Source organism: Nigerium sp., assembly GCF_039811905.1.
Lineage (GTDB): Bacteria > Actinomycetota > Actinomycetes > Propionibacteriales > Propionibacteriaceae > Propioniciclava.
In genome coordinates, this window is the sequence record NZ_JBDHZL010000017.1 from 1 (window position 1) to 42,808 (window position 42,808).

General features: G+C 71.9%; 41 protein-coding genes. 33 read left to right on the top strand and 8 right to left on the bottom strand.

Annotated elements, in window-relative coordinates:
- Window positions 1–1,186: AAA family ATPase (locus tag WMJ97_RS05255; protein ID WP_347347921.1), on the top strand; the 1,186-nt coding region annotated here is incomplete at its 5' end.
- Between the two features lie 58 nt (window positions 1,187–1,244).
- On the opposite strand, the gene WMJ97_RS05260 is transcribed toward WMJ97_RS05255, so the two are convergent.
- Window positions 1,245–2,243: a patatin-like phospholipase family protein gene (locus tag WMJ97_RS05260; protein ID WP_347347922.1), complete on the bottom strand. Its 999-nt coding sequence runs from the start codon at window positions 2,241–2,243 to the stop codon at window positions 1,245–1,247.
- A 115-nt stretch (window positions 2,244–2,358) separates the two neighbouring features.
- Here WMJ97_RS05260 and WMJ97_RS05265 point away from each other — a divergent pair, with 115 nt between their 5' ends.
- The 13 genes from WMJ97_RS05265 (at window position 2,359) to WMJ97_RS05325 (ending at window position 18,923) form a co-directional block, all read left to right on the top strand.
- Window positions 2,359–3,690, top strand: coding sequence for a hemolysin family protein (locus WMJ97_RS05265; protein WP_347347923.1), 1,332 nt, complete (start codon window positions 2,359–2,361; stop codon window positions 3,688–3,690).
- Window positions 3,691–3,795: 105 nt separating this feature from the next.
- Window positions 3,796–5,010 carry a phosphotransferase gene (locus WMJ97_RS05270; RefSeq protein WP_347347924.1) on the top strand — a complete coding sequence of 405 codons (1,215 nt, stop codon included), beginning with the start codon at window positions 3,796–3,798 and terminating at the stop codon, window positions 5,008–5,010.
- Window positions 5,011–5,161: 151 nt separating this feature from the next.
- Window positions 5,162–6,742, top strand: a complete 1,581-nt coding sequence (locus WMJ97_RS05275; protein WP_347347925.1) for a methylmalonyl-CoA mutase family protein — start codon at window positions 5,162–5,164, stop codon at window positions 6,740–6,742.
- Window positions 6,743–6,936: 194 nt separating this feature from the next.
- Window positions 6,937–8,019, top strand: a complete 1,083-nt coding sequence (locus WMJ97_RS05280; protein WP_347347926.1) for a BMP family ABC transporter substrate-binding protein — start codon at window positions 6,937–6,939, stop codon at window positions 8,017–8,019.
- A gap of 92 nt (window positions 8,020–8,111) precedes the next feature.
- A complete protein-coding gene (locus tag WMJ97_RS05285; protein ID WP_347347927.1) occupies window positions 8,112–9,716 on the top strand; it encodes an ABC transporter ATP-binding protein in 1,605 nt (534 codons plus the stop codon).
- Window positions 9,713–10,888: an ABC transporter permease gene (locus WMJ97_RS05290; RefSeq protein WP_347347928.1), complete on the top strand. Its 1,176-nt coding sequence runs from the start codon at window positions 9,713–9,715 to the stop codon at window positions 10,886–10,888. The genes WMJ97_RS05285 and WMJ97_RS05290 overlap by 4 nt, the downstream gene beginning before the upstream one ends.
- Entirely contained in the window at window positions 10,885–12,177 is a 1,293-nt protein-coding gene (locus WMJ97_RS05295) for an ABC transporter permease (RefSeq protein WP_347347929.1), read from the top strand. Before WMJ97_RS05290 ends, WMJ97_RS05295 begins: the two co-directional genes overlap by 4 nt.
- Window positions 12,178–12,210: 33 nt before the next feature.
- A complete protein-coding gene (locus tag WMJ97_RS05300; protein ID WP_347347930.1) occupies window positions 12,211–12,615 on the top strand; it encodes a cytidine deaminase in 405 nt (134 codons plus the stop codon).
- Window positions 12,612–13,685 carry an adenosine deaminase gene (locus tag WMJ97_RS05305; RefSeq protein ID WP_347347931.1) on the top strand — a complete coding sequence of 358 codons (1,074 nt, stop codon included), beginning with the start codon at window positions 12,612–12,614 and terminating at the stop codon, window positions 13,683–13,685. The genes WMJ97_RS05300 and WMJ97_RS05305 overlap by 4 nt, the downstream gene beginning before the upstream one ends.
- Window positions 13,686–13,724: 39 nt before the next feature.
- On the top strand, window positions 13,725–15,503 hold the full coding sequence (metG, locus tag WMJ97_RS05310; protein ID WP_347347932.1) for a methionine--tRNA ligase: 1,779 nt from the start codon (window positions 13,725–13,727) through the stop codon (window positions 15,501–15,503).
- A gap of 19 nt (window positions 15,504–15,522) precedes the next feature.
- Entirely contained in the window at window positions 15,523–16,302 is a 780-nt protein-coding gene (locus tag WMJ97_RS05315; RefSeq protein WP_347347933.1) for an IclR family transcriptional regulator, read from the top strand.
- 110 nt (window positions 16,303–16,412) lie between these two features.
- Entirely contained in the window at window positions 16,413–17,897 is a 1,485-nt protein-coding gene (locus WMJ97_RS05320; protein ID WP_347347934.1) for a mannitol dehydrogenase family protein, read from the top strand.
- Window positions 17,898–17,912: 15 nt separating this feature from the next.
- On the top strand, window positions 17,913–18,923 hold the full coding sequence (locus WMJ97_RS05325; RefSeq protein WP_347347935.1) for an L-idonate 5-dehydrogenase: 1,011 nt from the start codon (window positions 17,913–17,915) through the stop codon (window positions 18,921–18,923).
- Window positions 18,924–19,000: 77 nt separating this feature from the next.
- Here the strand turns inward: WMJ97_RS05325 and WMJ97_RS05330 are convergent, their stop codons facing one another.
- The gene (locus tag WMJ97_RS05330; protein WP_347347936.1) at window positions 19,001–19,975 is read right to left on the bottom strand and encodes a bile acid:sodium symporter family protein; all 975 of its coding nucleotides are present in this window, start codon (window positions 19,973–19,975) and stop codon (window positions 19,001–19,003) included.
- Between the two features lie 18 nt (window positions 19,976–19,993).
- Here WMJ97_RS05330 and WMJ97_RS05335 point away from each other — a divergent pair, with 18 nt between their 5' ends.
- Window positions 19,994–20,794, top strand: coding sequence for an RNA methyltransferase (locus tag WMJ97_RS05335; protein WP_347347937.1), 801 nt, complete (start codon window positions 19,994–19,996; stop codon window positions 20,792–20,794).
- 75 nt (window positions 20,795–20,869) lie between these two features.
- Here WMJ97_RS05335 and def read toward each other — a convergent pair whose 3' ends face one another.
- Window positions 20,870–21,460: a peptide deformylase gene (gene def / locus WMJ97_RS05340; protein ID WP_347347938.1), complete on the bottom strand. Its 591-nt coding sequence runs from the start codon at window positions 21,458–21,460 to the stop codon at window positions 20,870–20,872.
- A gap of 86 nt (window positions 21,461–21,546) precedes the next feature.
- Between def and WMJ97_RS05345 the strand changes: the two genes are divergently transcribed.
- Window positions 21,547–22,479: a tyrosine recombinase XerC gene (locus WMJ97_RS05345; protein ID WP_347347939.1), complete on the top strand. Its 933-nt coding sequence runs from the start codon at window positions 21,547–21,549 to the stop codon at window positions 22,477–22,479.
- An 8-nt stretch (window positions 22,480–22,487) separates the two neighbouring features.
- On the opposite strand, the gene WMJ97_RS05350 is transcribed toward WMJ97_RS05345, so the two are convergent.
- Window positions 22,488–23,471: a peptidoglycan DD-metalloendopeptidase family protein gene (locus WMJ97_RS05350; RefSeq protein WP_347347940.1), complete on the bottom strand. Its 984-nt coding sequence runs from the start codon at window positions 23,469–23,471 to the stop codon at window positions 22,488–22,490.
- A gap of 371 nt (window positions 23,472–23,842) precedes the next feature.
- On the opposite strand from WMJ97_RS05350, the gene rpsB reads away from it, so the two are divergent.
- From rpsB to WMJ97_RS05385, 7 genes are all read left to right on the top strand, one after another.
- Window positions 23,843–24,811 carry a 30S ribosomal protein S2 gene (gene rpsB, locus WMJ97_RS05355; protein ID WP_347347941.1) on the top strand — a complete coding sequence of 323 codons (969 nt, stop codon included), beginning with the start codon at window positions 23,843–23,845 and terminating at the stop codon, window positions 24,809–24,811.
- Between the two features lie 46 nt (window positions 24,812–24,857).
- A complete protein-coding gene (gene tsf, locus WMJ97_RS05360; RefSeq protein ID WP_347347942.1) occupies window positions 24,858–25,673 on the top strand; it encodes a translation elongation factor Ts in 816 nt (271 codons plus the stop codon).
- A gap of 85 nt (window positions 25,674–25,758) precedes the next feature.
- A complete protein-coding gene (gene pyrH, locus WMJ97_RS05365; RefSeq protein WP_347347943.1) occupies window positions 25,759–26,472 on the top strand; it encodes a UMP kinase in 714 nt (237 codons plus the stop codon).
- A 34-nt stretch (window positions 26,473–26,506) separates the two neighbouring features.
- Entirely contained in the window at window positions 26,507–27,061 is a 555-nt protein-coding gene (gene frr, locus WMJ97_RS05370) for a ribosome recycling factor (protein ID WP_347347960.1), read from the top strand.
- Window positions 27,062–27,973, top strand: a complete 912-nt coding sequence (locus WMJ97_RS05375; protein WP_347347944.1) for a phosphatidate cytidylyltransferase — start codon at window positions 27,062–27,064, stop codon at window positions 27,971–27,973.
- A 22-nt stretch (window positions 27,974–27,995) separates the two neighbouring features.
- Window positions 27,996–29,159 (top strand): 23S rRNA (adenine(2503)-C(2))-methyltransferase RlmN, encoded by a 1,164-nt coding sequence (gene rlmN / locus WMJ97_RS05380; protein ID WP_347347961.1) that lies wholly within the window; start codon window positions 27,996–27,998, stop codon window positions 29,157–29,159.
- Window positions 29,160–29,948: a TIGR02206 family membrane protein gene (locus WMJ97_RS05385; protein WP_347347945.1), complete on the top strand. Its 789-nt coding sequence runs from the start codon at window positions 29,160–29,162 to the stop codon at window positions 29,946–29,948.
- Here the strand turns inward: WMJ97_RS05385 and WMJ97_RS05390 are convergent.
- A complete protein-coding gene (locus tag WMJ97_RS05390) occupies window positions 29,887–30,963 on the bottom strand; it encodes an LOG family protein (protein ID WP_347347946.1) in 1,077 nt (358 codons plus the stop codon). The two genes, WMJ97_RS05385 and WMJ97_RS05390, sit on opposite strands and share 62 nt — an antisense overlap.
- 18 nt (window positions 30,964–30,981) lie before the next feature.
- On the opposite strand from WMJ97_RS05390, the gene dxr reads away from it, so the two are divergent.
- The 6 genes from dxr to WMJ97_RS05420 all read left to right on the top strand — a co-directional run bounded on the left by dxr (window position 30,982) and on the right by WMJ97_RS05420 (window position 38,090).
- A complete protein-coding gene (gene dxr / locus WMJ97_RS05395) occupies window positions 30,982–32,136 on the top strand; it encodes a 1-deoxy-D-xylulose-5-phosphate reductoisomerase (RefSeq protein WP_347347947.1) in 1,155 nt (384 codons plus the stop codon).
- Entirely contained in the window at window positions 32,133–33,416 is a 1,284-nt protein-coding gene (locus tag WMJ97_RS05400; protein ID WP_347347948.1) for a M50 family metallopeptidase, read from the top strand. The genes dxr and WMJ97_RS05400 overlap by 4 nt, the downstream gene beginning before the upstream one ends.
- Before the next feature lie 10 nt (window positions 33,417–33,426).
- Entirely contained in the window at window positions 33,427–34,569 is a 1,143-nt protein-coding gene (gene ispG / locus WMJ97_RS05405) for a flavodoxin-dependent (E)-4-hydroxy-3-methylbut-2-enyl-diphosphate synthase (protein WP_347347949.1), read from the top strand.
- A gap of 1 nt (window position 34,570) precedes the next feature.
- The gene (locus WMJ97_RS05410; protein WP_347347950.1) at window positions 34,571–35,398 is read left to right on the top strand and encodes a GNAT family N-acetyltransferase; all 828 of its coding nucleotides are present in this window, start codon (window positions 34,571–34,573) and stop codon (window positions 35,396–35,398) included.
- Between the two features lie 122 nt (window positions 35,399–35,520).
- Complete coding sequence (locus WMJ97_RS05415; protein WP_347347951.1) at window positions 35,521–37,290, top strand: proline--tRNA ligase; 1,770 nt, start codon at window positions 35,521–35,523, stop codon at window positions 37,288–37,290.
- Entirely contained in the window at window positions 37,290–38,090 is an 801-nt protein-coding gene (locus tag WMJ97_RS05420) for a TSUP family transporter (RefSeq protein WP_347347952.1), read from the top strand. Before WMJ97_RS05415 ends, WMJ97_RS05420 begins: the two co-directional genes overlap by 1 nt.
- A gap of 12 nt (window positions 38,091–38,102) precedes the next feature.
- Here WMJ97_RS05420 and WMJ97_RS05425 read toward each other — a convergent pair whose 3' ends face one another.
- Entirely contained in the window at window positions 38,103–39,053 is a 951-nt protein-coding gene (locus WMJ97_RS05425; protein ID WP_347347953.1) for a hypothetical protein, read from the bottom strand.
- A gap of 95 nt (window positions 39,054–39,148) precedes the next feature.
- On the opposite strand from WMJ97_RS05425, the gene rimP reads away from it, so the two are divergent.
- Window positions 39,149–39,643: a ribosome maturation factor RimP gene (gene rimP, locus WMJ97_RS05430; protein ID WP_347347954.1), complete on the top strand. Its 495-nt coding sequence runs from the start codon at window positions 39,149–39,151 to the stop codon at window positions 39,641–39,643.
- 1 nt (window position 39,644) lies between these two features.
- Window positions 39,645–40,616 (top strand): transcription termination factor NusA, encoded by a 972-nt coding sequence (nusA, locus tag WMJ97_RS05435; protein WP_347347955.1) that lies wholly within the window; start codon window positions 39,645–39,647, stop codon window positions 40,614–40,616.
- A gap of 12 nt (window positions 40,617–40,628) precedes the next feature.
- On the opposite strand, the gene WMJ97_RS05440 is transcribed toward nusA, so the two are convergent.
- Together WMJ97_RS05440 and WMJ97_RS05445 are read right to left on the bottom strand one after the other, a co-directional pair.
- Window positions 40,629–41,210, bottom strand: a complete 582-nt coding sequence (locus tag WMJ97_RS05440; protein WP_347347956.1) for a hypothetical protein — start codon at window positions 41,208–41,210, stop codon at window positions 40,629–40,631.
- Between the two features lie 177 nt (window positions 41,211–41,387).
- Window positions 41,388–41,978, bottom strand: coding sequence for a hypothetical protein (locus WMJ97_RS05445; RefSeq protein WP_347347957.1), 591 nt, complete (start codon window positions 41,976–41,978; stop codon window positions 41,388–41,390).
- 138 nt (window positions 41,979–42,116) lie between these two features.
- Between WMJ97_RS05445 and WMJ97_RS05450 the strand changes: the two genes are divergently transcribed.
- Both WMJ97_RS05450 and WMJ97_RS05455 read left to right on the top strand, forming a co-directional pair.
- On the top strand, window positions 42,117–42,395 hold the full coding sequence (locus tag WMJ97_RS05450) for a YlxR family protein (protein WP_347347958.1): 279 nt from the start codon (window positions 42,117–42,119) through the stop codon (window positions 42,393–42,395).
- A 143-nt stretch (window positions 42,396–42,538) separates the two neighbouring features.
- Window positions 42,539–42,808: translation initiation factor IF-2 N-terminal domain-containing protein (locus WMJ97_RS05455; RefSeq protein ID WP_347347959.1), on the top strand; the 270-nt coding region annotated here is incomplete at its 3' end.

A 42,808-nucleotide genomic window follows, 5' to 3' on the forward strand; every position in this document is an offset into this window, starting at 1 on the left:
GGACCCGGTGGCGAAGGGGACGGTGGCGGCGAAACTGTCAGCCGTCGCCGCTAGCGTGCCGGCCATGCTGAAGACGCTGGCGGTGCACGGGTACCGGTCTCTGCGCGACGTCGTGCTGCCCCTGGGCGAGCTGACCGTGGTGACGGGGGCGAACGGGGTGGGCAAGTCGAACCTGTATCGGGCGCTGGCGCTGCTGGGGGAGGCTGCGTCGGGACGGCTCATCGGGGCGCTGGCGAGGGCGGGCGGGCTCGCGTCGGTGTTGTGGGCGGGGCCCGAGACGATCAGCGGCGCGATGAAGCGCGGCGAGGTGCCGGTGGAGGGCACGGCGGGGCGGCGGCGTCCGGTGAGCCTGATGCTGGGGTTCGCGTCCGAGGGGTTCTCGTACCTGATCGACGTCGGGTTGCCCCCGCCGTCGCAGTCGCTGTTCGTCCACGACGCGCAGATCAAGCGCGAGGCGATCTGGGCGGGGCCGGTGCTGCGGCCGGCGGCCGTGCTCGCGTCGCGCGTGGGGGCCGGGCTGCCCGGGCACCTCAGCTTGCTGGCCGAGCTCGCCGACCCGCGGGGCAACCCCGAGGTGTCGGCCGTCCGGAGGGAGGTGATGGGGTGGCGGCTCTACGACGGGTTCCGCACGGACGCGGGCGCGCCGGCGCGGCGTCCGTGCCCGGGCACGAGAACGGACGCCCTCGCCGCCGACGGCGGCGACCTGGCGCCCGCGGTGCAGACGATCCTGGAGTCCGCGTGGGCCCGTCCGCTGGCGGACGCCGTGGCGGCGGCGTTCGACGGCGCGCGGCTCGAGGTGTCGGAGTCGCTCGGGCTGTTCGCCGTCTCGCTCCGGCAACGGGGGATGCTGCGTCCGCTGGAGGCGTCCGAGTGGTCGGACGGCACGCTCCGGTTCGTGTGCGTGGCGACCGCGCTGCTCTCCCCGGCGCCGCCGCCGCTGCTCGTGCTGAACGAGCCGGAGGCGTCCCTGCACCCGTCGCTGCTGGGGCCGTTGGCGGAGTTGGTGCGGCAGGCGTCCGGGCGGGGCCAGGTGCTCGTGGTGACGCACCACGAGGGGCTCGCGGAGGCGCTGGGGGGCGGCGGGGCCGTGTGCCACGAGCTGGTGAAGCCGCACGGGGAGACCGAGGTGGCCGGGCAGGGGCTGTTGACCCGGCCCACCTGGGAGTGGGGCTCGCGGCGGCGCTGAACCGTGTGACGTTCTCCACACCAGAGTGTGGAGAACGTCAGGTAGAAACGCACACGGGTTAGAGGCCTGCGGCGTCCAAGGCGTCGACGGCGGTGCTGCGTCCGAGGTCGATGAGTTCGGTCGCGCGGTGGAAGTCGAACACCCCGGCGGCCTCGATCGGGACGGTGAGCAGCACGTCGGGCGGGTTCGCCGCGATCCGGAACCGCCCGAGCATCGCCGCCGACACCCCGTACGACAGCGACAGCACGTCGGTCAGGCGCAGATCACGGGGGAGCTCCTGCAGCGTGAGATCGTCCACCGGCCCGCCGGACGCCTGCGCCGGCTGCGCCTCGCCCTCCTCGCGGCCACTCTCACCGTCGCCGTCCGCGCCCCGGTGTCGCCCGACCAGCGCCAGCAGCGACCGCACCGCCTCGCTGTCGAGCAGCCCGGCGGTGTTCCGCCGGAAGCGTTCGCGCCAGTCGGCGTCCTCTTCGTCGGACGACTCGCTCACCGGCTGATGCGTGCCCCCGTGACGCCCGCGCGCGGAGACGTCGACGGCGATCGTCAGGTCGGCGGGCGTCCCGAGCAGCGGCTCCATCGGCACCGGGTTGACGAGCCCGCCGTCCGCGAGGAGGCGTCCGTTGATCATCACCGGCGTGAACGCGGACGGAATCGCGATCGACGCCCGGATCGCCGTCGCCATCGGGCCGTGCTGGAACCACACCTCACGCTGGGTCGTCAGATCCGTTGCCACGGCGGTGAACGGGACGCGGCACTGCTCGATGCGCGCCCCATCGAGGATGTCCGCGACCCGGTCGATGACCCGCTGCCCCCGGATGATGCCCGGCGCGTTGAACGCCGGGTCGAGCAGCCGCAGCACGTCGCGCTGGCTCATGCCGGTGACCCACTCGGCGTACTCCTCCAGGCGTCCGGCCGCCTCCAGCCCACCGACCAGCGCGCCCATCGACGTGCCGGCGATCGCGACGACCGTGTGTCCGCGCGCCTTCAACTCGTCGATGATGCCGATGTGGGCGTACCCGCGCGCCCCTCCGGAGCCCAGTGACAGCGCGATCCGCATGGTTCGAAGCCTCCGATTCCCCTCGGTCGCAGCGGACGCCTGCGACCCCCGGACGCCTGTTTCGCGACGCCGGGTCGCCCACTGTAGCCGCGGAGCGAGGCGGTACATTGGCGCCGTGTCCGACACGATCACGAACATCCTCCTCATCGCCTTGTTCATCGTCATCGGGGGCGTGTTCGCGGCCGCGGAGATGGCTCTCGTCTCGCTGCGCGACTCGCAGGTGAAGCAACTGGCCACGCGGGGCACGCGCGGGCAGGCCGTCGCGTCGCTCGCGGGCGACCCCAACCTCTTCCTCAGCGCCGTCCAGATCGGCGTGACGCTCTCGGGCTTCCTGTCGGCCGCGTTCGGCGGCGCGACGCTGTCCGACGAGCTCGCCCCCGTCCTCGTCTCGTGGGGCCTGCCCGAGCCGGCCGCGCGACCCATCGCGCTGGTGCTGGTCACCATCGTCATCTCGTACTTCTCGATCGTGCTGGGCGAGCTGACGGCCAAGCGCCTCGCGATGCAGAGTTCCGAGTCGTTCTCGCTCGCACTGGCCCCGATGGTGCGCGTGATCGCGACCCTCGCCCGGCCGGTCATCTGGTTTCTCGGCGTCTCCACGAACGTGGCCGTGCGCGTTCTCGGCGGCGACCCGCGCGCGTCGCGCGAGGAGGTCACCGACGAAGAGCTCCGCGCCATGGTGAACAGCTCGGCCACGCTCGGCGAGCGCGAGCGGCAGATCGTGGACGAGGTGTTCGCGGCCGGCCAGGTGAGCCTGCGCGAGGCGATGATCCCGCGCACGGAGGTGGACTTCCTCGACGGCGACCTGCCCGCGTATCGCGCGCTCGGCGAGGTGGGGGAGGGCGCGCACTCGCGCTACCCGGTGGTGGGGCGTGACGTCGACGACGTGCTCGGGTTCCTGCACATCCGCGACCTCTTCGACCTCGATCCCAGCGAGCGCCAGACGCCGATCAGCCAGCTCGTCCGCCCGATCGACGCCCTGCCCGGCACGGTGAAGATCCTGCGGGCCCTGTCGTACATGCAGGCGAACAACCTGCACCTCATCATCGTCCGCGACGAGTACGGGGGCACCGCCGGCATCGTCACGATCGAGGACCTCGTCGAGGAGCTCATCGGCGACATCACCGACGAGTTCGACGAGCCCCTCGAGCCCGAGGCGACCACGTCCCCCGGCGAACTCGACGGGCTCACCACCCTGGAGGAGTTCGGCGAGCAGACAGGCTTCGCCATCCCCGAGGGCCCCTATGACACGGTCGCCGGGTTCGTCATGGCCCAGCTCGGACGCCTCCCCGCGGTCGGCGACGAGGTGGCGGCGGTGCTCAGCCCGGCCGAGATCGAGGGCGGGACGCCGGAGACCTTCGTTCTCCGGGTCACCGAGGTCGACGGACGCCGCGCCGCGCGCATCGCCGTCGAGAGACGCGGCCCGCTGCCCGAGGCGTCCGCCGAGTGAGGGGTGCGGGCCGGTGTGCGAGGGTCTCCGGACGCCGCTCGGCGCGCGGTCCGCGCTGCCGCTAGGGTGTCCCCCGGACCGTAGTGAGCAAGGCTGGGGGGTCCCATGAGCGACGACGGTGCTGCCTTTCTGGCGTCCGCCGAGGCCGGTGATCTGCTCGCGGCCGCGGTCGCGCACGCCGGCGGCGACCTGCTGAGCTGGGAGCTCGACCACATCGACAACAACCCGCAGCTCTCGACGACCGCGACCTTCGCCGCGCTCGTCGCCTGGCCGTACGGCCGCCGCGAGGAGTTGCTCGGCGTCTCGGCCCGCGCCGACGGCATCTCGGGCAACGACTCCAAAGCCGAGATCTTCGCCGACGGCGAGCGGCAGATGGCCGTCTGGCTCTACCCGCACGACCCCGATCTGCCCGGGTTGGCCCGCGCCGCCTACCCCGATTCCATGGCCGACGTGTTGAACGAGCACCGGGTCTTCCCCGAGAAGGTCGCGGGCTCCGACCTGACGCTCGACATGATCGGCTACCGGCCCCGCCGCCGCGCCGTGCTAAGCGTCGACGTCGCGGGCAACCCCGGGGAACGCCTCTACGTGAAGGTGCTCCGGCAGCGCTTGTTCGAGGAGGTCGCCCTCCGGCACCGCCTCCTCGCGGACGCGGGCGTCCCGGCGCCCGTCGTCGCCGCCGAGACGTCCGACTGCCTCCTGGTGCTGCGGGAGCTGCCGGGCGTCCCGCTGGCGCGCGCGGTCTTCGAGACCGTCCCGCCGTGCACCGGCGAGCAGCTTGTCGAGCTGCTGGACGCCATGCCCGCCGGCGTGGCGAAGCTGCCGCGGCGTCCGCCCTGGTCGGACTCGGTCGGGCACTACGGCGCGATGGTCACCGGCGCCTTGCCGGCCACCGAGCGCCGGATGGGGTGGCTCGTGCAGGCGATCTCCGCGGGGCTCGCCGGGATACCCGCCGGCGACGAGCCCACGCACGGAGACTTCCACGAGGGCCAACTGCACGTCGCGCGCGGGCGCGTCGTGGGCGTCCTCGACGTGGACACGATCGGCCCCGGCCGCCGCGCCGACGACCTCGCCTGCCTCGTCGCGCACCTGACGACGATCCAGCGCATGAACGGCGAGCAGACCGAGCGCGTGCATCGGCTCATCCGCGACTGGGTGCCGGTGTTCGACGAGCGGGTCGACCCCATCGAGTTGCGCCTGCGGGCCGCGGCCGTGATCATCTCGCTCGCGACCGGCCCCTACCGCGGGCAGGAGCCCGACTGGCAGCGTGAGACCCTCGCGATGCTGGACGCCGCCGAGGCCCTGGTCCGGCAGGTCGCCTGAGCGCCCCGGTGCCTCCGCGGCGCCGGCTCGTCAGCCTCCCGCGCGCGGGCGTCCGGACGAACGTCCGCCCTCCCGGAAGGGCTACGGAATGCGTCCCGGCGAACTCTCCGAAGCCCGCTCGCGAAAAGTGCCTCCGGAGTAGGCTGCCCACATGAGTGGATTGACTGAGTCTGGAACACCGTTTGAGCCGGTGTACGGCCCTGAAGCGCTGAAGGATTTCAAGCCCGAGGAGCAACTCGGTGCGCCGGGCAAGTATCCCTACACGCGGGGCGTATACCCGACCATGTACACCGCCCGCCCGTGGACCATGCGTCAGTACGCCGGCTTCGGCAACGCGCAGGAGTCCAACCAGCGGTACAAGGAGCTCATCGCCAACGGCACGATGGGCCTGTCGGTCGCCTTCGACCTGCCCACGCAGATGGGCCACGACTCCGACGCCCCGATCGCCGAGGGCGAGGTCGGCAAGGTCGGCGTCGCGATCGACTCGATCGAAGACATGCGGATCCTGTTCGACGGCATCGACCTCGGCAAGGTCTCCACGTCGATGACCATCAACGCCCCCGCTGCCGTGCTGCTGCTGCTCTACCAGCTCGTCGCCGAAGAGAACGGGACGCCGGCGGATCAGCTCACCGGCACGATCCAGAACGACGTGCTCAAGGAGTACATCGCCCGCGGCACCTACATCTTCCCGCCGGCCCCGTCGCTGCGGCTGATCTCCGACATCTTCGCGTACTGCCGCGACAACATCCCGAAGTGGAACACGATCTCGATCTCCGGCTACCACATGGCCGAGGCCGGCGCGACGCCGGCCGAGGAGATCGCGTTCACCCTCGCCGACGGCATCGCCTACGTCGAGGCCGCTCAGAAGGCCGGGCTGCACGTCGACGACATCGCGCCGCGCCTGTCGTTCTTCTTCGTGGCCCGCACGACGATCCTCGAGGAGGTCGCGAAGTTCCGCGCCGCCCGTCGCGTCTGGGCGAAGATCATGAAGGAGCGCTTCAACGCCCAGAAGCCGAAGTCGATGATGCTGCGCTTCCACACGCAGACGGCCGGCGTCCAGCTGACCGCGCAGCAGCCCGAGGTGAACATGGTCCGCGTGGCCGTGCAGGCGCTCGCGGCGACCATGGGCGGCACGCAGTCGCTGCACACGAACAGCTTCGACGAGGCCATCGCGCTGCCGACGCAGAAGGCGGCCCGCCTGGCGCTGCGCACCCAGCAGATCATCGCGTTCGAGTCCGACGTCTGCAAGACGGTCGATCCGTGGGCCGGCTCGTACGTCGTCGAGTCGTTGACGGACGCCCTCGAGGCCGAGATCTGGGAGTACATCGCGAAGGTCGACGAGCACGGCGGCGCCGTGAAGGCGATCGAGCAGAGCTACCAGAAGGGCGAGATCGAGGATTCGGCGTTCACCTACGCCACCCAGGTCGACAGCGGCGAGCGCGTCGTCGTCGGCGTCAACCGCTTCCAGATCGACGAGGAGGAGCACTACGAGCCCCTCCGCGTCGACCCGACCATCGGCGATCAGCAGAAGGCCCGCTTGGCCGACCTCCGCTCCCGTCGCGACAACGAGGCCGTCGAGGCCGCGCTCGCGAAGATCAAGGAGGCCGCGCAGGGCGACGAGAACCTGCTCTACCCGATGCGCGAGGCGCTGAAGCTGTCCGCCACGATCGGCGAGGTCTGCAACGCGCTCCGCGACGTCTGGGGCCAGTACCAGCCGAACGACGGCGTGTAAGCCTCTCGTCGGTTCAGCCGTGCGGCCCCCATCCGGTTCCCCGGGTGGGGGCCGCACCGCGTTCCGGACGCCGCCGGCTCGCGTTGCGGTTGGGTGACGAAAGCCGAAAAGAACGCCAGGTGAACTCCTGGGGCCGGGTTACGATGACCGTGCCCCGGACGCAGCCGGGCCTCAGACCACGCATGGAGGCGGCAGTGAAGAAGTCAATGATCGGCGCGGGCCTCGCGTTCGCCCTTGTCCTCGGCGGGTGTGCCACCCCGCCCGGTCAGACCACGACGGCGTCCCCGGGGGGCGCGTCGGCCACCACGGCGGCGACGCAGTCCGACTACCTCGCCTGCATGGTCTCCGACGAGGGCGGCTTCGACGACAAGTCGTTCAACGAGACCACATACAAGGGCATGATGGACGCCAAGGCCCAGCTCGGCATCCAGACGAAGGAGGTGCAGTCCTCCACGGTGGCCGACTACGCGAAGAACGTGCAGGCCATGGTCACCGCGAAGTGCAAGACCATCGTGACCGTCGGGTACGCCCTGGGCGACGCGACCGACAAGGCCGCGAAGGCGAACCCCGACATCAAGTTCGCCATCGTCGACTTCGGCTACGACAAGCCCGCCGACAACGTGAAGGGCCTCACGTTCGACACCGCGCAGCCGTCGTTCCTGGCCGGGTACCTCGCGGCGTCCCTGTCGAAGACCGGCACGGTCGGCACGTACGGCGGCGCGCCGTTCCCCACCGTCACCAGCTTCATGGACGGCTACGCCCGCGGCGTCGACTACTACAACCAGAAGAAGGGCAAGCAGGTCAAGGTCGTCGGGTGGAACCCCGCGAACAAGACCGGCACGTTCATCCCGGGTAACAAGTTCTCCGACGTGGCGGGCGGCAAGCAGCTCGCGAAGAACCTGATCTCGCAGGGCGCCGACGTCATCCTGCCGGTCGCGGGGCCGGCGTCCGAGGGCGGGCTGCAGGCGGCCCAGGAGTCGGGCGGCAAGGTGCTGTCGATGTGGGTCGACTCCGACGGCTACGAGTCGATGCCGAAGTACCGCGCCGTGATCCCGACCTCGGTCGGCAAGGCGATGGATGTCGCGGTGCTCGAGGCGATCAAGGAAGCCAAGGACGGCACGTTCAGCAACAAGACCTACGTGGGCACCCTGGAGAACAAGGGCGTCTACCTCGCGCCGTTCCACGACTTCGACAGCAAGGTGCCGGCCGAGACGAAGGCCGAGCTGGAGCAACTGCAAAGGGACATCATCTCCGGCGCGGTGAAGGTCACCGGCTAGGGCGAACGTCCGCGGCGAGGGGAGGTCCGGGTGGGCCTCCCTTCGCGCGTCCCGGGCGGAGGACCCGCCCGCCTCGTGGAAGGATGCTGGTTGTGGCCGAGCAAGACACCCGGGGGCTCCGGCTCCGTGGCATCACCAAGCGTTTCGGGTCGTTCACCGCGAACGACGCCGTCGACCTGGACGTACGCCCTGGCGAGATCCATTGCCTGCTGGGGGAGAACGGGGCCGGCAAGTCGACGCTGATGAACGTGCTGTACGGGCTGTATCAGCCCGACGGCGGCGAGATCCTCATCGACGGCGCGCCCGTCACCTTCGCCAACCCGAAGCAGGCCATGGCGGCCGGCATCGGCATGGTTCACCAGCACTTCATGCTGGTGGAGGTGTTCACGGTCGCCGAGAACATGGTCCTGGGCCGCGAGGGCGGCCCCCTCCTGAACAAGGACGCCGCCCGCGCCAAGGTGCGCGAGATCGGCCGGCGCTACGGCATGCCGGTCGACCCGGACGCCGTCGTCGAGGAGTTGCCCGTCGGCGTCCAGCAGCGGGTCGAGATCCTGAAGGCCCTCGCCAACGACGCGCGGTTCCTGATCTTCGACGAGCCCACCGCCGTGCTCACGCCGCAGGAGATCGACGAGCTGATGGCCGTCATGACCGCGCTGCGCGACGAGGGCAAGGCGATCGTCTTCATCACCCACAAGCTCCGCGAGGTGCGCGCGATCGCCGACCGCATCACGGTGATGCGGCGCGGGCGCATCGTCGGGCACGCCGAGCCGCACACCTCCGAGGCCGACCTCGCCGAGCTCATGGTCGGCCGGGCCGTCGATCTGCGGGTGGCGAAGGAGCCCGCGGAGGCGGGCGGCGTCCGGCTGGCGGTGGAGGATCTGCGGGTCGCGAACGCCGCGGGCGGCGTCGTGGTCGACGGGGTCAGCTTCGAGGTGCGCGGGGGAGAGATCCTCTGCGTGGCGGGCGTCCAGGGCAACGGGCAGTCCGAACTCGCGGACGCCCTCCTCGGCAACATCGCGCCCCTGTCGGGGTCGATCACGCTCGACGGGGCGTCCATCGCGAAGGCGACGCCGCGCGACACCATCCGGGCCGGGATGGGTTTCGTGCCCGAGGACCGGGAGGACGACGGCTTCGTCGCCCCCTTCACGATCGCCGAGAACCTCGTGCTCAACCGCGCCGGCGGGCCGCCGTTCGCGCGGGGCCTCGCGCTGAACCTGCCGGCGATCCAGGACAACGCGGAGCGGCTGCGGCAGGAGTTCGACATCCGCGCCCAGTCCATCGAAGACCCGGTGAGTTCGCTGTCGGGCGGCAACAAGCAGAAGGTCGTCCTGGCGCGCGAGCTGTCGCGCGACCTGTCGGTGCTCGTCGCCAGCCAGCCCACGCGCGGGGTCGACGTGGGCGCGATCGAGTTCCTGCACCGCCGCATCCTCGCCGAGCGCGACAAGGGCACGGCGGTCGTGCTGGTCTCGACCGAACTCGACGAGGTGGAGGCGCTGGCCGATCGTGTGCTCGTGATGTTCCGCGGCAAGGTCGTCGGGGTCGTCGGACCCGAGACGCCCCGCGACGTGATGGGCCTGATGATGGCCGGCGTCGGCTACGAGGAGGCGGTCCGCTCGGCCGGCGACGGCACGTCGGCCGCCGACGCCCCGCGCTCAGCCCCGGACGCCCCCGGCGAGTCCGCGAAGGAGAACCGATGAGCACAGCGACCACGGCGCCGCGGCGTCCGACCTGGTGGCAGGCGCATGGCCGCGCGTGGGTCGTGACCGTCGCCTCGTTCGTGCTGGCCCTGCTGGTCGGCGCGATCCTCATGGTCGTCTCCGACCCCGACGTCATCACCCAGTACGCCTACCTCTTCACTGCGCCCGGCCTGCCGCTCGGGGCGAGCTGGGCCAAGGTCGCGGGCACGTACTCGGCGCTGGTGGTCGGTGCGGTCGGCTCGCCAGGGGCCCTCGCCGCGACGGCCGGGGCCGCCGCCCCGCTGATCTGCGCGGGGCTCGGCGTCGGCCTCGCCTTCCGCACCGGGCTGTTCAACATCGGCGCCCAGGGCCAAGCGATCCTCGGGTCGATCGGGGCGTCGTATGTGGGCTTCGCCCTCCACCTGCCCCCGGTGCTGCACCTGATCGTCGCCCTGTTGGGCGGCCTGGTCGCCGGGGCGTTCTGGGGCGGGATCGTCGGGTTCCTCAAGGCCCGCACCGGGGCACATGAGGTGATCGTGACGATCATGCTGAACTACGTGGCGTCCATGCTGCTGAGCTGGCTGCTGCTCACGCCCGCGTTCCTGCGGCCGGGCCGCGACGACCCGCTCGCCCCCGAGATCGACGCGACGGCGGCGTTCCCGGTGATCTACCAGCAGTTCCACGTCGGCTTCCTGGTCGCGCTGCTCGCGGCGGCGGCCACGTGGTGGATCCTCGACCGCTCGACCATCGGCTTTCGGATGCGCGCCGTCGGCGCCAACCCGCACGCCGCCGGCACCGCCGGCATGAGCGTGGCGAACACGACCATCATCGCGATGGTGCTCTCGGGCCTGCTGTGCGGGCTCGCCGGCGTCCAGGCGGCGCTCGGCCCGGGCGCCGACCTCGTCGCCACGCCGCTGTCGCTCGGGCTCGTCGGGTCGGTCGGCTTCGACGCGATCACCGTCGCGCTGCTGGGGCGCAGCAAGCCGCTGGGCATCGTGTTCGCGGGCCTGCTGTTCGGCGGCCTGCATTCCGGCGGCCTGGCGATGCAGAGCCTCGCGGGCACGCCGCTCACGCTGTCGACCGTGCTGCAGGCGCTGATCGTGCTGTTCGTGGCCGCGCCGGCCCTGGTCAGCGCGCTGGTCCCGAAGCTGCGGCCCCCGAAGCAGACGTCCCTCGTCGGAGGTGAGGCATGAGCACGCTCGCCGCGTCGGCTGCCGGTCAGGTCATCCAGCTCGACTATCACGAATCCCGGGACGCCCGCCGCGCCCGCCTGTCGACCGGCGTCCTGCTCGGGCTGCTCGGGCTGCTGCTCGCGTGGCTCGCCACCCGGACGTCCGGGGACGCCGGCTACGCCCTCTCCAGCCCCTTCGACGCCGTCCAGTTGCCCACGGTGACCCTGCCCGGCGTCCCGACGGTCGTGGTGTCCGCGGTCGTCGCGCTGGTCGCGGCCGCCGTCTACCTCACCGGACGCCTCCACGGCCGCGCCCTCGCGGCCGTCGGCACCCTGGCCGGGCTCTTCGTCGCGCTGGGCGCGGTGACGTGGGCGGCGGCCGGCAGCGCGTTCCCGTTCCCGGTGAGCAACCAGCTCACGGGCACGGTCGCCCTGGCGACCCCGCTCGTGTTCGGCGCGCTGTGCGGCGTCCTGTGCGAGAACGCGGGCGTGGTGAACGTGTCGATCGAGGGCCAGTTCCTCGTCGCCGCGTTCACGGCCGGGGTCGTGGGCTCGGTGACCGGCTCGATCCCGGTCGCCCTCGTCGCCGCGGTGGTCTCCGCGGTCGCGATGGCCGCCCTGCTCGCCGTGTTCTCGATCAAGTACCTCGTCGACCAGGTCGTGCTGGGCGTCGTGCTGAACCTGCTGGCGTCCGGCATCACGGGCTTCCTGTTCGACCAGCTCGTGCAGCCGAACTCGGGCGACCTCAACGTGGCCCCGACGATGCCGACGATCGGGATCCCCGGCCTGTCGGCGATCCCGCTGCTCGGGCCGGTGTTGTTCAACCAGACGATCCTGGTCTACCTGGCCATGGTGTCGGTCGCGCTCGTGGCCTTCCTGCTGTACCGCACCCGCTGGGGGCTGCGCGTGCGGTCGGTCGGCGAGCATCCGGACGCCGCCGACACGGTGGGCATCTCGGTGCGGGGCATCCGCTGGCAGGCCGTGCTCGCGGGCGGCGTGTTCGCGGGACTGGGCGGGGCGTTCTTCACGATCGGCTCCACGGGCGGCTTCATCAAGGACATCACGGTCGGCAACGGCTTCATCGCGTTGGCCGCGTTGATCATGGGCCGCTGGCGTCCGGTGCGCGCCGCGCTGATGGCGGTGTTCTTCGGGTTCGTGACGCAGCTGGCGTCCCAACTGCAGACGCTGGAGACGCCGATGCCGACCCAGTTCCTGCTGATGCTGCCGTACGTCGCGACGATCGTGGCGGTCGCCGGCCTCATCGGACGCAGCCGCGGCCCGGCGGCCGACGGCGTCCCCTACACCAAGTGACGCGCGGCCCCGCGCCGGGCGTAGCCTCCACCCATGCGTGACATCGACTGGGACGCCCTGCGCACGTCCGCCGCGGACGTCGCCGGGCGCGCCTACGCGCCCTACTCCGACTACCGGGTGGGCGCGGCGGCCCTCGCGGACGACGGCCGCGTCGTCACGGGGTGCAACGTCGAGAACGCCGCGCTGGGCGTCGCGCTGTGCGCCGAGTGCGGGCTGATCTCGTCGCTCGTGGCCGGCGGCGGCGGACGCCTCGTCGCGTTCGTGTGCGTGAACGGCCCCGGCGACGTGATCATGCCGTGCGGGCGCTGCCGGCAGCTCCTGTGGGAGCACGGCGGGGCCGACCTGTTGATCGAGACGCCGGCGGGCGTCCGGACGATGGCCGACGTCCTGCCGCTGGCGTTCGGCGCCGACGACCTGAGAGAGGGGCAGGGACGATGAGCCTGGACATCGAACGGATCCGCGCGTTGCCGAAGGTGACGCTGCACGACCACCTGGACGGCGGGCTGCGCGCGCAGACCGTCGTCGAACTCTCCGCCGAGGCCGGCCACGCGCTGCCCACCACCGACCCGGACGCCCTGGCCGACTGGTTCTTCGAGGCCGCCGACTCGGGCTCGCTGGTGCGCTACCTGGAGACGTTCGAGCACACGATCGCCTGCATGCAGACCGCCGCCCACCTGCGCCGGGTCGCCCGCGAGTTCGTCGAGGATCAGTCCGCCGACGGCGTCGTCTACGCCGAGGCGCGGTGGGCGCCCGGCCAGCACACGGCCGGCGGGCTGAGCGTCGGCGAGGCGGTCGACGCGGTCCGTGACGGCATGGCCGAGGGCATGGACGCGGCCGCGCGCGCCGGGCGGCCGATCGTCGCGCGGCAGATCGTGACGTCGATGCGGCACGGGACGCCGCGTCCGGACATCGCGTCCCTCGCCGTCGACCGGCGCGACGACGGCGTGTGCGGCTTCGACATCGCGGGCGCGGAGGCGGGGTACCCGCCGAGCCTGCACGCGGCGTCCTTCGACTACCTGAGACGGCACAACGTGCCGTTCACGATCCACGCGGGGGAGGCGTTCGGGGTCGCCTCGATCTGGGAGGCCGTGCAGCTGTGCGGGGCGTCGCGCATCGGGCACGGCGTCCGGCTGGTGGAGGACATCGCGCGGACGGCGTCCGGGTACGAGCTGGGCGAGGTCGCGACCTACGTGCGCGACCGCCGCATCCCGCTGGAGCTGTGCCCGAGCTCGAACGTGCAGACGGGCATCTGCGACTCCGTCCGGACGCACCCGTTCGGGCTGCTGGCCGCCCTGCGGTTCCGGGTGACGGTGAACTGCGACAACCGCCTGATGAGCCGGACGACGCTGAGCCGCGAACTCGCCCTGCTCGCGGACGCCTTCGACTTCACGCTGAAGGACCTGCGCTGGTTCACCCTGAACGCGGCCAAGAGCGCCTTCTACCGCTACGACCGCCGCCGCGCGCTCGTGGAGGACGTGATCGTGCCCGGCTTCCGGGCGGCGGGCTGAGGAGGGGGCCGCCCCGCCACCGACGATAGGGTGGGGATCATGACAACGATCCTCGCCTGCGCGGCCTGGCCGTACGCCAACGGTCCGCGCCACATCGGCCACGTGAGTGGCTTCGCCGTGCCCTGCGACGTCTTCGCGCGCTACCAGCGAATGCAGGGCAACGACGTGTTGATGGTGTCGGGGACCGACGAGCACGGCACCGCGATCCAGGTGAAGGCCGACTCCGAGGGCCTCAGCGCCCGCGAGACCGCCGACAAGTACCACCGCGTCATCGCCGAAGACCTGCAGGGCCTCGGCCTCTCCTACGACCTGTACACCCGCACGACGACGCTGAACCACCGGGCGGTCGTCCAGGAGCTGTTCCGGGCGCTGTACGACAACGGCTACGTGACCACGAAGGTGACGATGGGCGCGATCAGCCCGTCGACCGGCCGCACGCTCGCCGACCGCTACATCGAGGGCACGTGCCCGATCTGCGGCTACGACGGCGCCCGCGGCGACCAGTGCGACAACTGCGGTAACCAGCTCGACCCGATCGACCTGAAGGACCCGCACAGCCGCATCAACGGCGAGGTGCCGGACTTCGTCGAGACCGAGCACTTCTTCCTCGACCTGCCGGCTCTCGCCGACCAGTTGCAGGCGTGGCTGGCCGACCGGGAGGACTGGCGTCCGAACGTCATCCGGTTCAGCCGGGAGTTCGCCAAGGACCTGAAGCCGCGCGCGATCACGCGCGACCTGGACTGGGGCGTCCCGATCCCGCTGCCGAAGTGGGAGAACGAGCCGATGAAGCGCATCTACGTGTGGTTCGACGCGGTCATCGGGTACCTGTCGGCGTCCGTCGAATGGGCGCGCCGCAGCGGCGACCCGGACGCCTGGAGGCGGTTCTGGACCGAGGGCAACGAGTCCTTCTACTTCATGGGGAAGGACAACATCACCTTCCACACGGTGATCTGGCCGGGCATCCTCACCGGCGCGAACGGGGAGGGTAGCCGCGGCGGCGAGCCGAGCGCGTTCGGGCGCCTCGACCTGCCGACGGAGATCGTGAGCAGCGAGTTCCTCACGATGTCGGGCTCGAAGTTCTCCACCTCGCGCAACAAGGTGATCTACGTGCGCGACTTCCTCGCCGAGTTCGGGCCGGACGCCCTGCGCTACTTCATCGCGGTCGCGGGCCCCGAGAACCAGGACACGGACTTCACGTGGGACGAGTTCGTCCGGCGCATCAACTTCGAGCTCGCCAACGAGTGGGGCAACCTGGTGAACCGCTCGATCTCGATGGCCTACAAGAACGTCGGCGCGATCCCCGAGGCGACCAAGCCTGAGCCGGTGGACGCCGAGCTGCTCGAGGCGTCCCGGGCCGCCTTCGAGACCGTGGGCGAACTGCTGGGCCGCTGCCGGTTCAAGCAGGCGATCAGCGAGGCGATGCGGGTGGTCGGGCTCGCGAACAAGTACATCTCCGACTGTGAGCCCTGGAAGCTCAAGGACGATCCGGAGCGCCGCGACACGGTCCTGGCCACCGCGCTGCAGGCCGTCGCCGACTGCAACACGCTGCTGACTCCGTTCCTGCCGCATGCGGCGCAGAAGGTGTTCGAGGCGCTCGGCGGCGAGGGCGTGTGGGCCGCGCAGCCCGAACTGGTGGAGGTCGACGAGGAGGGCGGGCCGGGCTACCCGGTGCTCCGCGGCGACTACGTGCACCAGCAGGCGCGGTGGGAGTCGATCCCGCTGAAGCCCGGCACGCCGCTGGCCAAGCCGACGCCGATCTTCCGCAAGCTTGACGAGAAGCTGGGAAAGACGGGGCCGGCCTGGGCGCCGGTCGCCTGAGAATCGCCCGGCGGCAACCATGAGCGATCACCCCGTCGCACCTGTCGAAGCCATCGACCGCGCCTTGCGGCTCTTGGACGCCCTCGCTCGCGCCGGCGCCGACGGCGCGACGCTGGCCGAGCTGTCGGCGTCCGAGCAGTTGAACAAGTCCACCGCCTACCGCGCGCTGGCGACCCTGCGCGCCCGCGGGTTCTGCACCCAGCAGGGCGGGAACGGCCACTACGTGCTCGGCGCCGCCGCGATCGGGCTGGGGGACTCCTTTTACTCCGACGTCAGCCTGAGGACGCTGTTGCATCCCGCGATCCTCGCGCTCTGCCGCGAGGTGGACGAGCTGGTGCACCTCGGCGTCCTGGCGGGGGACCAGGTGGTGTACCTCGACAAGGTCGAGCCGGAGCGGTCGATCCGCGTGTGGTCGCGGGTCGGGCAGACCGTGCCGGCGGCGACGAGTTCGCTCGGCCGGGCCGTGCTGTCGCGCATCTGCGACAGCGTCGACCAGCTTCCGCCCTACCTGGCGGGGCTGCCGGCGTCCCAGCGGCCCGAACCGGCTCGCCTGTGGCGGATGCTGCAGGACGCCCGCCGGCGCGGCTTCGCGACGGAGTGGGGAGAGAACCAGCCGGGGGTGGCCTGCCTGGGCGTCCCGGTGTTGCGGGGCATCTCGGCCGTGGCCGCGATCAGCGTGACCGCCCCGGCGGAGCGCATGACGGCCGAGCGGTGCGACGAGCTGGCCGGCGTCGTCGGTGAGCTGGTGCCGCGGTTCCTGCCCTCGGGCCTGACGATTCCGCCGTTGGGCGGCAACTGAGTGCACTTTCGCCGCAACCGTTGCCGAGGCGTCCGGACGAGGGCAGACTGTGTTTTGAACAGCGCGCCGGGGTGTTTCTCCTGGCGAAACGACTCAGAGACGAGGTACGAGTGAGCGACCGTTTGAACCATGCGAACCTCCCCGAGGGGCACCTCATCGGGGCGGCGGCGCCGCAGCGGACGGGCATCGTCCACTTCGGGCTCGGCAACTTCCACCGGGCGCACCTGGCGGTGTACACCGCCAAGGCGCTGGCCGAGGAGCCGGGCGACTGGGGCATCGTCGGCATCGCGAACCGCTCCCACCGCGTCGTCGACGCGATGGAGGCTCAGGAGCACCTGTATTCGATCCTCACGCTCGACCCGGCCGGCGAGGAGGTCGGCGTCGTCGACGTGCACCGGCGCACGTTCGTGGCGGCGGAGGATGGCCCGCAGGTGCTCGAGGCGATCGCCGACCCGGCCCACAAGATCCTGACGCTGACGATCTCGGAGGCGGGCTACCACCTCAACTCGCGCACGAACGAGCTGGAGACCTCCTCGCCCGACATCGCCGCCGACCTGGCCAACCCGGGCGAGCCGAAGACCCCGCTGGGCCTCATCGCCGAGGGGCTCGTGCGGCGCTTCGAGGCGAACCAGGCCCCGATCACCGTGCTCTCGTGCGACAACCTCGTCAGCAACGGCAACACGACGAAGGCGGCCGTCGGGCAGTACCTGGAGGCGTCCGGGGCGTCGGAGGCGATGCGCGCCTGGCTGGCCGAGAACGTGACGTTCCCGAACGCGATGGTCGACAGGATCGTCCCCGGGCCGACCGACGACACGAAGGCCGCGGTCGAGCGCATCCTGGGCGTCGAGGACGCCTGCCCCGTCCCCGCCGAGCGCTTCACGATGTGGGTGATCCAGGATCACTTCGCCGCGGGGCGTCCGAAGTGGGAGGCCGGCGGCGCGATCTTCACCGAGGAGGTCGAGAAGTACGAGCTCGTCAAGCTGCGCCTGCTGAACGGCTCGCACTCGCTGATCGCCTACCTGGGCGCGCTCGACGGGCGCGACACGATCCCGGCGTCGCGGGCCCAGCAGTTCGTCGCCGACTGCGTGCGCGCGGCCATCGAGAACGAGTACCTGCCGAGCATCCCGCTGCCCGACGGCTTCGACGCCCCCGCCTACATCGAGAGCCTGTTCGACCGCTGGAACAACACGGCCCTCGGCGACAAGACGTTCCGCGTCGGCTCCGACGGCTCCACGAAGCTCGTGCAGCGCGTGCCCGAGCCGGCCGTCCTGATGCTCGACCGCGGCGAGGTGCCGCAGCAGCTCGCCCTGACCGTCGCGGGCTGGATCTGCTGCGTCGTGCCCCCGGCCGGGTTCCAGCCCGGCCCCATCGCGGACGCCATGGCCGAGCCGGCGAAGGAGCGGCTGCTCGCCGCGACCCAGGACGCCACCGACGTGCGCTCGCACGTCACCGCGATCATGACCGGCGGCTTCTTCCCCGACGCCCTCGCCGCCCACCCCGAGTTCACCGACCGCGTCGTCGAGTTCTGCGAGGCCATCGTCAACGACGGCGTCCGGGCCGCCGCCCAACTCGCGCTCGCGCCCAGCCATTTCTGAGGAGAGAGAACAACGATGAAAGCCCTGATGATCCACGGCAAGGACGACATCCGCCTCGACGAGGTGCCGACGCCCGAGCCCACCGGCGACCAGGTCCGCGTGAAGATGGCCTTCGGCGGCATCTGCGGGTCCGACCTGCACTACTACTTCGAGGGGAAGAACGGCGAGTTCGTCGTCCGGGAGCCGCTGTGCCCCGGGCATGAGATGTCGGGCACCGTCGACCTCGACCCGTCGGGGGAGTACGAGCCGGGCACGCCGGTGACGTTCCACCCCGCGACGTTCGGCACCCCCGAGGAGGGGCTGGAGGACAAGCCGAACCTGTGGCCGAACGGCGCCTACCTGGGCAGCGCGTCCACGTGGCCGCACACCCAGGGTGCGATGAGCGAGTACTACCTGTTCGACAAGAGCCAGCTGCGGCGCCTGCCCGAGGGGCTCTCGCTGAAAGACGCGGCCCTCGCCGAGCCGTTGGCCGTCGGGCTGCACGCGATCAAGATCGCGGGCGGCGTCGAGGGCAAGAAGGTGCTCGTGTCGGGGTCGGGCCCGATCGGGCTGCTGCTGGTCGCGGCGGCGGTCTCGCTCGGGGCCGCCGAGGTGACGGCCACCGACGTGCTGGACGGCCCGCTGGAGCGGGCGGCGTCCGTGGGGGCGACGCGGACGATCAACGTGACGGCCGAGCAGATCCCCGCGCTGACGTACGACGTGGCGTTCGAGGCGTCCGGGGTGCCGGTGGCGATCACGCCGGTGATGGCGGCCGTCCGGCGGGCCGGCACGGTCGTGCAGGTCGGGATGCTGCCGGACGAGCCGCGTCCGATCAACCTGGCCGCGTTCGTGTCCAAGGAGATCACCTACCACGGCACGTTCCGGTTCAGCGACGAGGTCGACCAGGCCGTCGAGATGCTGGCCAGCGACCCGCGCATCGCGGGGGTCGTCACGCATGTGATCCCGGCGGAGGACGCCGTGGAGGCGTTCGAGACCGCGAAGAACTCCCAGATCTCCGGCAAGGTGCTCGTCGAGCTCTGGGGCTGAGACCCGGCCATCCTGGCCACCCGCAGGCCGCCGCGGCGGCGTCCCTCGCGCAGGGGCGCCGCCGCGGCGCATATGCGCTAGTCGGACGCCTCCGTCTGCCGCGCGTAGCGCGACGCCAGCGCGGAGCAGGCCATGAGCTGGGCCTGGTGGAAGATCATCAGCGGCAGCATGATGAGCCCGATCGGCTGGCCGGCGAAGAGCACGGTCGCCATCGGCAGCCCGGACGCCAGCGACTTCTTCGTGCCGCAGAACTGGATCGCGATGGCGTCCTCGCGGTTGAAGCCCGCCCAGCGGGCGACGTGCCACGACAGCCACAGCACGGCGGCGAGCACGACGAGGCAGACGGCGACGACCACGGCGATGTCGCGCGGGCCGACCATGGACCAGATGCCCTCGCGGATGCCGGCGGAGAAGGCCGAATACACGACGAGCACGATCGAGCCCTGGTCGACGAGCTTCAGCTTCTTGTGCCGGGCGACGAAGTCGGCGGTCCACCGGCGGGAGAGTTGGCCGATGACGAACGGCACGAGGATCTGCCCGACGATGTCGAGGATCGAGTCGAGGCCCACGTCGGCGTGGCCGGTCGTGTTCATGAGCGCGATCGTGAGCAGCGGGGTGAGGAAGACCCCCAACAGGTTGGACGCCGACGCGCTCACGATCGCCCCGGCGACGTTGCCGCGCGCGATGGAGGTGAAGTTGATCGAGCTCTGCACGGTGGAGGGGCACAGGGTCACGAACAGCAGCCCGGCGTACAGGTCGGGGGAGAGCACGCCGGGCGACAGGAACCCCAACAGCAGCCCGATCAGGGGGAACAGCACGAACGTGAACGCGAGGATCGTGAGGTGCAGCTTGTAGTGGCGCAGCCCGTCGAGCGCCTCGCGCGGGTGGAGCCGGGCGCCGTAGAGGAAGAAGAGGATGAAGATCGCGATTCGCGTCGCCCATTCCAGGATCGGGATGCCGACGCCGCGCGCCGGCAGCAGGGACGCCGTGACTGCGGCCGCGATGATCGCCAGGAGAAACCGGTCGATCCGGATTTTGCCGCGCGCTGCCATGGCGGCCACCCTAGTGGCATGCCGTTGATTCCCGTGACCGAGCCCGCGGACGTCCGGTTGCGCGACTACGTGTCGCTGAGGGACGCCTCCCTGCGGCGGTCACTGGAGACCGAGCGCGGCCTGTTCATCGCCGAGGGCGAGAAGGTGATCCGCCGGGCGGTGGAGGCCGGGCACCGGCCGCGGTCGTTCCTGCTGGCGGAGCGGTGGCTGGCGGGGCTCGCCGACGTGCTGGCGCGCCATCCTGAGGCGCCGGTGTACGTCGTGACCGAGGCGCTGGCGGAGCGGGTGACGGGGTTCCACGTGCATCGGGGGGCGCTGGCCTCGCTGGAGCGCGGGGAGCCGGCGTCGATGGGGGATCTGCTGGGGCTGAGCCGGCTGGTCGTGGCGGAGGACATCGTCGACCACACGAACGTGGGGGCGATCATCCGGAACGCGGCGGGGCTCGGGTGGGACGGCGTCCTGCTGGCGCCGCGGGCCGCCGACCCGCTGTACCGGCGGGCGATCAAGGTGTCGATGGGGACGGTGTTCTCGCTGCCGTGGGCCCGCATCGACGACTGGGAGGCGGCGGTGCCGGCGCTGCGGGCGTCCGGGTTCACGGTGGCCGCGCTCGCGCTGAGCGAGGGGGCGGTGACGCTGGAGGAACTCGTGGGCCGCGGGCGTCCGGAGAAGCTGGCGCTGCTCGTCGGCACCGAGGGGGCCGGGCTGTCGGAGCGGTGGGTGCGGGAGGCGGACGTCGTCGTCCGGATCCCCATGGAGCACGGCGTCGACTCCCTGAACGTCGCCGCCGCGACCGCGGTGGCGTGCTGGGCGTTGCGCTAGCGAGGGGGCGTCCGGGCGTCCGGGTGGCAGACGGACGCCGGCGGCGTCCACCGGGCTCGACGGACGCCCGCGGCGTCAGTCGTCGGCAGCCGCCTTGCGCGGCGACACCGGCCAGTCGGCGGGGTAGAGGTGCGCGACGGCGGCCTGCCGCTCGTCGAGCTTGCGACGCGACCGCGAGCTGAGCCGGTCGCCGAAGACGGTGCCGTTCAGGTGGTCGGTCTCGTGCTGCAGGCAGCGGGCGAGGAACCCGGCGCCCTCGACGGTGACCGGCTCGCCCCAGACGTCGACGCCGGTGCAGGTGGCCTTGTCGGGGCGGGCGAGGCTCTCGTAGGCGCCCGGGAACGACAGGCAGCCCTCCTCGCTGGCCTCGAGGTTGCGCTCCTTGCCGGTGGGGAGCGTGACGGTCGGGTTGCAGATGGCCCCGTGGTGGATCTTGTTGTCGTCGTCGGGGCACTCGAAGACGAACAGCGCGAGGTCGAGGCCCACCTGCGTGGCCGCGAGCCCGACGCCCTGGGCGGCGCGCATGGTCGCGAACATGTCGCGGGCGAGCTGCCGGAGCTCGTCGTCGAACTCGGTCACCGGGCGCGTCTGCTCGTGCATGACGGGCTCACCCCACCGGGTGATGGGCAACACCTTCCCACCCTGCCGCAGATCGTCGTCGCCCATGAGCTCCCTCTCCTCGCCGCCGTGAAACGCCGGGACCGCCGGTGCGGCGTCCCGAGCAACCTGACCATTCTGGCACGCTGAGGAGCGTGACCGAGACGCTGCCCGACCCGTTCGGGGCCCTGCTGCGCTCGTACCGTGTCCACCTGGACGCCGAGCGGCACCTGTCGCCGCACACCGTCCGGGCGTACGAGGGGGACCTGGCGGACCTGGCCTGGTTCGCGTTGGGGGAGGGCGTCACCGCGTGGACGGGCGTCGACCTGCGGACGCTGCGCCGCTGGCTCGCCGGCCAGCACGAGCGCGGAGCCGAGCGGGCGTCCCTGTCGCGGCGGGCGACGGCCGCGCGGGTGTTCTTCGCGTGGGCGTCCCGGACGGGCGCGCTTCCGGGCAACCCGGCGTCCGGGTTGCGCTCACCCAAGCCGGCCCGCGCGCTGCCGCCGACGCTCGACCGCGGCGTCGCCACGGAGCTCTTCGCGCACCTGGACGCCCGCGTGGCCGACGCGGACACGGACGCCGACGTCGCGATCGCCCTGCGCGACAGCGCGATCGTGGAGATGCTGTACAGCAGCGGCATGCGGGTGTCGGAGCTGTGCGGGCTGACGGAGGCGTCCGTGGATTGGGAGCGCGGCCTCGTCCGGGTGCGCGGCAAGGGCGACAAGGAGCGCTCCGTGCCGCTCGGCGGCCCGGCCCGGCGGGCGCTCGAGGCCTGGCTGGACGCCCGCCCATTGCTCGCCGCCCCCGCCGAGGACGCCGTCTTCGTCGGGCGCCGGGGCGCGCGGATCGACCAGCGCGTCGTCCGCAGGGTGGTGCACGCGGCTCTCGCCGCCGTCCCGGACGCCCCCGACCTCGGCCCCCACGGGCTGCGCCACGCCATGGCGACCCACCTGCTCGAGGGCGGCGCAGACCTGCGCAGCGTGCAGGAGATGCTCGGCCACTCCTCGCTCGCGACCACGCAGATCTACACCCACGTGACCAACGAACGACTGCGGGACGCCTTCCGCCAGGCCCACCCGCGGGCGTAGGGGCCCCCTCACCACAGCCCCTGCGGGTCGACGGCTTTGCCGCCCAGCTTCGTGCCGAAGTGCAGGTGGCACGCCGTGCTCCACCCCGTGCTGCCGACCCAGCCGACGACCTGCCCGCGGCGCACGCGTTCGCCGGCCCGCACCCCGTACCCCTGGGCGTGCAGGTAGCTCGTGCTGAGCGACGCGCCGCCCCGCGGGGCGTGGTCGACGACCAGCCGCCACCCACCGGAGGAGTCGTAGCCCATGTGCGACACGACCCCGTCGGCTGCCGCCCTGATCGGCGAGCCGCAGCGCGCGCCCATGTCGACCCCCGCGTGCAGCCGCCACACCTTGAAGATCGGATGCAACCGCATGCCGAAGCGCGAACCCACCGCGGCGCTCACCGGGCGCGCCAACGGCCCCCCGGACGACCGCGTCGCCCCCACCGCCGGCATCTCGGCCGCCGCCTCCAGCATCTGTCTGGCCAGCCGCAGCTCGGCCCGCGCCCGGGCGCGGGCGGCCGCCGCGTCCGGCAGCAGTCGCACCTGCGCCCCCGACAGCAGGCTCAGCGGATCGAGGTACTCCTCGCCCCGCTTGAGCCCCCAGTGGAGGCACTGCCCGCCGGGGCAGGAATGCCCGGACGCCAGCCGCCCCACCACCTGCCCCGCCGTCACCGACTGCCCGACCCGCACGGACGCCTCCACCGGCTCCAACGTCGTGCGCAGCTCGCCGTGGCTCACCACGACGACGCCCCGCCCGGCGAGCACCCCCGCGAACGTGATGACCCCCGCCGCCGGCGCCCGGACCGCACCCCCGGGGCCCGCTAGCAGATCGACCCCGCGGTGCCCGACCCCCCAGCGCAACTCGGGCGGGTCGAAGCTCCGCGCCACCCGCCCGGGCACGGGCGCCGTGCCCGCCAGCCCCGACGCCGCCGGCGCCCCGGCGACCAGCGCCCCCGCCGCCAGGGCCGTCGCCAGCGCCCACGCGGCCGCCCCCCTCTGTACTCTGCCCATGACACCTCCTCACCCATCACTATGGGGAGGCCGTGTCACCGCTTGTCAGCAGGGTTTCGACCGCCTCGGCGGGCCGAGAAGAGCCCCGCCCGCGTCCCTCCGCTGTCGCGCGCCGGGGCCGGGGGCGTCCTGGGCCGTCACGGCGTTTTGAAGCGAGGCCCACCAGGGCCGTAGAATGCCCTCAGCGGCCCGGCCGATCCGGGTCGACTTCGCATGCGGTCTTACCACCCAGGTGGGCCGGCTCCGTGGTCCCCGCAAGGGGCGGGGCTCGGCGTCCGCATCAGGCGGGCCGAAGGTTTCGGCTCGAACAACCCACAGCGGTGGGCCGCTCGCGCGTGCGCGAGGCGTCCGCTGCGCAGAAAGGAACGGCCATGGCCGTCGTCACCACGCGTCAGCTGCTCGAGGCCGGTGTCCACTTCGGGCACCAGACCCGTCGTTGGAACCCGAAGATGAAGAAGTTCATCTTCAGCGAGCGCAACGGCATCTACATCATCGACCTGCAGCAGTCGCTCACCTACATCGACAACGCCTACAAGTTCGTCCGGGAGACCGTCGCCCGCGGCGGCCAGATCCTGTTCGTCGGCACCAAGAAGCAGGCCCAGGAGGCCATCGCCGAGCAGGCCACGCGCGTCGGCATGCCGTACGTGAACCAGCGCTGGCTGGGCGGCATGCTCACCAACTTCGGCACGATCTCCAAGCGCATCGGCAAGATGAAGGAGCTCGAGGCCATCGACTTCACCAACGTCGCCGCGTCCGGCCTCACCAAGAAGGAGCTCCTCGGCGAGGAGCGCAAGAAGGAGAAGCTGGAGAAGACCCTCGGCGGCATCCGCGACATGGGCAAGCTGCCCCAGGCGATCTGGGTGGTCGACACCAAGAAGGAGCACCTGGCCATCGACGAGGCGCGCAAGCTGCGCATCCCGATCGTCGGCATCCTCGACACGAACTGCGATCCCGACGAGGTCGACTACGCCATCCCCGGCAACGACGACGCGATCCGCTCCGTGGCGCTGCTGACCCGCATCGTGGCCGACGCCGCCGCCGAGGGCCTGCTGGCCCGCTCGCAGGGCAACGCTCAGGCCGGCGAGACCGCCGAGCCGATGGCCGACTGGGAGCGCGAGCTCCTGGGCGCGGCCGCGGTCGAGCAGACGACCTCCGAGGCGGAGGCCGTCGAGGGGTCCGACGCGCAGGGCAACCAGCTCGCCGACCAGGTCGAGGGCGCCGCGGCCGAGACCGCCGCCCTGGAGCAGGATCCAGCGGCCGAGGCTGCTGCCGAGTCGGCCGGCGCGCCCGAGGGTGCCGCCGCGGCCGAGGCCGCGGCGTCCGAGACCGAAGCCAAGTAATCCCGCGCGAGCACGCGCGATCCGACCACAAGAACGGGAAGCAACCATGGCTATCACTGCCGCTGATGTGAAGAAGCTGCGCGACCAGACCGGCGCCGGAATGATGGACGCCAAGAAGGCCCTCACCGAGGCCAACGGCGACTTCGAGGCCGCCACCGAGCTGCTGCGCGTCTCGGGCGCCGCGAAGGTGTCCCAGCGCTCCGACCGCGAGGCCAGCAACGGCCTCGTCGCCGGCAAGGGCACCACGCTCATCCAGCTCGGCGCCGAGACCGACTTCGTCGCCAAGAACGCCGAGTTCACCGCCCTCGCCGACCAGATCGTCGAGGCCGTGGACGCTGCCGGTGCGGCCGACGTGGAGGCCGCGAAGGCCGCCACGCTGGCGTCCGGCAAGACGGTCGCGGACGCCGTCGGTGAGCTGTCCGCGAAGATCGGCGAGAAGCTGGAACTGGCCGCCGCCGTGCACTACGACGAGCCGGTCGCGCTCTACCTCCACCGCCGCAGCCAGGACCTGCCGCCGCAGGTCGGCGTGCTCGTCGAGTACACGGGCGAGGGCGCCGACGAGTTCGTCCGGAGCATCTGCATGCAGATCGCCGCGATGAGCCCGCGCTGGGTGACCCGCGACGAGGTCCCGGCCGACGTCGTGGAGAAGGAGCGCCACGTCGCCGAGCTGACCGCGAAGGAGGAGGGGAAGCCCGAGAAGATCATCCCGCGCATCGTCGACGGCCGCCTGAACTCCTTCTACAAGGAGGTTTGCCTCATCGAGCAGCCCTCGGTCTCCGACGACAAGAAGACCGTCCGCCAGCTGCTGAAGGACAACGGCGTCACGGTGAAGCGGTTCGCCCGCTTCTCCGCCGGCGCGTGAGTTTCGTCCGACGCATCTACTAGAGTGAAGTGCGCCGCGGCCCCCGGGGTCGCGGCGCACTGTCACTGATTGAGGAGATCCCCCCATGCCGAGCCCCTACCGTCGCGTGCTGTTGAAACTGTCCGGTGAGGCGTTCGGGGGCGGCAGGGTCGGCGTCGACCCTGACGTGGTCACCCGCATCGCGTCCGACATCGGCACCGTCGTCGAGCAGGGTGTCCAGGTCGCCGTCGTCACGGGGGGCGGCAACTTCTTCCGCGGGGCCGAACTGCAGCAGCGGGGCATGGAGCGCCGGCGGGCCGACTACATGGGCATGCTGGGCACGGTCATGAACTGCCTGGCCCTGCAAGACTTCCTCGAGCAGCGGGGCGTCCCGACGCGGGTGCAGACCGCCATCACCATGGGCCAGGTCGCCGAGCCGTACATCCCGTTGCGCGCGGTGCGCCACCTGGAGAAGGGCCGCGTCGTGATTTTCGGCGCCGGCTCCGGCATGCCCTTCTTCTCCACCGACACCGTCGCCGCCCAGCGTGCCCTCGAGGTGCAGGCCGAGGTGCTCCTCATGGCCAAGCAGGGCACCGACGGCGTGTACGACAGCGACCCCCAGACGCACCGCGACGCCCGCCGCTACGACGAACTGACCTACGACGAGTTCCTGAACCAGAACCTCAAGGTCGCCGACGCCACGGCGATCAGCCTCGCGCGCGACAACAAGCTGCCCATGGTGTTCTTCGACCTCGGAGTGCAGGGCAATATCGCCCGGGTTGTCTCGGGTGAGAAGATCGGCACGACGGTCCACGCCTGAGGCCGGCCAGCAACCAGAAAGGGAGATCACCGTGATCGCCGACATCCTGAAGACCGCCGAGCAGAAGATGCAGTCTGCGGTGGCGCACACTGTCGAGGAGTTCGGTGCCATCCGCACCGGCCGGGCGCACCCGGCCATGTTCAGCAAGCTCAACGCCGACTACTACGGCACCCCGACGCCGATCCAGCAGTTGGCCACGTTCCAGGTGCCCGAGGCGCGCGTCGTGCTGATCGCGCCGTTCGACCCGAGCTCCATGAGCGCGATCGAGAAGGCCATCCGCGATTCCGACCTCGGCGTCAACCCGGCCAACGACGGCAAGGTGTTGCGCATCGTCATGCCCCAGCTCACCGAAGAGCGGCGTAAGGAGTACGTGAAGGTCACCCGCACCAAGGCCGAAGAGGGCCGCGTCTCCGTGCGCGCGAACCGCCGGCACGCCGTCGACGGGCTGAAGAAGCTGGAGAAAGACAAGGAGGTGGGGGAGGACGATGTGGTCCGCGCCGAGAAGCAACTCGACACCCTCACCAAGAAGTACGTCGAGGAGATCGACAAGTTGCTCAAGACCAAGGAAGCCGAACTGCTGGAGGTCTGAATGACCGCTCCCGGTGAGCCGGCGACGCCCGCGGGCGACACCCAGCCGGTCCCCCCGCCGACGGGGCGGAGGCGCTCGGCCGGCCGCGACCTGCCCGCCGCGATCGCCGTGGGCGTCGCGGCGGTGGTCTACGTCGTCGTGACGCTGGTGTGGTGGCACTGGGGCTTCATCCTGCTCGTCGCGCTCGCGCTGAGCCTGGGCTCGATCGAGGTGCATCAGGCGCTGCGGCGCATCGGCATGAACGCCGCGATCGTCCCCATCGTGATCGGCACCGTCGCCATGATCGTGGGCACGTACGCGGCGGCCGTCCGGGCCACGTGGTGGCACATGCCCTGGCACTCGGTGCTGCTCATGTACCTGGGGGCGACCGTGCTGGCCTCGCTGATCGTCCGGTTCCCGCGCGGGCATGAGGGCTTCGTGCGGGACGCGGCGGCGTCCGTCTTCATCATCGGCTACATCGCGCTGCTCGGCTCGTTCACCGCGTTGATCCTGGCGGGGGAGAACGGGTCGGCGCGCATGGTGACGTTCCTGCTGTGCGTGGTGGGCAACGACACGGGCGGCTACATCGCGGGCGTCCTCTTCGGCAAGCACCCCATGGCGCCGAAGATCAGCCCGAAGAAGACGTGGGAGGGCTTCGTCGGGTCGATGGTGCTCTCGATCGTCGTCGGCGTCCTCATGTGCGTGTTCGCGCTCGGGGCGCCGTGGTGGGTCGGCGTCCTGATCGGTGCCGCGATGGTGTTCTTCGGCACCTGCGGCGATCTCATCGAGAGCTCGATCAAGCGCGACGTGGGCATCAAAGACATGAGTTCGATCCTGCCCGGCCACGGCGGCGTGATGGATCGGCTCGACTCGCTCCTCGTCGCCGCCGCGCCGGCCTGGCTCGTCATGTATCTGCTGATCCCGGGCGGGTAATCTCGCCGCCGTGACCGAGGGAATGACCGACGAAGAGCGGGCGCTCGCCGACGAACTGGACGCCCACGCCCGGCGTGGGCGCACGCTGCCGCTGCAATTCGCCGCGCGGCGTCGCGGCAAGCCGCCGCGCCACTGGGCCGACCTCGCCCCCGACGAGCGCGTCGCCGCCGTTGTCGAGGCGGGCTGGCCGAAATTCCGGGCGTCCCAGCTCTCGCACCACTATTTCGCGGGGGCGTCGGACGATCCGGCGTCCTGGACCGACCTGCCCCAGGGGCTCCGCGCCGACGTCGCGGAGCGCTTCTTCCCGACCCTGCTGACGCCGGTGCGCGCGCTGTCCACCGACTCCGGCACGACGACGAAGACCCTGTGGCGCCTGCACGACGGCTCGCTGGTCGAGTCGGTGCTCATGCAGTACGGCGTGCCCGGCGTCCCGGCGAGCGGGTCCGGACGCCGCCGCTCCACCCTGTGCGTGTCGAGCCAGGCCGGCTGCGGCATGGCCTGTCCGTTCTGCGCGACCGGCCAGGGCGGGCTGCAGCGCAACCTGTCGGCGGGCGAGATCGTCGCCCAGGTGACGGCGGCCGCGAAGGAGGTCGGGCACCTCAACAACGTGGTGTTCATGGGCATGGGCGAGCCGATGGCGAACTACAAGGCGCTCATGCGATCGATCCGGACGATGACGGACGACATGGGCATGTCCGCCCGCGGCATCACGGTCTCGACGGTCGGGCTCGTGCCGCGCATCCGGCAGCTCGCTACCGAGGGGCTGCCGCTGACGCTGGCCGTCAGCCTGCACGCGCCCGACGACGAACTGCGCGACGAGATCGTGCCCATCAACACACGCTTCGACGTCGGCGAGGCGGTCGAGGCCGCGCACGACTACTTCGAGGCCACCGGACGCCGCGTCTCGATCGAGTACGCCCTCATCCGCGACATCAACGATCAGTCCTGGCGCGCGGACGCCCTCGCCGACGTCCTCGTCGGCCACGGCCGAGGGACGGGCTGGGTGCACGTGAACCTGATCCCGCTGAACCCGACGCCCGGCTCGAAGTGGACCGCGTCGCGCCGCGAAGACGAGGCCGCGTTCGTCCGGCGGCTCGAGGCGCGGCACGTGGCCGTGACGGTCCGCGACACGCGCGGCCGCGAGATCGACGGCGCCTGCGGGCAGCTCGCGGCGTCCGAGGCCTGAATGGACGTCTTCGCCCGCGACTACGCAGGCGGGCGCTTCGTCACCTTCTCCGGGCCGCACCTGGCCGCGCTCGCGGTGCTCGCGGCGGTCGTCGTCGGCCTCGCCGTCGGGGGCCGCCGCCTCGGCGAGGCCGGACGCCGCCGCGTCCGGTGGGGCATCGTCGTCGCGCTGTGGGGCACCGAGCTCAGCTACCACTCCTGGCGGCTCGCCTGCGGCACCTGGACGCCCCGGGAGATGCTGCCGCTTCACCTGTGCTCCGTGCTGGTGTGGCTCAGCGGGTTCCTGCTGCTGACGCGCAGCCGGCGGCTGTACGAGCTGTCGTACTTCTGGGGGCTCGCCGGCGCCACGCAGGCGCTCGTGACCCCCGACATCGGGCCGTACGGGTTTCCGCACTACCGGTTCGTCCAGTTCTTCGTGACGCACGGCCTGATCGTCGCGACGGCCGTCTGGTTCACGGCGGTGGAGGGCTTCCGCCCGACGTGGGCGTCCCTCCGGCGGGCGCTGACGGTGCTGGCCTGTTACGCGGTCGTCGTGTTCGGGGTGAACTCCGGCGTCGGCAGCAACTACCTGTTCCTGAGCCGCAAGCCCGCGACGAAGAGCCTGCTCGACGTCCTGCCCGGGTGGCCGGGGTACCTGCCCTACCTGGCCGGCCTGGCCGTGGTCGCGTTCGTGCTCTTCTACCTACCATGGGCGATCCGGGACGCCGCGGCCGCCCGCCGCGGCCCGCTCACGCCAGGGCGGCGAGGGCGTCCGGGACCGAGTCGACCAGGTGCAACTGCGGCGCCATGAGCCGCCCGCGGGCCAGGCCGCGCAGCAGGGGCCAGACGGGGACGGTCCGCGTCCAGTACTCGTGGCCCAGCAGCACCAGCGGCCGCAACTGCGCCGCCTCGGCGGCGTAGTAGTTGCGCGTCACGGCCTGGAAGATCTCCTGCACCGTGCCCGCCGCCCCCTCCACGAACACGATGCCGGCGCCGCACAGCCGGACCAGGGCGTCCTCCCTGATCGCGTTGTCGAAGTACTTCGCGATCTGGGTCGCGAAGACGTTGGGCGGCTCGTGGCCGTAGAACCACGTCGGGACGCCGAGCGTCGGGCGTCCCTCGCCGGCGGCGGCGCGGGTCGCGAGCCCGGCGGACGCCCACGCCTCGATCGCCCCGTGGAAGTCGGAGACGGCGCCCAACGCGGCGCAGGCGGCGTCCAAGGCGCCGCGGTCGCGGCCGAGGAACGCGCCGAGGTTCGCCGCCTCCATGGCGCCCGGCCCGCCGCCCGTGACGACCAGACGCCCCTCCTCGGCCAGCGCCGCGCCCAGCTCGGCCGCCCGGCGGTAGGCGGGGGAGCCGCGCAGCAGCGCGTGCCCGCCCATCACGCCGACGACGCGGGCCGGGTCGGGCACCGCCTCCTCCAGGGCATCGGTGATGAAGTGGTCGTGCAGCGACTGGGCGAGCGTGGCGTCCAGCAGCCGCGAGCGCTCCTGGAGTGTCCAGGCGTAGACGCGCCCGTCGGGCGTCGCGGGGTAGCCGCGGTCGAGCCCGGCGTACAGCTCGGCGGGGGTGTAGAGCGCCGGGCGGTAGGCGTTGAACGGCACTTCGGGCAGCCGCGGGAACACCACGGCCCGGCGCGCGGCGACGGATTGGGCGTCGGCGTCCGCGAGCCGGCAGCCGAGGAACACCGCCCCGGTCACGTCCACCCGCCGCAGCAGGGGGCCGCGCCGGGAGAGGTCGAGCGACTGAATGACGCAGTCGGCGAGCGATCCGCGGGCCGCCACGACGGCGTCCAGCTCCGCCAGGGTCTCGATTTCCGGACGCATGGTGAGAGACTAGCCCCCGTGCGTGACGTCGTGATCCTTGGCTCCACCGGCTCCATCGGCACCCAGGCGCTGGACGTGATCCGCCGCAACCCCGACCGCTTCCGGGTGGTCGCGCTGTCGGCGGGCGGTTCCCAGCTCGACCTGCTCGCCGCCCAGGTCGCCGAGTTCGCCCCCGAGGCGGTGGCCGTCGGCACCGACGAGGCGGCCGCGCGGCTGCGTCCGCAGGTCGCGGGCGTCGAGGTGCTGGGGGCCGGCGGCAACGAGCAGCTGGCCGCCCGGCCCGCCGACACGGTGCTCAACGGCATCACGGGCGCCGCCGGGCTGCGGCCCACGCTCGCCGCGCTGGCCGCGGGCGCGTCGCTGGCGCTGGCCAACAAGGAGTCGCTGGTCATCGGCGGACGCCTCGTCATGGACGCCGCCGCCCCCGGCCAGCTCGTGGCCGTCGACTCGGAGCACTCCGCGTTCGCCCAGGCTCTGCGCGCCGGCGCGAAGGGGGAGGTGCGGCGGCTGATCCTGACGGCGTCCGGGGGGCCGTTCCGCGGCCGCAGCCGGGCCGAGCTGGCCGACGTGACCCCCGAGCAGGCGATGGCCCACCCGACCTGGAACATGGGCCGCGTGATCACCATCAACTCCGCGACGCTGGTCAACAAGGGCCTCGAGTTGCTGGAGGCCGGGCTGCTCTACGACGTCGATCTCGACGCGATCACGGTCGTCGTCCACCCGACGTCCGACGTGCACTCGATGGTCGAGTTCTGCGACGGCGCGACGATCGCGCAGTGCAGCCCGCCCGACATGCGCCTGCCCATCGCGCTCGGCCTCACCTGGCCCGACCGCCTGCCGGACGCGGCCCCCGCCTACGACTGGTCGCAGCCCCGCGACTGGCACTTCGAGCCCCTCGATGCGGACGCCTTCGGTGCGGTCGAGCTCGCCCGGCGCTGCGGCAAGGCCGGCGGCTCCGCGCCGGCCGTCTTCAACGCGGCCAACGAGGTCTGCGTGGACGCCTTCTGCGCCGGCCGTCTGTCGTTCCTTGGCATCGTGGATACCGTGGACGCCGTGGTAGAGCAACATCTCGCCGACGGGCACGTCCCCACGGACGCCTTGAGCGTGGACGCCGTGCTCGGCGCCGACGCGTGGGCGCGCGTCCGGGCGGCCGAGCTGACGGGGGCCGCGTGACCGGCGTCGTCACGGTCGTCTTCGCGCTGATCTTCTTCGCGCTGCTGATGGCCTCGGTGGCCCTGCACGAGATCGGCCACATGCTGCCCGCGAAGCTCTTCGGCATCGCCGTCCCCAAGTATTTCGTCGGCTTCGGCAAGACCCTGTGGTCGACGAAGCGCGGCGAGACCGAGTACGGCGTAAAGCTGTTCCCGCTGGGCGGGTTCGTCCAGCTGCTCGGCATGTACCCGCCGCACCGCGAGGGCGCGAAGGACACGTGGCTGCAGCGGGTCGCCGACGGGGCGCGCGAGGTCGAACGCGACGACATCAGCCCCGAGCACGAGGGGCGCCTCTTCTACGAGAAGCCCCTGTGGCAGAAGCTCATCGTGATGGCGGGCGGCATCACGATGAACCTGCTCATCGCGTTCTTCCTGCTGTGGGCCGTCGCCGGCATCCACGGCAACTACCGCCAGCAGCTCACGGTCGCCGGCGTCCAGCAGTGCGTGATCACCACCGCACGGCAGGACACGACGTGCCGGCCCACCGACCCGCCGTCCCCGGCCGCGCAGGCCGGCCTGCGCGCCGGCGACCGCATCGTCGGCTTCAACGGGACGCCGATCGCCGACTACGACCAGCTCTCGGGCCTCATCCGGGCCAACCTCGACCGCACGGCGACGCTGACGGTGGAGCGGGGCGGTGTCCGGCAGCAGTTGCCGACGGTGCACACGATCATCACCGGGTTGCCCGATTCGCTCGACCCCAGCCGCCGCGTGCCGGCCGGCTGGCTCGGCGTACGGCCCGAGGTGGTGCGCGTGCACGAGGGCCCGGTCGCCGTGGCGAAAGACATGGGGCGGGCGTCCGCGATGTCGGTGGTCGCGCTGGCCCAGTTCCCGGTGAAGGTCTACAACGTCGTGGCCGACATGGCGACGGGGCGTCCGCGCGACATCTATGGGCCGATGAGCATCGTCGGCGCGAGCGCGGTGGCCGGCGAGGCGATCGGGCTGGAGGGGGCGTCCCTCGGCGACCGGGTCGCGATGTTCGCGAGCCTGCTCGCCTCGGTGAACCTGTTCCTGGCCCTGTTCAATCTGGTCCCCCTGCCCCCGCTCGACGGGGGCCACGTCGCCGGGGCGTTGTACGATTCGGTCCGGCGATGGCTCGCGAGGCTACGCGGGAAACCCGATCCCGGCCCGGCCGACACTGCCAAGATGGTGCCCGTCGCCTACGTCGTGGCCGGCTTCCTGCTGGTGTGCGGCGTGGCGCTGATCGTGGCCGACATCTTCTCGCCCATGAAACTGTTCTGATAGGAGCACGATGACCGTCAATCTCGGAATGCCGGCCGCACCGGTGCCGGTGCTCGCGCCGCGCAGGCCGACCCGCCAGATCAGCGTCGGCAAGGTGAAGGTCGGTGGCGACGCCCCGATCTCGGTGCAGTCGATGACCACCACGAAGACCACCGACATCAACGCGACGCTGCAGCAGATCGCCGAACTGACGGCGACGGGCTGCGACATCGTCCGGGTGGCGGTGCCGAGCCAGGATGACGCGGACGTCCTGCACATCATCGCGAAGAAGTCCGCGATCCCGGTGATCGCCGACATCCACTTCCAGCCGAAGTACGTCTTCGCGGCCATCGACGCCGGCTGCGCGGCCGTCCGGGTGAACCCCGGCAACATCCGGGCCTTCGACGACCAGGTGGCCCAGATCGCGAAGGCGGCGACGGACGCGGGCGTCTCGATCCGCATCGGCGTGAACGCCGGTTCGCTCGACAAGCGGCTGCTCGCCAAGCACGGCGGCCCGACCGCCGAGGCGATGGTCGAGTCGGCGCTGTGGGAGGCGTCCCTGTTTGAGGAGGTCGGCTTCCGCGATTTCAAGATCTCGGTGAAGCACCACGACCCGGTCGTGATGGTGAACGCCTACCGGCAGCTGAGCGCCGCGTGCGACTACCCGCTGCACCTCGGCGTCACCGAGGCCGGGCCGGCGTTCCAGGGCACGATCAAAAGCTCGGCCGCGTTCGGCATCCTGCTCGCCGAGGGCATCGGCGACACGATCCGCGTGTCGCTGTCGGCCCCGCCGGTGGAGGAGGTGAAGGTCGGCCAGAAGATCCTGGAGGCGCTGAACCTGCGGCAGCGGCAGATGGAGATCGTCTCCTGCCCGGGCTGCGGGCGCGCGCAGGTGGATATCTGGGGCCTGGCGAACGAGGTCACCGACGGGCTCGAGGGGCTGACGGCCCCGCTGCGCATCGCCGTCATGGGGTGCGTGGTGAACGGCCCGGGCGAGGCCCGCGAGGCCGACCTCGGCGTGGCCGCCGGCAACGGCAAGGGCCAGATCTTCATCAAGGGGGAGGTCATCAAGACGGTCCCCGAGAGCGAGATCGTCCAGACCCTCATCGAGGAGGCCAATCGCCTCGCGGCCGACACCGACGAGGTCGGCTCGCCCCAGGTCGTCACTCCCTGAGGTGGACGCCCGGGTTCTCGGCGACAGCGACGTCGGGAGGGTCCGTGAGCTGCTCGCCAGCGATCCGGTCCGCAACGTGTTCGTGGCGTCCCGCGTGGACGCCGGCCTGCTGAGCGGCATCGCCGGCGGGGAGCTGTGGGGGTACCCCGGGCACGACGTCCGGGCGTTGCTGCACGTCGGCGCGAACCTCGTGCCGGTCGGCACCGACGACGAGGCGCGCGCGGCATTCGTCCGGTCGATGGGGGCGCACCGCAGCTTCAGCGCGATCGTGGGCCGCAGCGACGAGGTGACGCCGCTGTGGAAGGCGTTGTGTTTGCGGTGGGGCCCCGCCTACGCGCGCGCCCGGGTCGTGCGGCAGCGGCAGCCGGTGATGGCGACCGAGCGGCGCGCGCCGGTGGACGCCGACCCGCGCGTACGCCGGATCGGCCTGGCCGACTTCGACGGGTACTTCGCGGCGGCCGTCCACATGTACACCGACGAACTGCAGGAGGACCCGCTCGTCACCAACCCCGTCGGCTACCGCCGCTACGTGCAGCGGCTGATCGCCGACGGGCGCGCGTTCGGCATCGTCGAGAACGGGCGGGTGCTCTTCAAGGCCGACCTGGGTGCCGTCGGCGGGGGAGTCGCGCAGGTGCAGGGGGTGTGGGTGAATCCCGAGAACCGCGGCCAGGGCCTCGCCGTCCCCGCGATGGCGTCGGTGACGAACGCGATCGTGGACGCCGGCCGCACGGCCTCGCTCTACGTGAACGACTTCAACGCCCCCGCGATCGCGACGTATCGCCGGTGCGGGTACACCGAGCGGGGCACGTTCACCACGATCCTGTACTGACTCGCCCGACCGCCGGGCGGGAGACCCGTCGCCGTGGTCCGGTGGGGCGAGCGATCCCGGCCGGCGCCACGGCGTCCGGACGCCGACGAGGGAAGCCGCCGCGCCCACTAGGCTTGGGGACCGTGTTGACCCGCATGTCGAAACTGTTCGTTCGTACCCTGCGCGATGATCCGGCGGACGCCGAGGTGCCGAGCCACCGGTGGCTCGTGCGCGCCGGCTACATCCGTCGCGTCGCGCCCGGCATGTACACCTGGCTGCCGCTCGGCCTGCGGGTACTGCAGAAGGTCGAGCAGATCGTGCGGGAGGAGATGGACGCGATCGGCGCCCAGGAGATGCGCTTCCCGGCGCTGCTGCCGCGCGAGCCCTACGAGGCGACGAACCGCTGGACCGAGTACGGCCCCAACCTCTTCCGGCTGAAAGACCGCAAGGGCGCCGACCTGCTGCTGGGGCCGACGCACGAGGAGATGTTCACCCTCGCCGTCAAAGACATGTACTCCAGCTACAAGGATCTGCCGCTCGCGCTCTACCAGATCCAGACCAAGTACCGCGACGAGGCGCGTCCCCGCGCCGGCCTGCTGCGCGGGCGCGAGTTCATCATGAAGGACTCCTACAGCTTCGACGTCGACGACGCCGGGCTGCAGGCGTCCTACGACGCCCACCGCGGGGCCTACATCAAGATCTTCGACCGGCTCGGGCTCGACTACGTGATCGTCAAGGCGACGTCCGGGGCGATGGGCGGGTCGGCATCCGAGGAGTTCCTCGCGGTCGCCGACTTCGGCGAAGACACGTTCGTGATGAGCCCGGGTGGGTACGCGGCGAACGTCGAGGCGGTCGTCCGGCCGCCCGCGACCGAGCAGGACGCCTCGGACGCCCCTGCCGCGCACGTGGAGGACACGCCGGACTCGCCTACGATCGAGTCGCTCGTCGACCTCGCGAACGCGCGGTTCCCGCGCGACGACCGCCCCTGGGCGGCGGCCGACACGCTGAAGAACGTGATCTTCCGGCTGACCTACCCCGACGGGACGCGGCGTCCGCTCGCCGTCGGCCTGCCGGGCGACCGGGAGGTCGACCTCAAGCGCCTCGAGGCGGCCGTCTCGCCCGCCGAGGTGGAGCCGTTCACCGACGAGGACTTCGCGGTGAACCCCACCCTCGTCAAGGGCTACATCGGGCCGACCTCGCTCGGGCTCGGCGGCCGCGAGGACGCCCCCGGTCGCGTCCGGTACCTCGTCGATCCGGCCGTCGTGCCGGGATCGCGCTGGGTGACCGGCGCGAACGAGCCGGGACGCCACGTGTTCGACCTGGTCTGCGGCCGCGACTTCACGCCCGACGGCTTCCTCGACGTCGCCGAGATCCGCGCGGGCGACCCCGCCCCCGACGGCTCGGGCCCCCTGACGCTGGCCCGCGGCATCGAGATGGGCCACATCTTCCAGCTCGGCCGCAAGTACGCCGAGTCGCTCGGGCTCAAGGTGCTCGACGCGAACGGCAAGCTCGTGACCGTCACGATGGGCTCCTACGGCATCGGCTGCTCGCGCGCGGTCGCCGCGGTGGCCGAGAACACGTCCGACGACAAGGGCCTCGCGTGGCCGCGGGCCGTCGCCCCGTTCGACGTGCACATCGTCGCCACGGGCAAGGACGCCGCCGTCGCCGCGTTCGCCGAGCAGCTCGCCGAGCAGCTCGCCGGCGAGGGCGTCGAGGTGCTCCTGGACGACCGCAAGGCCAGCCCCGGCGTGAAGTTCGCGGACGCCGAGCTGCTCGGCATGCCCACCACCGTCGTCGTCGGCCGCGGGCTGGCCGACGGGGTCGTCGAGGTGCGCGACCGGGCGTCCGGGGAGCGCGAGAACGTGGCGTCCGAGGAGGCGCTGGCGCGGGTGTTGCAGGCCGTGCGGTCCTGATGCCGTTCGACCCGGGCATCGGGTGGGCGACCCTCGCGGCCCTGGTCGCGGCCGCCTTCGCCGCCGGCTGGGTCGACGCGATCGTCGGGGGTGGCGGGCTCATCCAGTTGCCCGCGCTGCTGATCGGGCTGCCGGCGTCGGCCTCCGTCCCGACGATCTCCGGCACGAACAAGGTGCCCTCGGCCTGCGGGACGGCGTCCGCGGCGCTGACCTACCTGGGCAGTCTCGGCGTCCGGTGGTCGTCGGTCGTGCCGCTGGTGGTCTGTTCGGCCATCGGGTCGGCGTCCGGGGCGCGGCTCACGCACCTGCTCGACCGGAATCAGTTCACCCCGATCGTGCTCGCGGTGATCCTGCTGGTCGGCGTCTACACGTGGCGGCGGCCCGAGCTGGGGCTCGCGTCGCACGTGCGGTTCACCGGCCGCGCGGCGACGCTGCGGCTGTGCGGCATCGGGCTGGCGGTCGGCTTGTGGGACGGCTTCATCGGGCCCGGCACCGGCACGTTCTTCCTGATCCTGCTCGTGGGCGTCCTGGGGTATGAGTTCCTCGCGGCGACGACGCTGGCGAAGTTCGCGAACCTGACGACCAACCTGGCCGCCGTCGGGCTGTTCGCGGCCGGGGGCAACATCTGGTGGTCGGTCGCGCTGCCGATGGCGGTCGGCAACCTGGCCGGGGGCATCATCGGCTCGCGGACGGCCGTGAGCCGCGGCAACTCTTTCGTCCGGCGCGTGTTCCTGGTCGTGGTCGCCGCGCTGGCGCTCAAGCTCGGCTGGGACACCGTCGCGATGGTGCGCGGCGCCTGAGCCGGCGCGGGCTCAGCTGAGACCGGGCCAGCGGGGCACCGGCGTCCCCCAGCGGGTGAGGTCGTAGGTGATCTGCCCGACCGCCGCCGCGAGGGTGGGCCGCACGGACGCCGGCCCCGAATCCAGCGCCACGGCCAGGTGGGGCAGCGCGGCGGCCTGCAGGCCGCCCACGACGCCGCGGGCCGCCGCCGCGGACGCCGGCGCCTTGAGCTGGTAGTAAGGCTGGGGCGCGATCGGGGTGCCCGGCAGGCTCGTGATCGCGTCGACCAGGGCGTCGCGCAGGTTCGCCCAGGCGTTCAGCCGGACGCCCACCGCCTCGAGGTCGGGCTTCGACCAGCCCCCCACCGAGATCGCGACCGGCAGCCCGTACACCACCTGATGGCAGGCGGCAAGGGCGTCGTTTCCGGCGTCCTGCGGCGCCGCGGACGCCGGCAGCGTCGCCCGCCCCTGCCCGAGCGCCTGCACGCGCACGTTGCCGGCCGTCACGGCGGCCCCGGCGATCTGGCACCACGCGGCCATCGCGGCCCACAGCGCCGCCGAGGGCTGCTGCCCGCCGGACGCCAGCCCGCGATAGTAGGCCGCGTCGGCGTCCAACTGCTTCTTCACGGACGCCGCCGGCACCGACCCGGCGGCGGGCGTCGGGCTCGGCCCGGCGACCACGCCGAGGGCGCCCCGCTGCTCGGCGGCGACCCCGATCGCCCAGTCGAGCGCGGACGCCTGCGCGGGCGTCCCCTTCCACGCCGACACGCTGGCGCGGGACGCCTGGAGCGTGGCCTGGAGGGAGCGCAGGCGCGCGGCCTGTTCGTCGGATGCCACGTACGGCGTCCGGGTGGCCTTCGTGGGGGTGGGGGACGCCGTGCGGGGGTCGACGCTCTGGCCGGGGGGAATCTGCCCGCACCCGCCGAGCGCACCCACCGCCAGCATGCCCAACCCCGCCCGGACGACTCGTCGACGGCTCAGCACGAGGCCGAACCTATCGCAGGGGCCGACTATGATGCCTGAAGAAAACCGATCGACACAGCAGAACCGCACAATCGAACCGCCGCAGGAGGCACGCCGTGAAAGAGAACGCCATCGCCAGCGTCGTGACCCCGGTGGTCGAGGGCCTCGGGCTCGAGGTCGACCGCATCGAGACCATGCGGGCCGGCAAGCGCACGCTGCTGCGCATCAGCCTCGACGGCGACGGGCCGCAGGGCCGCGGGCCGAGCCTCGACGAGATCGCCGAGGCGACGCGGGCCGTCTCGGCCGCGCTGGACGCCTCGGCGGCGTCCGGCAACGCCCCCTACACGCTCGAGGTGTCGAGCCGCGGCGTCTCGCGGCCCCTGGCGGAGGCGAAGCACTACCGCCGCAACATCGGACGCCTCGTCGCGCTCACGCTGGCGGGCGGGGAGAAGACCACCGGACGCATCGTCGCGTCCTCACCAGACGAGGTGGAGATCGACATCGACGGCGCGTCGCGCACCGTCGCGCTGTCGGACATCAGCAAGGCGGTGGTTCAGGTGGAGCTGAACCGCCCCGATGAGGACGCCGGTGACGGCGACGAGGAGGAATGACATGGACATCGACATGCAAGCCCTGCGCGCGATCGAGCGCGACAAGGGCATCAGCCTGGAGGTGCTGATCCGCGCGCTGGAGGAGGCGCTGCGCAACGCCTACGAGAAGACCCCCCAGGCGAAGGCGGGGGCGCGCGTGGCGCTCGACCGCAAGACCGGCCGCGTGTCGGTGCTGGCGCCCGAGCGCGACGAGGAGGGCAACGTCGTCGGCGAGTTCGAGGACACGCCGGAGGGCTTCGGGCGCGTCGCGGCGGCGACGGCCCGGCAGGTGATCTTCCAGCGGCTCCGCGAGGCCGAAGACGAGCAGAAGTTCGGCCAGTTCTCCGCCAAGGAGGGCGACATCGTGACCGGCGTCGTCCAGCAGGACCGGGATTCGAAGACCGTCCGGGTCGACCTCGGCCCGATCGAGGCGATCATGCCGCTGGCCGAGCAGGTGCCGGGGGAGAAGTACACCCACGGCATGCGGCTGCGGGTGTACGTCGTGTCGGTGCGGCGCGAGACGCGCGGCCCTCAGATCGTGGTCTCCCGGACCCACCCGAACCTCGTCCAGCGGCTGTTCCGCCTGGAGGTGCCCGAGATCGAGTCGGGCGTCGTCGAGATCAAGGCGGTGGCCCGCGAGTCGGGCCACCGCACCAAGATCGCCGTCCTCTCGAACGACAAGAACGTCTCCGCCAAGGGCGCCTGCATCGGCCCGATGGGCCAGCGGGTCCGCGCGGTGATGAACGAGCTGAACGGCGAGAAGATCGACATCATCGACTACTCCGAGGACGGGGCGACGTTCGTCCGGGAGGCGCTCTCGCCCGCCAAGGTCTCCTCGGTGACGGTCACCGACCAGTTCGCCAAGGCCGCGCGGGTGATCGTCCCCGACTACCAGCTCTCGCTCGCCATCGGCCGCGAAGGCCAGAACGCGCGCCTCGCGGCCCGCCTGACGGGCTGGCGGATCGACATCCGTCCCGACACGCAGGCCGACTGAGGACGCCGCCGGCTACCCGTTGGCCTGGCCGCTCGGGGCGCCGGCGCTGCCGGTCCCCCCGGTATTGCCGACGCTGCCGTTGTTCCCGGACGCCGTGCCCGCCTGGGTGCCCGAGGGCGCCTGTCCGCCCTGCGGGCCGCCCTGGGCCTCCAGGGACGTCCGGACGTCGGTGAGCACGGTCAGCAGCTTCGACTCGTCGACGTTCAGGCTGCTGGCCAGGGACTTCGCGAGGGCGGCGTCCATCTGGGTCATGTCGCCGGGCTGGGCGTTGGTCGACCGGGCCGACTCGAACGCCTTGTTCAGGGCTGCGGAGACCTTGGTCGAGTCGAGGTTGAACGTCGTGGCGATCTTCTGCGTCAGCTCGGCGGGGGCGCCGCGGCCGGCGCCCTGGCCGCCGGGGCCGCCCTGGGCGCCGGTGTTGCCCGAGGCCCCCGGCATGCCCTGCCCGCCGGACTGGCCCGGGGCCGCCTGGCCCGCCTGCCCGGACGCCGACGTCGTATCCGCGGCCTGAGCCAGGTTGGAGACGCCGAGGGCCGCGCCGGCCCCGATGATGGTCGCGCCGATGCCGAGCGCGATCTTGGATGCGATCTTCATGGATTCCTCCGGTGGTGTTTGCTTTCCTGCCTCCATTCAGCCGGACGACCTTGTCACGACCCTGATCTCCTCCTGTGGGCCGCCTGAGAGATCGCCGGACGCGCCACGGCCCGGCCGGGGGTGTCCGTCCGGGCCGTGGGCTCGCGGGTTCGCGACGCTCCCGCGTCGGCGGGGCGGCTAGCGGCGTCCGCCTCCGTAGGGGATGACCCCGGCGTCGGCGGCCTTGACGACCGCGTCGGCCTCCTCCGCGGTGAGCTTGCCCGCCTTGACCGCCTCGTCGAGGCGGGTCTTCAGGTCGGCCTTGCTCGCGGCGTCCCGCTCGGCGCGGATCTCGTCCAGCGCCTTCGTGACCTTGGCCTCGTCCACCTTCAGCTCGGACGCGAGGGCCTTCGCCATCGCGGCCTCGCGCTGGGCCGGGTCGGGCCGCGTGGGCGTCGCGCCCGCCGAGGGGCTCGCCCCGGACGACGGCTTCTCCGGACGCCCGGCCTCGCGGGCCTTCTCGAGCGCCGCCTGGACGTCCGCCTCCTTCAGGCCCAGCTTGGACGCCAGCTTCGCCGCGAGGTCGCCCTCGCGCCCGTGGCGTCCGCCCTTGTCGCCGTGGCGGTCGCCGCCCTGCGAACTGCCCGTTCCGGCGGACGGCTGCGCGCTCGCGGACGCCGTCGGCGCCGCGCTCGGGGTGTCGGCGAACGCGTTCGCCACCCCGAGGCCGCCGCCCACCAGGACGACCGCCGCCCCGGCGCCGATCGCTGCCTTCTTCGACAGATCCATGCGTGTGTTCTCCTCTTCGTCGTGGGACCGGTCCTGACAGCCTCCGGGGAACAACTGGGACGCCGCTGGGGTTGACCTGTCCGGAGGCTGTCAATCGCGGGCGGCGTCCGGGCGTAGGCTGGCCCGCAGGGGGTGTCGATGCCGGAGCGGACGTGCGTGGGGTGCCGGGGCAAGGCCGAACAGGCCGACCTGGTGCGCATCGTGGTCGTGGACGGCCGGTTCGCCGTGGACGCCCGCCGTCGCCTCGGCGGCCGGGGTGCCTACCTGCACCCGGGGTGCGTGGCTCGTGCCCGCAAGACCCGCGCGGTTCAGCGCGCGCTGCGAGCCGGCGCGGGGGAGCCCGCCCAGCTCGCGGAGGTGCTCGAGGCCCTGGAGGCGCCCGAGCAGGCCCGGTCGCTTGGGCAAAACGGCACCTGACCCCCTAGACTGGTCGCTGCGCTTCGCGCGCAGTGCGCGAACACAACCAGGAAAGTGGGCTAACGCTCATGACCACTCGATGAGTAACCAGAAATGAGCAAGAACTAACTGGCCTGCGCAGCACGCGGGCCAAAAGGAGAGTAGTGGCCAAGGTCCGCGTCTACGAGCTCGCGAAAGAGCTCGGACTCGAAAGCAAAGAACTTCTGAACACCCTGAAAGACATGGGTGAGTTCGTCCGGTCCGCCTCGTCGACCATCGAGGCGCCGGTCGTCCGTCGCGTCACCGAACGCGTCAAGGGCGGCGGTAGCGCCGCCACCCCGTCGGCCCCCGCCAAGGCGACGCCCGCCACCGCGCGGCCGTCCGCACCGGCGCCGGGTCCCGCTGCGGGCCGTGCGCGCCCGCAGCGCCCGACC

What these genes read in the sequence shown, in the direction of transcription:
- WMJ97_RS05390 (WP_347347946.1), bottom strand. Translation starts at nt 30,963, where the DNA reads ATGCGTCCGGAAATCGAGACCCTGGCGGAGCTGGACGCCGTCGTGGCG.
- pyrH (WP_347347943.1), top strand. Translation starts at nt 25,759, where the DNA reads ATGCCGAGCCCCTACCGTCGCGTGCTGTTGAAACTGTCCGGTGAGGCG.
- WMJ97_RS05350 (WP_347347940.1), bottom strand. Translation starts at nt 23,471, where the DNA reads ATGGGCAGAGTACAGAGGGGGGCGGCCGCGTGGGCGCTGGCGACGGCC.
- WMJ97_RS05335 (WP_347347937.1), top strand. Translation starts at nt 19,994, where the DNA reads ATGCCGTTGATTCCCGTGACCGAGCCCGCGGACGTCCGGTTGCGCGAC.
- ispG (WP_347347949.1), top strand. Translation starts at nt 33,427, where the DNA reads ATGACCGTCAATCTCGGAATGCCGGCCGCACCGGTGCCGGTGCTCGCG.
- WMJ97_RS05445 (WP_347347957.1), bottom strand. Translation starts at nt 41,978, where the DNA reads ATGGATCTGTCGAAGAAGGCAGCGATCGGCGCCGGGGCGGCGGTCGTC.
- tsf (WP_347347942.1), top strand. Translation starts at nt 24,858, where the DNA reads ATGGCTATCACTGCCGCTGATGTGAAGAAGCTGCGCGACCAGACCGGC.
- WMJ97_RS05325 (WP_347347935.1), top strand. Translation starts at nt 17,913, where the DNA reads ATGAAAGCCCTGATGATCCACGGCAAGGACGACATCCGCCTCGACGAG.
- WMJ97_RS05375 (WP_347347944.1), top strand. Translation starts at nt 27,062, where the DNA reads ATGACCGCTCCCGGTGAGCCGGCGACGCCCGCGGGCGACACCCAGCCG.
- def (WP_347347938.1), bottom strand. Translation starts at nt 21,460, where the DNA reads ATGGGCGACGACGATCTGCGGCAGGGTGGGAAGGTGTTGCCCATCACC.
- WMJ97_RS05440 (WP_347347956.1), bottom strand. Translation starts at nt 41,210, where the DNA reads ATGAAGATCGCATCCAAGATCGCGCTCGGCATCGGCGCGACCATCATC.
- WMJ97_RS05300 (WP_347347930.1), top strand. Translation starts at nt 12,211, where the DNA reads ATGCGTGACATCGACTGGGACGCCCTGCGCACGTCCGCCGCGGACGTC.
- WMJ97_RS05450 (WP_347347958.1), top strand. Translation starts at nt 42,117, where the DNA reads ATGCCGGAGCGGACGTGCGTGGGGTGCCGGGGCAAGGCCGAACAGGCC.
- WMJ97_RS05385 (WP_347347945.1), top strand. Translation starts at nt 29,160, where the DNA reads ATGGACGTCTTCGCCCGCGACTACGCAGGCGGGCGCTTCGTCACCTTC.
- WMJ97_RS05290 (WP_347347928.1), top strand. Translation starts at nt 9,713, where the DNA reads ATGAGCACAGCGACCACGGCGCCGCGGCGTCCGACCTGGTGGCAGGCG.
- WMJ97_RS05330 (WP_347347936.1), bottom strand. Translation starts at nt 19,975, where the DNA reads ATGGCAGCGCGCGGCAAAATCCGGATCGACCGGTTTCTCCTGGCGATC.
- rpsB (WP_347347941.1), top strand. Translation starts at nt 23,843, where the DNA reads ATGGCCGTCGTCACCACGCGTCAGCTGCTCGAGGCCGGTGTCCACTTC.
- rlmN (WP_347347961.1), top strand. Translation starts at nt 27,996, where the DNA reads ATGACCGACGAAGAGCGGGCGCTCGCCGACGAACTGGACGCCCACGCC.
- WMJ97_RS05260 (WP_347347922.1), bottom strand. Translation starts at nt 2,243, where the DNA reads ATGCGGATCGCGCTGTCACTGGGCTCCGGAGGGGCGCGCGGGTACGCC.
- WMJ97_RS05295 (WP_347347929.1), top strand. Translation starts at nt 10,885, where the DNA reads ATGAGCACGCTCGCCGCGTCGGCTGCCGGTCAGGTCATCCAGCTCGAC.
- metG (WP_347347932.1), top strand. Translation starts at nt 13,725, where the DNA reads ATGACAACGATCCTCGCCTGCGCGGCCTGGCCGTACGCCAACGGTCCG.
- nusA (WP_347347955.1), top strand. Translation starts at nt 39,645, where the DNA reads ATGGACATCGACATGCAAGCCCTGCGCGCGATCGAGCGCGACAAGGGC.
- WMJ97_RS05315 (WP_347347933.1), top strand. Translation starts at nt 15,523, where the DNA reads ATGAGCGATCACCCCGTCGCACCTGTCGAAGCCATCGACCGCGCCTTG.
- WMJ97_RS05420 (WP_347347952.1), top strand. Translation starts at nt 37,290, where the DNA reads ATGCCGTTCGACCCGGGCATCGGGTGGGCGACCCTCGCGGCCCTGGTC.
- WMJ97_RS05270 (WP_347347924.1), top strand. Translation starts at nt 3,796, where the DNA reads ATGAGCGACGACGGTGCTGCCTTTCTGGCGTCCGCCGAGGCCGGTGAT.
- WMJ97_RS05305 (WP_347347931.1), top strand. Translation starts at nt 12,612, where the DNA reads ATGAGCCTGGACATCGAACGGATCCGCGCGTTGCCGAAGGTGACGCTG.
- WMJ97_RS05275 (WP_347347925.1), top strand. Translation starts at nt 5,162, where the DNA reads ATGAGTGGATTGACTGAGTCTGGAACACCGTTTGAGCCGGTGTACGGC.